The organism is Saccharospirillum alexandrii, assembly GCF_004000275.1.
GTDB classification, from domain to species: Bacteria; Pseudomonadota; Gammaproteobacteria; order Pseudomonadales; family Natronospirillaceae; genus Saccharospirillum; species Saccharospirillum alexandrii.
Genome location: NZ_RCIP01000002.1, coordinates 345,247 through 402,917, shown reverse-complemented (window position 1 = coordinate 402,917; position 57,671 = coordinate 345,247). Strand labels below are relative to the sequence as shown.

Sequence of the window (57,671 nt, the reverse complement as noted above, 5' to 3'; positions counted from 1 at the left end):
CGTTTTTTTGGCCGAAAGAGACCGTTTTGTCGCGTTAAAGCGGTGTAACAGCCTTGAAATGCCCACTCACGGCCCAATTAAAGTCCGCCAGCTAGTTTCTTCCCGTTATCCGCTCCGGGTGCCGGAAGAGCCTCACTTTGAACACGGTCGTTTTTTGGAATAGAGAGTTGGATCAGTAAATGGCACACGAAGAGAAACCCGTAGAAGCACAGGAAACCGACGTCTCCCAGGATGAGACTCTGGTCGAAGACACCCAGGCAGCGCCCGAAGAGGCCGCAGGGGCAGCAACAGAACAGGACTTGGTGGCGGAGCTTGAGGCAGCCCGTGAAGAGGCTCAGCTCAATAAAGATCGCTACCTGCGTGCGGAAGCAGAAATGGTGAACGTGCGTCGGCGTGTTGAAAAGGACGTCGAGAATGCCCACAAGTATGGCCAGGAAAAACTGGTGCGGGAAATTCTGGACGTAGCCGACAATCTTGAGCGCACGCTGGCGGCTATCGAAACGGAAACAGCCGAAGTCAAACCGCTCAAAGAAGGTGTAGAGATGACGCTGAAGAGCCTGCTCGACAGCTTCGAGAAGTTCAGCATTACGGTCATCAACCCTGAAGGCGAGCCCTTTGATCCGCAAGTGCACCAGGCGATGAGCATGGTGGAAAACCCGGACATGGAGCCCAACACCGTGATGGCGGTTATGCAGAAAGGCTACGCCCTGCACGGGCGCCTGGTGCGTCCAGCCATGGTGATGGTCAGCAAAGGTGGCCCGTCCAAAAACAGCATTGACGAGACCGCTTGATTCTCACCATCCGCACCTTATTTAGGGCTGAAACAGCCTTTTTGGTTTAAAAAAGCGGATAAAAATACCCCTGCACAGTGTGGGGTCTTGAATTCAGCAAAGCGGCTCTCATATAGCCAGACAAGACGTTAACCGAACCGTTATCAGAACCGTTCAGCAAATTATGGAGTGTCAGTATCATGGGTAAAATCATTGGCATCGACCTGGGTACCACCAACTCGTGTGTAGCGATTTTGGAAGGTGACAAACCCAAGGTTATCGAAAACGCCGAGGGCGATCGTACAACGCCGTCTATCGTTGCCTTCACCGACGACGATGAAACACTGGTTGGTCAGCCGGCAAAGCGCCAGGCCGTTACCAACCCGAGCAACACCCTCTATGCGGTGAAGCGCCTGATCGGCCGTCGTTTCGAAGACGACGTCGTGCAAAAAGACATCGGCATGGTGCCGTACAAGATCGTTAAAGCCGATAACGGTGACGCCTGGGTTGAAGTAAAGGGCGACAAGAAGGCTCCGCCACAAATTTCAGCCGAAGTGCTGAAGAAGATGAAGAAAACCGCCGAAGAATACCTGGGCGAAAAAGTCACCGAAGCGGTCATCACCGTGCCGGCTTACTTTAACGATTCCCAGCGTCAGGCCACCAAAGACGCAGGCCGAATTGCTGGTCTGGAAGTCAAACGCATCATCAACGAGCCGACGGCTGCCGCCCTTGCCTATGGCATGGACAAGAAGCGTGGCGACAGCGTGGTGGCGGTCTATGACTTGGGTGGTGGTACTTTCGATATTTCAATCATCGAAATTGCCGAAGTCGATGGCGAGCACCAGTTTGAAGTGCTGGCCACCAACGGTGACACCTTCCTCGGTGGTGAAGACTTCGACCTGAAACTGATCAACTATCTGGCCGATTCGTTCAAGAAAGACTCTGGCATCGACCTGAAGGGCGACGCCCTGGCCATGCAGCGTCTGAAAGAAGCGGCCGAGAAAGCGAAGATTGAGCTGTCTTCCAGCCAGCAAACCGACGTGAACCTGCCGTACATCACGGCCGATGCGTCTGGTCCCAAGCACCTGAATGTCAAAGTGACCCGGGCCAAGCTGGAATCCTTGGTGGAAGAGTTGGTCGAGCGCTCACTCGAGCCCGTTCGCATGGCGCTAAAAGACGCTGACCATGAAATCGGCGACATTGACGACATCATCCTGGTCGGTGGTCAGACCCGGATGCCACTGGTTCAGAAGAAAGTGGCGGACTTTTTCGGAAAAGAACCGCGTAAAGACGTCAACCCGGATGAAGCCGTGGCCATCGGTGCTGCGATTCAGGGCGCCGTGCTGTCTGGCGACGTGAAAGACGTGCTGCTGCTCGACGTAACCCCGCTGACGCTGGGTATCGAGACCATGGGTGGCGTCATGACGCCGCTGATCGAGAAGAACACCACTATTCCGACCAAGAAGAGCCAGGTGTTCTCTACGGCCGACGACAACCAGGCCGCTGTGACTATTCATGTGGTTCAGGGTGAACGTAAAGTGGCGGCGCAGAACAAGTCACTGGGTCGGTTCGACCTGGCCGACATTCCGCCGGCACCGCGCGGCATGCCGCAAATTGAAGTCAGCTTCGACCTCGATGCCAACGGCATTCTGAACGTGTCTGCCAAAGACAAGGGCACTGGTAAAGAGCAGTCGATTGTTATCAAGGCTAACTCTGGCCTGAGTGATGATGAAATCGACAAGATGGTCAAGGATGCCGAAGCGCACGCCGATGAAGACCGCAAGTTCGAAGAGCTGGCCCAGGTTCGCAATACGGCTGACGCGTTGGTGCACTCGACTCAGAAGACACTGAAAGAGCATGGCGACAAGGCAACCGACGAAGAGAAGCAGGCCATTGAGACGGCCATTCAGGACGTTGAGGAAGCTCTGAAAACTGATGACGTCGAAGCGATTAACGCCAAGGTCGAAGCGCTGACTCAAGCATCTTCTGCACTGGCTCAGAAGATCTACGCTGACCAGAGCAGTGACGCCGGTGCCGAGCAAGCCGAAGGCACAGCCGACAGCACGGCTGACGATGCCGTCGATGCCGAGTTCGAAGAAGTAAAAGACAACAAGTAAGCACATTGCTTGAGTAAAACCAAAGGTGACACCCCGGAAGGGGTGTTGCCTTTGTCTGGTTTTTAGCTATTGGCTTTTTGGGGTAGCCATACAGCTGCGGCTAGCTGGTGCCAGGATCAAAACCAACAGCTAAAAACCATCAGCCCAACCGCCCATTATAAAAGGTTAACTGTACTCCCATGTCCAAACGAGACTATTACGACGTACTCGGTGTAGAACGCGGTGCGGACGAAAAAGACATCAAAAAAGCGTATCGCCGCATGGCCATGAAGTATCATCCGGACCGTAACCCGGATGACAAAGACGCCGAAACCAAGTTCAAAGAATTGTCCGAGGCTTATGAAGTGCTGGCCGATTCGCAGAAGCGAGCGGCTTACGATCAGTTTGGTCACGCCGGTGTTGATGGCCAAAGCGGCTTTGGCGGCGGCCAGGGCGGCGGTCATGGCAGCTTCAGTGACATTTTTGGCGATGTGTTTGGTGATATTTTCGGAGGCGGCGGTGGCCGTGGCCGGTCCAGCGTGCAGCGCGGTTCAGACCTGAAATACAACCTGGAAATGTCGCTGGAAGACGCGGTTCGCGGTACCGAGAAGACCATCAAGGTGCCTACACTGGTCGCTTGTGATATCTGCGACGGCAGCGGCGCCAAAAAAGGTACCAAACCGACTACCTGCAGCACCTGCGGCGGTATCGGCCAGGTGCGGATGCAGCAGGGTTTCTTTGCGGTGCAGCAAACCTGCCCGACCTGTTCCGGTACCGGTCATATGATTACCGACCCCTGCAACAGCTGTTATGGCCGGGGTGTGAAAGAAGAAACCAAGACACTGAATGTGAAGATTCCAGCAGGTGTGGATACCGGTGACCGTATTCGCCTGTCTGGCAAAGGTGAAGCTGGACGCAACGGTGGCCCGGCCGGTGACCTTTATGTTGAAGTTCATGTTAAGAAACACGCCATATTCGAACGCGATGGCGCCAATTTGCACTGCGAAGTACCGATCAGCTTCGCCGAGGCAGCCCTGGGAGGCGAGCTGGAAGTGCCGACGCTGGAAGGCCGGGTAAAACTCAAGATTCCCGCAGAAACCCAGACTGGCCGTTTGTTCCGCCTGCGTGGCAAGGGTGTTACCCCGGTTCGGGGCGGCGGCATCGGTGACTTGCTGTGTCGCGTGGTGGTGGAAACCCCGGTAAACCTGACCAGCAAGCAAAAAGAGCTGCTTCGTGAGCTGCAGGACGGCATGGGCAGCAACAAGCACTCACCTCGCTCCAACGGCTGGTTCGACGGTGTTAAAAAGTTCTTTGAAGAGCTTTGAGTTACCCGGCTCGGGCCATCTTAGGTGCCACATATTCGTGCTGGCCACCGGGTGAGCTTATCCGGGGTCGGGCGGGATGCCGCCCACTCAATCCGTCCATGGAGCCTAGGCCGCAGCATCCATGCTGCGGGCTCCCCCTGATAAGCTCACCCGGCAGCCAGCACTTGGTGTTGTGGTAACCTTCAGAATTAAAGACCAATTGATACATTACAATGCTGACCTGATGGGCTCTGGTTTGTAGTCTGCTTATTGCCCAAAAATAAGAGGCCTCTTTATGGTAAACATCGCAATAACCGGCGCTTCCGGTCGAATGGGCCGGGCCCTGCTTCAAGCGGTTCACTCAACCGAAGGGATGGCGCTCACAGGTGCCACGGTTGCACCGGGCTCAAGCTTGATCGGTTCTGACGCTGGCGAACTGGCTGGTCTGGGCAAGCTGGGCGTTGTGTTAACCGATGACGCTAAAACGGCCTTCCAAGACGCGGAGATCGTGATCGACTTCACAACGCCAGAGGCAACGCTCGCGCATCTCGGTCAAATCAAGGGTACTGACAAGCGCATTGTCATTGGTACTACCGGGTTTACAGAGTCTCAACTCAACCAGTTGAAACAGGCGTCTGAAGCCATCCCTGTCGTTTTTGCAGCCAATTACAGCGTCGGGGTGACCTTATCGTTGCAGTTGCTCCGCCTCGCCGCACGGGTGATGGGTGATTCGAGCGATATTGAGATTATTGAGGCGCACCATCGCCATAAGGTTGATGCTCCGAGCGGCACGGCTTTGCGCATGGGTGAGGCGGTGGCGGAAACACTGGGACGTGACCTCTCCAAATGCGCTGTATACGGCCGTGAGGGCCAGGAAGGACCCCGGGCAGACGACACCATTGGTTTCGCCACGGTAAGGGCGGGCGACATTGTGGGGGAGCACACAGTGCTGTTTGCCAGTGAGGGCGAACGCCTGGAGATCACCCACAAAGCCAGCAGTCGCCAAACCTTTTCAAGGGGCGCCGTGCGCGCTGCACAGTGGCTAAAAACCCAGCCTGCCGGCTTGTATGATATGGAAGCCGTTCTCGGGCTGTAACCGGGCCCCGCTCCGCTATTTGCATAGCCCGGCAGGTATTGAGTTCACCGGCCGGTGGCCGGATAGACGCCGACCAATCCCTTTCTGTGGCGTAAGGGCCTCCCGGGGAGCGTATTTTGAGTACTTATTGCGTGCCCCTTAAGCCCCATGTTAGGCAAATCGACGCTGTTCGGAGTATGCGTTTGGTCGTGTGCCTGGCTGGGTGGAGAGAAAATTGTGGCGATATATACATTTGTGGCAGCATTTTTTTTCACAGATCAATTGCTGAATAACCCGCCATTGTTTGTCTTACCTATGCTGGGCAGAAAGACATTCTCAATGTGCCGCGAGGCTTGCATGTCAATTGTTAGCGGATGTGAGTATTAGTCGCTGCCAGCGGGTGGGTGCTGCTGGCTAGGTTGTCCCGGAAGCCAACCTATTGATATTTCTCGCTACTTCTTTGAATTTAAAGAATTTTTTTTATCAGTGCCCTTAGGTATGGCGCACTGTGGCTCGCCTGATTTCGATCACTGAACGTCTTAAGACTGGGCGTACATGCCCGGTATCGATTTCAACCCCTGTCAAAAAAATCCCGCAATGTCGGCCAAGCCGCTCACCATGGGCATCGCCCGGTTGTTCAAAGAATCACCAAAGCGTCAAAAAAACGCAAAAAAATGGGTTGACCGATAATCGTGCCTCTGGTTTGATAGGTCGTGGACGTTGATTGAGGCATTCTCGATCAATCCTGGACAAGGGGAGCAAAGACGCTCGCGTAACAAACGCAGTCGACCAATAACAATCTCCCGGTCAGGTGTGCTGACTTACCCCGGTAACAACGCACAAGCAGTCGGATCGGCCAGTCAGGTCAATTATGAGACCGTTATTGGGGACGTCGCTTTTGATACATGTCACCTTTTGTTCAGTAACGTTTTGACTCTGCAACGTGGTTGTAATATACATGCTGCAGGATATAACAAAATAATGGTTGTCGATTGACGTAGGTGTTGTGATTCGTTATTGGTTACCCAATCGGTAGCGTACCGACACTGAAACAACGATGGCTCATCGAGAAGTCTGGTCACCAAACCAGTTGAAATAAAAAAAGGGGAATCTTGAATGAAAGCGATTAAAATTGCTTCTGGCGTTGCGGTATCCGCATTGGCTCTGGCTATTTCTGCCCAGGCAAACGCTGCTGCTCACGAAGGTATGGCTACTGAAACCGAATGGAGCTTCACTGGCTCTATGGAGTTTCTGACCGTTGTCGATATGGCTGCTGGTGCAGTTAACCGTGACGGCGATGCTACCGATACTGTAATTGACGTTGAACTGGACGAAGAAGACGATTTCGATGAAGGCGCCGCTGGCGACGCTTGGGGTCTGGAAACGACTCTGTCTGTTGTTCACGGTCCTTTCTCCGGTGGTTTCATCCTGACTGGTGATGACGAGTCTGACGTTTCTGTTGAACTGGACGACCTGGTTGTAACCGACGGTGCTATCTCTTTCGGTCAAACCGGAAGCCTGGTTGACGAGACTCACGAATACGCATACGACATGGACGACTCTGGCGACAGCGCTGCTGCCCGCTCTGAAGGCCGTGACGTTGGCGCTGCTCTGCGTTACACCATGGAAGGCCTGAAAGTTCAGGTTGAAGGTTCTAACCGTAAAGACGCCTCTGGTGATGGCGTTGTAACCGGTATCGACGCTACTGGCGCAAATGGCACCGATAGCTCTGATTTCGGTGTTGCAGCACAGTACATGGGCGAAGCCGATGCGCTGAGCTACGTTGCTGAAGCCCAGTTCCGTACGTCAAGCCTGGGCGGTGATGACGACAGCCCATACACCTACTTCGGTGTTGGCGCGACTTACACCATGGACATCGTTACAGCCAAGTTTGGTCTGAACCAGTACTCTGTAACTACCAGTGCTGACGCACATGACGACGCAATTCTGGAATACGGTTTTGAACTGACCGCTACTCCGATTGATGCCTTGTCTGTATACCTGAAAGGTCAGGACCTGGACAGCGGCGACGTCGTTACTGAAGAAGCCATGAAGCTGTTGGCCGGTGCTGCTTATACTGTAGACACACTGACCTTCACTGGTGAGTACCTGTTCACCGACGCTGAAGAAGTTGGCGATGAGATCTTTGCTGAAGTTGCTTATGCAAGTGGCATGATCGGTGCCTACGGCTCTGTAACTCTGGCTAACATCGATGCTGAGACTGGCGATGCGCCTTTGATCGAAGCTGGCGTTTCCTACACTCAGGAAAACGGTGTTAAGTATGCAGCTGACTACGATCTGCGCGCTGAAGAAACAGACGCAACGATCAACCAAGCGGAAATCAACCGCTTCCGTCTGACCGCTGCTTACGCGTTCTAATTCAGATTCCTCTGAATGATGAAGTAGAGCCACCCTTCGGGGTGGCTTTTTTTATGGGAGCCAATAAAAGGCGTTGAACATAGAAGGACGTAAGACATTAAAAGACGTGGTACAGGAAAGGACGTAAAACAGGAAAAGACGCAGAATGTGAAAAGACGATTGACATGAAGTGATAAAAAATCACTACACTGGCTCACAGCTCACAGCTCACAGCTCACAGCTCACAGCTCACAGCTCACAGCTCACAGCTCACAGCTCACAGCTTCAAACCCCCAAAACCTCTGCGCCAATCCGTTCCCGAAACCACCCCAAAGCTTTCCCGGTTACACCGGTTCGCCAGGCAATGACAGCCTCTGATGGTGGATTCGTTTCATTCAGCTTCACTTGCACCAGGGCGCCACTGTCCAGTTCCGCCTGAATGCGGTGGCGAGGCAGATAGCCGACGCCGAGGCCAGCCAGTTGCGCTTCGATTTTATCGCGCATGGTAGGTACGGTGATCAGTTTGTTTTGTCGCGTCCAGCCGATGGTGCGCGGTGCCATAAGCTTACTGGAATCCCGCACGACGATGGTTGGGTAGGCTTCAATTTGTTCGTGGGTCCAATCGCAGGCATTACTGGCCAGAGGGTGATTCTTCGCGACAGCGAACACCATGCTCATTTCACCAAATCGGCTGGTCTCGTAGCCGTCGATTTTGGGGTCCAGTAAGTCGGTCGACAGGATCAGATCGGCGTCGCCGTTGATCAGCATTTCCCAGGTTCCAGAGAGTGATCCGTGAACCAGATGCACCTTGATGTAGGGGTGCTCTTCGTTGAATTCATGCACCAGTGGGTAAAGTCGCGCCGGTTCAAAGACGGTATCAACACCGATGCGCAGCTCGGGTTCCCAACCGCTGGCGATTTTTTTGGCTGAGCTGGCGAGATTGTCGATATCGCGCAGGATGCCGCGGCCTTCTTCCAGGATCAGCCGGGCTGCAGGTGTCATTTTCGCGCGGTGACCGCTGCGGTCGAACAGGTCTATGCCGAGGTCCTGTTCAACCTTTTGCACGGTGTACGTCAGTGCGGAAGGCACTTTATGCAAGGCTTCGGCGGCGGCGGCAAAGCTGCCACGCTGGTCGATGGCATCCAATGCGCGGAGCAGGTCCAGTGACAGGGGGTTGTGGGCCATAAAGGTTCAGTTTTTTTGAAATGTAGAGGCAATATATTCCGCTTACGGGCCACCCTGCAACTGCCTAGACTGGTCGCTACCAGAAATCGGCCAAACAGCAGACCAGGAGGTGCTCTCATGACAACATTACGCAGCGTTCGGCAGGTGGCCAAAGGGTTACCGACGTCGGATGGCGCCGGGGTGAAGTTGACCCGGGTCATCGGCAACCAGTACGTGAAGAATCTGGACCCCTTTCTGATGCTCGACGAGTTCAAATCGGACGATAAGGCCGACTACATGGCGGGTTTCCCCATGCATCCGCACCGCGGCTTCGAGACCGTTACCTATATGCTCAAAGGCGCGTTCCGGCATGGCGACAATCAGGGCAACACCGGGTACCTGGCTCCTGGCTCCATTCAATGGATGACCGCCGGGCGCGGTATTGTGCATGAAGAGATGCCCAATCAGGAGGATGGCCCGGTGTGGGGCTTTCAGCTCTGGGTCAACCTGCCGGCCAAGCACAAGATGACTGCGCCCCGTTACCAGGATATTCGTCCCGAGCAGGTGCCCGAGGTCGAGCTGGAAAACGGTAAGGTCAAGGTACTGGTGGGTAATTTCCAAGGGGTGATTGGCCCGGTTGAAGACGTAGTGACCGACCCGCTGTATCTGGATTTTCACCTGAACGAAGGGGCCACCCAGCGTATCGATATTCCGGGTAACAAATCGGCTTTTGTATACGTCTACCAGGGATCGGCGCAAATTGGCACAACCGAACTGCCAGAGCGGCATCTGGGCATTCTGGGGGATGGTGAAGGGCTTGAAGTGACGTCAACCGCCGCCGATACCCGCCTGCTCGTGGTCGCGGGTGACCCTATACAGGAACCCGTTGTGCAATATGGGCCCTTTGTCATGAACACCGTCGATGAAGTGCAGCAGGCGATTGTCGATTACAACGAAGGGCGGTTTTGAAAACAAAGCTGTGAGCTACGAGCTGCGAGCTTAGAGCTAAAAACTCACAGCTCGAAGCTCACAGCTCGCAACTCAAAACCTATCGAAAATGCTTCAGAGCGAGCGCAATAACCCCTTTCCCGGTCATGTCTTCTGACCAGGAGTAGGGCTCAATCTGTGAGCGGCCGATCAGCTCGGGTACCAGGGCTTCGTTAATGCCTTCGTGAATGCCGGGCTCCATAAGAGCGTAGGCTCTTACGCCGGGCCCGGTGACGACGATGCGTTCCGGGCTCATCAGTGCCAGAATGTTGGCGATGCCGTACCCCAGTACCTTACCTGCCTGGTGAAACAAGTCGACCGCATAGGAGTGCTTCTGATGTCCTAGCTCGGTTAGCCTTTGCATCTGTTTTTCCGATGGGTGGCGCCGGTCAGTCGCTGGAAGGTCCATTACCGCGCTGGCGTCGCGATAGAGCGCATAATCACTTACGTAGGCTTCAATGCAACCCCGTTTGCCGCAGGCACACTGAGGGCCTTCATGGCTGTATTTGGTATGGCCAAACTCTGCTGCAGCGCCGAAATGGCCACTGTACAGGCTGCCATTCACAACCAGGCCGCCGCCAATGCCGTAACCGATCATGATCACGACGAAGTTATTGCACTGGCTGTATTCGGGGTGCTTTTGAATGGCGTAGGCAATGCTGTTGGCGTCGTTGGCCAGTTCTACCGGGCATTCAAAGGCGTTTTCCAGGGCGCGCGTCAGATTGACGTTTTTAATGTTCAGCGCCGGGCTCCAGACGACATCGCCCTTATGTACATCAACAAACCCCTGAATGGCAATGCCCACGCTGACCAGTCGGGCGGCGTGTTCCGGGTGTTGGTCGAGGAACCTTTTTGCCTGTTCGACCAGCATCTCATTCAGTGAGGCCTGGTCATGACGCTGGGTTTTCTGCACCACAACAGTCTCGTGCGCAATGTTTCCCTTCAAGTCGCCGAGCATCAGCCGCACTTCATTGATTGACAGTTTGATGCCCAATACCGAAGCGTGGGTGGGGTTCAGGTCGATCAGGACGCGCGGGCGCCCGCGGCCCCCTTTGGACTCGGGCCCTTTGACTTCCTGAATGATGGCGGCATCCGACAATTCAGAGGTGATGGCGGTTACGGTTGCCGGACTAAGGCGGGTGATCTGACCAATGTCGACCCTGGCCAGTGGACCAAATACGCGCAGGGTGTTGATGATGTCTATCCGGTTGTCCGCTCGAATTTGCTCGGTGTCGTTTTTCTTCATGATAGGGCAACTTACTGAATAGAATCATGTTTTCAGTGTAAACCGGGGGTCTTTTCCAGTCGACTCTAAAATTAAATCTACGCTGGAATACAAGGTTTGAGTCTCGATTGTTGGTTTGTCTCGGTGTTTGGTGAGTGCACCGCCAAGCAATGTTGAGGCCGGCTTGTACCGCCTATCCTGTGTCTTGTTCATTCAACTCTCATGAAACGATGGCGACTCCATCTTCAATAATAATTCATTAGGTAAAATAAATGGCGTGATATGTGCCGTTTTGTGGGTGGAAAGTATACGACCATTGTCGATATTTGGCTGATTTCATTGACTTTGTCTATTTTGCGATCAAGAATAACTTTGGGTGTAAAAATAAAGCTGGGCGCAGTCCTGGCGGCCCGCTACTTACAATAACAATATGGTCCCGAATCAGGAGTTATAACAATGAGAAAAGTACTGATCGCTGCCGCTTTATCCGCCTTTACTGCGGTTCCTGCTGTAACTATGGCACATGACCTTACTGTCGGTGTGTCCTGGTCAAACTTTCAAGAGGAGCGCTGGAAAACCGATGAGACGGCTATTATTGCTGCTCTCGAAAAGTTGGGTGTGGAATACATCTCTGCGGATGCCCAATCGTCTGCTTCAAAACAACTGACCGATATAGAGAGTCTGATCGCCAACGGCGCGGATGCGTTGATTGTGCTTGCTCAGGACGCTAGCGCGATTGGCCCAGCCATTGAGGCGGCCGCCAACGAAGGCATTCCGGTAGTCGGTTATGACCGGCTGATCGAGCATCCCGATGCGTTTTATTTAACCTTCGACAACAAAGAAGTCGGCCGGATGCAGGCTCGCGCCGTACTTGAAGCCCAGCCGGATGGTAATTACGTCTTCATCAAAGGCTCGCCAGCTGACCCCAATGCCGATTTCCTGCATGCCGGGCAGTTGGAAGTGCTGGCATCGGCCATGAATTCCGGTGCTATAGAGAACGTGGGTGAGGCCTACACCGATGCCTGGTTGCCAGCTAACGCACAACGCAACATGGAGCAGATTCTTACCGCTAATAATAACGAAGTGGATGCCGTTGTAGCCTCAAACGATGGTACGGCTGGGGGCGTGGTTGCTGCGCTGTCCGCACAGGGTATGGACGGTGTTGTACCCGTTTCAGGGCAGGATGGTGACCACGCTGCACTGAACCGTATCGCGCTCGGTGTGCAGACCGTATCGGTATGGAAAGACTCTCGCGAGCTGGGCAAGGCGGCGGCCAATATCGCCTTCCTGATGGCCAATGGAGCCGGAATTGATGAAATTCCCGGTGCTGGCGTGTTCAGTGATGGACCCCGGGGCGTGTCAATGAACTCCATCTTCCTGAAGCCATTGCCTATCACTGAAGATAACCTGGATGTGGTGATCGATGCCGGATGGGTAACGAAAGAGACGGTATGCCAGGGCGTGCCCGCCGGACGTGTTTCTGTTTGCGATTAATGTAATTCAAGACGTCGGAGGCGATAGCCTCTGGCTGCCTTCTGAAGACATGGCAAATGGAGCCTCGTGACATGGTTGAGACTTCGGTCAACCCAGTTAAAAAGCTATTGGAAGCCACCGAGGTAGATACCCGCATATTGGGCATGGTTGCGGTATTGGGCCTGCTCTGGCTGGGGTTTGGCATTGCCACGGATGGCGCCTTTCTGACCCCGCGTAACCTCTGGAATCTGAGCGTCCAGACCTCGTCCATTGCGGTGATGGCTACGGGTATGGTGCTGGTCATCGTGACCCGGAACATAGACCTGTCGGTGGGGTCTCTGTTGGGGTTCACTGGCATGATCATCGCGGTGACCCAGGCTGAATGGCTGCCCGCACTCTGGGGTTACGATCATTCGATGACCTGGGTAACTGCCTTGCTGGTAGGTATGGTTGCTGGCGCGCTGGCGGGTGCCCTGCAGGGGTTTGTCATCGCTTACATGGGTGTGCCGGCTTTTATCGTGACGCTCGGCGGGCTGCTGGCCTGGCGAGGCGCGGCCTGGTGGGTGACCTCGGGTCGCACCGTGGCGCCGATGGATTCGACCTTTCAGATCATGGGAGGCGGGCCGTCCGGCTCTGTCGGTGAACTGGCCACCTGGCTAATTTCAGGTGCGATCTGCCTGATGATTGTCGCCGCTTTTTTAAGGGGCCGGCATCTGCGCCGCTTGCATCAGTTTCCATTGCGCCCGGTTTGGGCCGAGTTCGTGTTGGCGGGGTTTTACTGTGCCGGCGTTATGGGGGCTGCAGCGGTTGCAAATGCTTACCCCTGGCCCTCCCGCATTGCAGAGCGCTATGCACAAGCTGAGGGCATTCCCATTCCTGAAGGAGGGCTGGTGATAGCCCATGGGTTCGCCGTGCCGGTATTGATCGCTGTCTTTGTGGCCGTAGTGATGTCGTTTATTGCAACACGAACCCGGTTTGGACGTTACGTCTTTGCCATTGGCGGTAATCCGGAGGCGGCTGAGTTGGCTGGGGTAAATACCCGCAAAGTGATACTGCTCGTATTCACTATTATGGGCATTCTCGCTGCCATCGGCGCGGCCATTTCCACGGCCCGGCTAAACGCCGCCACGAATGCACAAGGCACGCTGGATGAACTCTATGTTATCGCCGCCGCTGTGATTGGTGGTACATCGCTGGCAGGGGGGGTTGGTAAAGTTGCCGGTGCTGTTTTGGGGGCGCTGGTGATGCAGTCGCTGCAAAGCGGAATGGTTTTGGTGGGTATTGATACGCCGTTGCAAAATATGATTGTCGGTGTGGTATTGGTCATCGCCGTCTGGGTTGACACCCTCTATCGTAAAAGGAGCTCGTTATGACGGATAACCAACAACCCCTGGTTGAAATGCGCAACATATCGATCTCGTTCGGGGGCATCAGAGCCGTGGATGACGTATCCATTGATCTGTATCCCGGTGAGGTTGTTGGGCTGCTGGGGCATAACGGTGCCGGCAAATCGACCCTGATCAAGATCCTCTCCGGGGCTTATCCGATGGACGCCGGTGACATTTTTGTCGATGGTCAGCCGGTCACCATCCACAACCCCAGAGATGCCAAAAACCTGGGCATCGAAACCATTTACCAGACGCTTGCACTGGCCGACAACGTCGATGCCGCGGCCAATCTGTTTCTGGGTCGTGAGCTGCAGTCGCGCTGGGGTACGCTGGATGACGCGGCTATGGAGAGTGCATGCCGACAAGTGATGGGCAGGTTGAATCCCAACTTCCAGCGCTTCAAAGACCCGGTCAAATCCCTGTCTGGTGGGCAGCGACAGTCGGTCGCGATTGCGCGCGCGCTGTATTTCAATGCCCGTATTCTCATTATGGATGAGCCGACAGCGGCACTGGGGCCTCAGGAAACCGCTCAGGTGGCGGAGTTGATCAAGCACCTGAAATCCGAAGGCATTGGAATATTTCTAATCTCCCATGACATTCACGATGTTTTTGATCTTTCGGATCGGGTCAGTGTCATGAAAAATGGCAAGTTGGTGGGTACCGCTTCTGTCGATGTGGTGACCAAGGATGAAGTACTGGGCATGATCATTCTGGGTAAATGTCCGCCACAGGTTGAGCCGGGTCCGGGCGCTGTAGCTACGGATATGTCGATAGAAGAAGTCTGTTAGTGAGCTGCGAGCTTCGAGCTGCGAGTTTTGAGTAAAAGCATTCGCTCGAAGCTCGCAGCTGATAACTCACAGCTTTCTCTCTCAATCCCTATAAAACACCGCAGAGGCCCACAAACTCTCCCAAACGGCACCGGTTTCTTCGACCACATCGGCTGGCGGCTCTTTCATGTGCACGCTACTGACCAGATAGGCGGTCTCTGCCCGAAAAGGAACGCTGATCTGGCCGTTCTCATCGGTCGTCAGCCGAAGCTCTTCGGCCTCTTCATTGCCTGATTTCATAAACACCCGGGCCAGTACGCCGGCCGATGGCTCGTCGTTCAGAAAAAGCGTTGCGGTCAGTGGTGTTTGTCGGGTGAGGGTGTAGGGGTTGGCTTCCAGGCGCCATTCCAGTGGGTAGCCAATCAGCCTGTCTTCGCCTTGCGCATTGCCGGTGCCAATGTAGGTTTTTGCAAAACGCCTGAACACTTCAGTAAAACCGCGCTCTGGCAAACCGCGGTCTGCATGAGCCTGGCGCACCCAATCAAGTCCGTCGAGCGTGAGAAAATTGTCGAAAACAGCCGGATCGTCGTAGGTGAGCTCGGTATAGGTTGATTCGTAGGTCAGGGTGGTTAGCCCATGGCTGTCGACGGCTTGTGCGGCGGCAGGGCGCGCGCCGAGACGACCACTGATGGGGCGTTCCCGGCCGTTGTGGTGCAATTCGAAGCGAACGAAGCGATTGGGGAAGAAGGCGTAGGTATCGCCCTTGAAGTTTTCGCCGACTTTGATGTCGGCCTGCGCGGTCTTGTTGACGTCGATGCGGTACTGGAGTGGCTCCAACCAGAATTCATGGGCGCTGGCCAGGTTGCTCAGGGTTAGGCCGATCAGGGCGGTGAAAGCAAGGCGTAACAGTCGGCGTGTTGCGGTTCTCTGGGTCATGAAAGGGCTCTGTATGGCTGAATGGAAAGCATACTGAGACTACGTTAGCGAGGCCAGTGCAGATGCGGGCCGAGTTTGGGGTGCGGTTGTTAACCTAATGTCCGGGCACAAAAAAACCGGCGTAAAGCCGGTTTTTTAGCGTCAGGTAACTCTGAAGGACGATTAAGCGGCTTTCAGGGCTTTTACGCGGGCGTTCAGGCGGCTGATGGTGCGAGCAGCCTTGTTCTTGCTGATGATGCCTTTACGGGCCATGCCATCAACAACCGGTTGAGCGGTAGTGAGTGCTTTGGTCGCCTGGTCGTAGTCTTTGGCTTCGATTTGAGCAACAACCTTTTTCAGGTAGGTACGAACCATGGAACGCAGGCTTGCGTTGTGCGCGCGACGCTTCACTGCCTGACGAGCACGTTTTTTAGAACCAGCAGAGTTTGCCACGGGCAGCTCCTTAATAGTCGGTTACTGGGATTTGGAGTCAAATTTGAGGGGCGCGATTCTAGGTTTTTGAACCCGACCTGTCAATGGCTGATTGGCTGTAAGTGCCTCTGTGTTGCATAGGTGGTTGTTCCGGTTAGGTTGAATTGGGAGGTGGGAGGTCGCGCTGGCCACCGGGTAGGCTTATCCGGGGCCGGCGTGAACCCCTCCATGGGGCCTAGATCGCAGCATCCTTGCTGCGAACTTCCCCGGATAAGCCTACCCGGCAGCCATCACTTACTATGGAGTTGTTTCGAACTTACTGCAAAAGGCTACAAGCACCTAAAAAGACGCAAGACCCATTTTCCAGTATCCGGTAGACTGGCGCCCATTCTTGAACTGCCTACTGGCCTTTATTTGCACTCATGACGACGCCTACACCAACAGAGCCTGATTTGCCAAAACAGCCAGCCGTTGCTGGTCGCAAGACCCGAGGTATTTTGGGTAACTCCGTCATAGTGGGTGGCGCTACCGGTCTTTCTCGGGTGCTTGGTTTGGTGCGGGATACCGTCTTTGCCGTGCTGTTTGGTACGGGTGGGGCGATGGATGCCTTCTTTGTTGCCTTTAAGATCCCCAACTTTCTGCGGCGTCTGTTTGCTGAGGGGGCGTTTAATCAGGCGTTTATTCCAGTGCTAGCCTCGGTGCGCGAAGCCGAAGGGGATAGCGGCGTGCGCCGCCTTGTTGCGGCGACTCAGTGGACTCTGGGGTCGGTGGTTGGCTTTATTACGGTAGTTGCCATGCTTGGGTCGCCTCTGGTGGCCTGGGTGTTTGCCCCGGGGTTTCATGACGATGGGGTTAAGCTGGACCAGACGGCTGACTTTCTGCGGCTGACCTTTCCTTATTTGTGGTTCATTGCGCTGACAGCCCTGGGTCAGTCGGTGCTGAATACCTACGGTCGTTTTGCGGCGCCTGCCGTGACGCCGGTGATCCTGAATCTCTGCCTGATTGGCTCGGCGTTCTGGCTGACGCCTCAGTTTGATGTGCCCATGGCCGGACTGGCCTGGGGTGTGATGCTGGCGGGCCTGCTGCAGTGGTTGTGGCTGTGGCCGTCGCTGATTGCCGTTGGGGTCTGGCAACCCCTGCGGTTGGGCTGGCATCCCGGGGTACGGCGGATTGGTGTGCTGATGGTTCCCGCTCTGTTTGGGGTGTCGGTCAGCCAGATAAACTTGCTGTTGGATACCGTGCTGGCCTCGTTGCTGCAAGATGGTTCCGTGGGCTGGTTGTATTATTCGGATCGCTTGTCGGAGCTGCCGCTCGGTGTCATCGGCATTGCCATTGCCACTGTATTGCTGCCGAAGCTGTCGCACAGTGCGGCGACGTCTAACCATCAGTCCTTTAAGCAGACGCTGGGCTGGGCGATTCGGGTGGTTTTGCTGATCGGGCTGCCAGCTATGGCCGCTTTACTGGTGCTTGCCGGGCCGCTGCTGACTACCCTGTTTCAGTACAAGGCCTTTACCGTATTCGATGTGCAGCAGAGCAGCGCGAGCCTAATGGCCTACGCGTTGGGGTTGCCTGCCTTTATGCTGATCAAGATTCTGGCACCGGCTTTTTTCAGCCGGCAAAACACCCGTACGCCGGTCAAGATTGGCATATGGGCCATGGCTTTGAATATGGTATTCAATCTGATTCTGATTGTGCCGCTGGCCCACGTTGGCTTGGCGCTGGCCACCTCGTTGTCGGCCTGGATCAACGCCGGTCTGCTGGCCACTACCCTGCACCGCCAGGGGGATTTGCCCGGTGTTGAACTGTGGCGAGGCTCGGTGGTGCGCGCCCTGGCGGCCTCTGTGGCGATGGCACTGGTTTTGTGGTTGCTGCTTGGCTGGCCGCTGCTTGACTACCCGGAGGCCGTCTTCGGTCGGGTGTGGCGTACGGGGTTGCTGGTGGTTACCGGGCTGGTCAGTTACAGCCTGTTTTGGTTCCTGCTCGGGGGGCGGTTGCGTGAGGTGCGTCACTGAGTCCTTTTTCAGCGAGGCTCGCACGGGCAATTATTCAGAGGCTCCTTAAAGACGGGCGCGACGGTTTTTTGTATACTCCGCGGCCTTGTTTTGTCCCTGGTTCGTTTTATGCACATTAGCCGCAGTCCCTACCGCCTGGGTCAGCCCAGCGCCGTTACCATTGGCAGTTTCGATGGCGTGCACCTCGGGCATCAGCATCTGATTGCTGAGGTGCTGCGGGAGGCGAAGCAACGCGGGCTGACCTCGACCGTCGTCACCTTTGAGCCCCAGCCGCGCGAGTTCTTCGATCCCGAGGGTGCGCCCGCCAGGCTGTCGTCGTTGACCGATAAGGTGCGTCGGTTCCGCGAGCTGGGTGTTGAACAGTTGGTTGTGTTGCCGTTCGACCGGCGTTTGCGTGCCATGTCCGCCGCCGACTTTGTGGAGCAGATACTGCAGAAAGGGTTGCGGGCACGCTGGGTACAGGTGGGTGATGACTTCCGCTTCGGTAACGACCGCAAAGGTGATGCTGCTTTTTTGCGTCAATACGACTTCGACGTCGCTGAAATGCCTTCACAGCGCATTAATGGCCAGCGGGTGAGCAGTACGGCCATACGCTCGTTGTTGGGTGGCGGTGAATTGGGTGAGGCGGCCGCCATGCTGGGCGAGCCCTATACCCTGAGCGGGCGAGTGATTTACGGTCGCCAACTCGGCCGGACCCTGGGTGTACCTACTGCCAATATGCTGCTGGCTCATCCGAAACTGGCGATGGCCGGGGTTTATGTTGCGCAAACCCGCCTCAATAATGAGTGGGTGCATGGCGTTGCCAACCTGGGGCCCAAGCCGTCGGTGAGTGATTCGAGGTACTGGCTGGAAACGCACCTGTTCGATGTCAGCCCGGATCTTTACGGCCAGCGGCTCGATGTGCAGCTGCTGCACAGGCTGCGGGGTATAGAAAGATTTGATACGCTTGACGCCCTGAAACACCAGATTCATGCAGATATCCAGGCCGCTCGTGCCTGGTTTTCCCCATTAAACGGAAGTGATCGAGCTCCATGACAGACTATAAAGCGACTCTGAACCTGCCGCATACGGATTTCCCGATGCGCGGTAACCTGGCCAAGCGTGAGCCGGAAATGCTGGCCCACTGGGAAAAGAACGGCATTTACCAGCGAATTCGCGAAGCCAGTGCGGGTCGCCCCAAGTTTATTTTGCATGATGGCCCTCCGTACGCGAACGGGAATCTGCACCTTGGGCACGCTGTGAACAAGATGCTCAAGGACATCATCATCAAGTCGAAAAACTTCATCGGCTACGATGCCCCCTATGTGCCGGGCTGGGATTGCCATGGTCTGCCGATTGAGCACAAGGTCGAGACCATGATCGGTCGCGCCGGCGACAAGGTCGATTTCAAGACCTTTCGCGCCAAGTGCCGCGAGTTTGCGCTGGGCCAGATCGACGGTCAGCGCAAGGAATTTATCCGCATGGGTATTTTCGGCAGCTGGGACAAGCCCTATCTGACGCTCGACCACCAAACCGAAGCCGACATCATTCGTGCCCTGGGCAAAATTGCCGAGAGCGGGCACCTGGTGCGCGGGTTCAAGCCGGTTTACTGGAGTGTTGTCGGCGGTTCTGCGCTCGCTGAAGCGGAAGTGGAGTACCACGACAAAACGTCGTTCAGCATCGATGTGCGCTACGCCGCTCAGGATGAAGCCAAGGTGCTGTCAGCCTTTGGCACCGACGCAGGCAAAGGCGAAGTCTCTGCTGTTATCTGGACGACAACCCCCTGGACGCTGCCTGCTTCTCAGGCGATTTCCGTTGGACCAGAACTCGACTACGTTTTGGTGCAAACGCAATTTAACGGCGAACCGGCACGGCTGATTCTGGCTGAAGGCTTACTTGAAGCCGTTGTGGCGCGCGCCGAGCTGGGTGATATTGAGGTACTGGCGCGTGTTCCCGGTACGGCACTGGAAGGCCTGGTGTTTGACCACCCCTTCTACCAGCGCGATATCCCCATTCTGCTGGGTGACCACGTAACGCTCGACGCTGGTACTGGCTGCGTACACACCGCGCCCGACCACGGCATGGAAGACTTTGTGGTCTGTGGCAAATACGGCATCGAGACGCTGAACCCGCTGGACGACAAGGGCGTGTACCGTCCCAACGTCGAGTTGTTTGCGGGCGAGCACGTCTACAAGGTTGAACCTCACATCCTGGAAGTCTGTACTGAAAAGGGCCGGCTTCTGCACGAAGAAAAAATCCGTCACAGCTATGCCCACTGCTGGCGCACCAAAACGCCGCTGATCTACCGGGCAACACCGCAGTGGTTCATCAGCATGGACAAAGAAGGTCTGCGCGCCAAAGCGATGGACGCCATCAAAGGCGTGCGCTGGGTGCCGGGCTGGGGTCAGAATCGCATCGAAGCCATGTTTGAGCAAAGCCCCGACTGGTGTATCTCGCGTCAGCGCACCTGGGGCGTGCCGATTGCTTTTGTGACCCACATCGAAACCGGCGAGTTGCACCCGGAAACCCCGCGTTTGATCGAGGCCGTTGCCGCCCGTGTTGAAAAAGACGGAATGGACGCCTGGTGGGATCTGGACCTGGCTGAGTTGCTCGGAGACGACGCCGTTAATTACGAGAAGGCGACCGATACACTGGATGTCTGGTTTGATTCGGGCGTGACGCACGATACCGTACTGCGCAAGCGCGAAGAACTGGGCCAGTACCCGGCCGATATGTACCTGGAAGGCTCGGATCAGCATCGTGGCTGGTTTCAGTCGTCGCTGAAGACAGCGGTGGCGATCAACGGCAGCGCGCCCTACAAGCAAGTGCTTACTCACGGCTTCACCGTCGATGAGAAGGGCTACAAGATGTCCAAGTCGCTGGGTAACGGGATAGAGCCGCAAGAGGTTTTCGACTCTCTGGGGGCCGACATCTTGCGCCTGTGGGTGGCTTCGACCGACTACAGCGGCGATATGGCGATGTCGAAAGACATTCTGAACCGCTCGGCCGATGCGTACCGCCGTATCCGCAACACCGCCCGATTCCTGATCTCTAACCTGGAGGGCTTCGACCCGGCTGAACACAGCGTGCACCAGGGTGACATGCTGGCGCTGGATCGCTGGGCTGTGGACCGCGCCTACCGGTTGCAGCAGGAAATCTCGGACGCATACGACAACTACCAGTTTGTGCAGGTTTACCAGAAGATCCATCACTTCTGCGTGCTCGACATGGGCGGGTTTTATCTCGACATCATTAAAGACCGCCAATACACCACCCAGGCGGATTCGCTGGCCCGGCGCAGCTGCCAGACGGCGCTGTACCACGTGCTGGAAGCCCTGGTGCGCTGGATCGCCCCGATTCTCAGCTTTACCGCCGATGAGCTGTGGCAGTTCATTCCGGGCAAGCGCAGCGTTTCGGTGTTCGAACACACCTGGTACGACGGCCTGCAACCGCTGGACGACGATGAGCCCATGGGCGTTGCCTTCTGGTCGGAAGTTCAGGCTGTTAAAGAAGGCGTGAACAAGGTACTGGAACTGGCCCGCAACGAAGGCCGGGTAGGTGGTGCGCTGAAATCGGAAGTGACGCTCTATTGCGACGATGCCCTGAAGTCAGTGCTCGCCACCCTGGGTGATGAACTGCGGTTCGTCACGCTGACCAGCGCAGTTACCCTGGCAAACTTGGCCGATGCGCCAGAAACCGCCCACGCCACCGAGCTTGAAGGGCTGAAAGTCAGTGTTGCTGCTTCAGAACAACCGAAATGTGGCCGGTGTTGGCACCAGCGTCCGGATGTTGGTCAGCATGCCGCTCATCCTGAGCTGTGCGGTCGCTGTGTCGAGAACGTCGATGGTGACGGTGAAGTGCGCCACTTTGCGTAAGGGCTGGGCATGGCAATGAATGCAAGGATGAAACAATCGGTCTGGTTGCTGATTGCCGCTGTGGTAGTGGCGCTGGACCTGTGGACCAAGAGCCTGGCAACCCAGATGTTGCAATATGGTCGACCGGTCGAAATTCTGCCGGTTCTCGACTTTACCCTGCTGCACAACCGGGGTGCGGCCTTCAGCTTTCTGAGTTCGGCCGGTGGCTGGCAGCGCTGGGTGTTCACCATCATCGCTTTGGCCGTCAGCATCGTATTAGTGGTATGGACAGTACAGTTGAAGCCCCATGAGCGCTGGCTGTCTGTGACGTTGCCGCTGATTCTCGGCGGCGCTCTGGGCAATCTTCATGACCGGCTGACCCTGGGCTATGTGGTCGATTTTGTTCATTTTCACTGGCAGGGCCGCTATTTCCCGGCCTTTAATGTCGCCGATGCTGCCATAACCGCCGGGGCCATAATGATGATCATCGACGCGCTCTGGCTCCAGCCCCGGCGAAATGCAGCTTCTGGTCAGTCGTAACGTTGCTGCACTCCTCTTTCGTACAGGTAGTCAATTATGCAGATTCAGGAAAACTCGACCGTTACCTTGCACTTTGCCTTGCATCTGGACAGCGGCGAACAGGTTGACAGCACCTTTGATCGCCGTCCGGCTACCCTGACCATTGGTGATGGGAACCTCCCAGAAGGGTTCGAGCGCCATTTGATGGGGATGAGCGCAGGCGACCGTCGTAAAGTGCAGGTACCGCCGCAAGATGCCTTCGGCCAACACAACCCGCAGAATATCCAACAATTCAAGCGCGAGCGCTTTGCCCAGTCTGAACCGCTGGAAGTGGGCATGGTGATGTCGTTTGAAGATGCCGGCAAGAATGAACTTCCCGGTGTGGTGGCTACACTGGATGACGAATTCGTTGAAGTCGACTTCAACCACCCGCTGGCGGGTAAGACGCTGGACTTCGAAGTCGAGATAATCGAGGTAAAAGGGGCGACCGATGGACATTAAACTGGCCAACCCACGCGGCTTCTGTGCCGGCGTGGACCGCGCCATCGACATCGTGAACCGGGCGCTGGAGCTATATGGCTCCCCTCTCTACGTGCGCCATGAAGTCGTACACAACAAATTTGTGGTCGATGACCTGCGAAACCGCGGCGCCGTCTTTGTCGATGAACTGCACGAAGTACCCGACAATCAACTGGTGATTTTCTCGGCACATGGCGTCTCCCAGGCCGTGCGCCAGGAAGCCGATAAACGCGGCCTGAAGGTGTTCGACGCCACTTGCCCATTGGTCACGAAGGTGCATCTGGAGGTCTCACGTTACAGCGCCGATGGCATGGAATGCATCCTGATCGGCCACAAAGGCCACCCTGAGGTAGAAGGCACCATGGGGCAGTACGACGACGCCAACGGCGGCGCCATCTACCTGGTCGAAGATGAAAACGACGTCGTTCAGATGCAGGTGCGCGACGAAACGCGCCTGGCCTACGTCACCCAGACCACACTGTCGATGGACGATACCGCCCGCATCATCGACGCCTTGCGTACTCGCTTCCCACATATTCAGGGCCCGCGCAAAGACGACATCTGCTATGCCACCCAAAACCGGCAAGATGCCGTGAAGACCCTCGCACAGGATTGCGATGTGGTTCTTGTCGTCGGCTCACCCAACTCTTCCAACAGTAACCGGCTGCGCGAACTGGCCGAGCGCATGGGTTGTAAGGCCTACCTGCTTGACGACGCCTCCCAGCTCGACCCAGCCTGGTTCGACGAAACCACAGTAATCGGCGTAACCGCTGGCGCTTCGGCACCGGACATTCTGGTCAGTCAGGTGCTGGAAGGGCTGAAAGCACTGGGCGCCACAGCGCCTGTCGAACTAGAAGGCATTCCGGAGAACATCACCTTCTCCATTCCCAAAGAGTTGCGGGTAAAACACCTGGCTTGAAGGGGGAACTACCCGGATTAACGGCCGCCGCTCGCAAGGAGCGGCAACTAGTGGTCGAAAACCCCTGTCAAAAGTTTGAACCCGTTGGCAATCTCCGCGCCTGCCCGGCCACTTATCCTGCCGCTTGAACCGTCTGTCGGGTATGATGACTCGTCGTTTACAAACCCATTAAGCTACGTTTCATCTATCTGTGGATTCTTCTATGAGCAGTCAGAAGGGCTTTACCTTAATAGAACTGATGATTTCACTGGGCATCCTGGCCATTCTGGCCACCATGGCGGTGCCCAGTTTTCAGGGGGTGATCGAAAACAATCGGGTCACCTCTCAGGCTAATTCGCTGCTGTCCGCGGTTCAGACGGCACGGAGTGAGGCGGTTCGGCGAGGAGTTCCGGTACGGTTCAGTGCAGCCGCCGGGGGCTTTACCAATGGCTGGTGTGTGCATACTGGGGCTGCCTGTGCAGCGGCAACTCAGATAAGAACAGGTGAGACAAACGCAGCGGTTACTTTTGGCGGCCCAACCGTGTTTGAATTTGATGCCCGCGGTCAGCGTTCGCTACCAACCTTTGCGACCGAGGGGGCAGAAGCATCCTTTACCCTGCAACCCAATGGCTGCACCGCAGGTACGCCTAACCGCCAGAGGTCTGTGCAGGTGGGGATCGGTGGACGGTCTGTTGTGGTACGGGGGGCCTGCACATGAATCCTTCTAATAGAATTCCTAACATGAGACACCTGAGTGGAGCTACCCAACAGGGCGGGATCGGCCTTGTCGAAGTGCTGATTGCAGTATTGATTCTGGCCATCGGCCTGTTAGGCCTGGCCTCCATGCAAACCAATGGCATGCGTATGACCAATGGCTCGATGAGCCGTAGCCAGGCCGTGTTTCTGGCGAATGATATTGTCGAGCGTGCGCGTGCAAATCGCGACAATCGAGCCGACTATGCTCTTGCACCTGTTGCGGGTGGCAATGTGGGTGCCTGCAATCTAGCGCTTGCCTATAACGCCACCCTGACTGTGGCACAAAACGACATGGCTGAGTGGTTAAACAGCCTCGCCTGTTTACTGCCGGATGCTGACGCCAGTATTGCGTTCGTCAGTGCAAGCAACCGGATGACGGTAACGGTCGATTGGAACCGCAGTGCAAACAACGTAGAAGACAGCGTGATGGTGAGGACGCAACTATGAACAGACCATTCCAATCGCGTCCTAAAGGCAAGCAACGAGGGTTGTCGCTGGTCGAATTGATGATTGCTCTGGTATTGGGTCTGGTTCTGTCCGCAGGGGTATTTCAGGTATTCACTAACTCCAGTCAGACCTATCAGTTAAGTGACAGTTTGTCGAACATGCAGGAAAACATGCGATTTGCGGTGGGTCGTTTGCAGTATGAGACCCGTATGGCCGGTTATAAGGGGTGCTTGATAGGGCAGCCATTCAATAACCTCAGTACCGGAGGAACCTACGACGCTTCCATCTACGGTGGGCAACCTGTCGCTGGCTGGGAAGCGGCTGGCACTGACTTAGGGGACGCATATACCAACGATGACTTTGCCAGTGCCGCAAACTTAACCCAAGCCACTGCAGGTGCACTGCTACCTGCTGCTTTGAACGGCAGTGTACTACCCGGCTCTGACGTAATTGTGGTGAATAACGCCTCGGTAGCGAACGTTACGCTGACTGGCAACCCGGGAGCAAACGCCAATACCATCGTGACCGATGGAAACAGTGGGATACCGGCTGGAAAGATCATTATGGCGGTGACCAGTGACTGTTCAGGCGGCGATATCTTTCAAAAAACCAATGCAGCTAATTCTGCGTCACTCACCAAAGGGAGTGGTCAGGATCCCGGCAATCAAACGCCGGTGAATAATGGATTTAACGCGACATACGACAATCAGGCAACCATCTATGAGTTTACCAGTACTGCCTTTTTCATTGGCACTGGCGTTTCGGGTGACCCCTCACTGTTCATGCGTCGACTGGATGCAGGTGACCCGTTTGGCGATGTTGAATTGGTCGAAGGAATTGAAAACATGCAGGTATTGTACGGTGTCACCAACCCCGGTGGTGAGACGGTGGTGAATTACGTGTCCGCTGACACCGTCGCTAACTGGGCAGATGTAGCCAGTGTACGTATAGGCTTGTTGTTACGCAGTGATGACGGGGTGCAGGACGGCGGTCGGGAGGAGGGTGAAGCCCCAGTTGCCCGTGTGTATAACCTGCTTGGCACTCAGATAACGACCGAAGCAGATGACCGCGCCCGCATGGTGGGTAACCTGACCGTCGGCATTCGCAACCGGCTGGAGTAATAAATGATGAATACCCTGCAGTCGAGAACGATCGTGCAAACTAACGCGATTCAAGAGCAAACAGGCAGCGCACTGGTCATTTCACTGATCATGCTACTGATCATCAGTTTGCTCGCGATTGGTGGATTGCGCAGCACCATTCTTCAGGAACGGATGTCCGCCAATTTGCATGATCGGGAGCTGGCATTTCAGGCAGCGGAGGCCGCACTCAGAGCCGGTGAGCGGTTTTTGGTCACTACCCCACCAAATACCATCACCAATTCTAATGGGCTCTACGATATCAATAATGCGGCAGTACCCGATTGGCTTGGGCCTGCAGCATCCGTTGCGGCGACGGGTGCGTTCGAACTGACCCCCGAATTGGCTTCAGTAGCGCGGCAACCGCAATACTTTATCGAGCGAATTGGCATTACGCCACCCGGTACGGAGACGGAAATAGGGACGGCCAAGCCCCCTGTATCGTTTTACCGAATAACGGCGCGCGGCTTTGGTGGTACTGACGACTCGGTGGTGGTGGTCAGCAGTGTGTTTCGTAACCAGTAGCTTTCATATTTCAGAATTCATCGCTCGGGGGCATGGTACCCCGGGCACGCAGAGGGTTAGCACTATGAACGTTTCAATGCTGTCTTCATCATTTCCGAAAACCTCGGGTCTGCTGCAAGGCTTGGCTGTTGGGCTTGTCTGCGCGACTGCTTCAAGCATGGCGCAGGCCGATATCGCTCAGGAACCCTTGTTTCTGGGTGGCGGTGGTATCCCCGGTAATATGCTGCTGGTGCCTTCAGTAGAGTGGCCGACGATTGAGAGTGTGGCCAATCAAAACAATACCTATACCGCAGCCAATGAATTCACGGGCTACTTTGATTCAAATAAGTGCTATGTCTACGTTTATAGTGCCACAGAATCGGAAAGGTATTTCAGACCCAACAGTATTACCAGTGATCGTCGGTGCTCAGGTAATGGAGAGTGGAGCGGGAACTTTCTCAATTGGGCCGCCACTCAAACGATTGACCCCTTCCGGAAAGTTTTAACTGGTGGGCTCCGTGTAAAGGATACTGAAACAGAAACCTGGCTGGAAAAGGCAAGACATCCCGGTCAGGGGAATATATACCCAATCCGTGATCTGACGGCCGATGCTGAGATTGAGGGGGCGACCCCTTTCTCGGCAGATCGCATACGTGTCCGGATAAGCGGTATGGGCACTGAAATGCGTTTCAGCTTGAATAACAATAATTACAACAATAGCCCCACTGATTACCGACCAGGTGTTGATAACCCCTATGTTAACCGGGGGTATGAAATGTCGGTACGGGTAAGCGTCTGTGACGAATCCGTTGGCGTTGAAGAAAACTGTAAGCAGTATGGAGACAACTGGAAACCTGAGGGGCTGATTCAGCAGGATGCCGAGAACATCAGATTCAGTGTCTTTGGGTACCTCAATGACAGTGGCAGTTTACGGGATGGCGGTGTGCTTCGGGCCCGTCAGAAATATGTTGGTCCACGTCGCCTGGAAGCTGGTACTGGCTTTGTTGATAACGAGGCCACTGAGTGGGATCCGGATACCGGCATTTTTATTCAGAATCCCGACCCCGACGATGCTGCAGACAACAGTGTATCGATCGTGAATAGCGGTGTGATCAATTACATTAACAAATTTGGTCAGCTTAATACGGGAAACAACAAGGGCAATGACCCGGTCAGTGAGCTGTTTTATACGGCGACCCGCTATTTGAAAAATCAAGGTAATGTCAGTGCGTACAGTAATATGGGAGGCGCCAACCTGGCGACCAGAGAGCAGTGGCACGACAGTTTTCCGGTGATTACAGACTGGGAAGATCCTATTCAATATGCCTGTCAGGCCAACGTATTCTTAGGTATCGGTGATACCAACACGCATGACGATAAGAACTTGCCAGGTAATACCGCATTCCGTCAGGACGAGCCTGCCATGCCAGGAGAGCTGAGTGCGGATGCCACCGTTAACGTGGTTTCCGAAACCAATCGCGTTGGGCAAATTGAAGGGATTGGCAACATCGGTAATACCAACAGTTTCAATGGCCGAGCAAACTCGGCTTATATGGCTGGGCTGGCATGGAACAATCATGTCAGGGATATGCGACCTGACCTGCCGGGCATGCAGACAGCGTCAACGCATTGGGTGGATGTGTTGGAAAACCAGGTATTAAGAAGCGGAACAGGAAACCAATACTACCTGGCAACCAAATATGGTGGCTTTCGCGTTCCTGAGGATTTTGATCCAGACACTGTGACTACGCTGGAGGAAGCCTGGTGGCACTCAAATGGAGACACCCCTGCCGGTTTGAATTCCCCAAGGCCCGATAATTATTATCTTGCAGGCGAAGCCGATGCGATGGTCGAGAGTCTTCGTGAAGCCTTTTCCAACATTGGCGATGAACTGAAAAGTTCATCAGCGGCCGTAGCGGCCAACTCAACCCGACTCGATACCGATACTGCTGTGTTCCAGGGCTCGTTTAACAGCCAGCGTTGGGGTGGGGAGCTGGCAGCGTTTAAAATTCAGGATGATGGGCTCGTTGAGACCGAGCCAGCCTGGGTGGCAAGTGAAGAACTGCCAACAGCCGCCAACCGGAATATTTTCACCATCGATCATTTGGTTGAGCAAACCGGCGGCGACGCGGATGGTGAATACCGGGCGTTTACTGGAACTGAGTTTATGTGGGATAACCTAACGGACCTTCAAAAAGCCGCCTTGCGTGCACAACCGGACGCAACGCTCTCAACCGTGGCTTTTGCTCAGGATCGTCTGAATTATCTGCGTGGTGATACAGCCAAAGAACAGACACAGGAAGATCAGAGTAAACCCTTCCGTCGTCGCGATACGTTGTTGGGAGACATCATCAACTCCAACCCGCAATTTTCGCACAATGCCAACTTTGGCTACGGCTCGCTGGGGAATATCGATGCGTTTTCGAGCGTTGGCGCCACCAGCTATGCCGATTTCCGTACAGATACCGCCAGCAGATCCCCTATTGTGATGGTGGGTGCAAACGATGGCATGCTGCATGCGTTTGATGCCGATCCGGATAATGGCGGTGAAGAGTTGTTCGCGTTCGTGCCATCGAGCATCTACAACAACCTGTATCGGTTGACCCTGCCAGGTTACGCGCACCGATACTATGTCGACGGCACGCCACGTATTGCAGACGCCTGGATGGGCAGCGAGTGGGCAACGCTGGCCGTAGGCACTACAGGCGCGGGTGGCAAAAGCGTATTTGCGTTGGACGTAACTGATCCGGAAAATTTCACCGCAAGTGATGTCATGTGGGAGTTTTCGCACCCAAACATGGGTTATACCATTCAGCAGCCGGCCGTCGTTGCGTTGCCATCGGGTCAGTTCGGCGTTGTAGTTACCAGTGGTTATCACGATGACCCAACGGTTGATCGTAGCGGTTATATCTGGATCTTGAATGTTAACGACGGCTCTATCATTCGCACCATCGAACTTGGAAACAGTGGTGAACTGGGCTCACCGCTGGTTGTTGACCTCACTAGCAACAGTGTCGCTGACCGTATCTACGTGGGAGATACCGAAGGTAAACTGTGGCGTATCGATCTGGATGGCACTAACCCGGATGCTTGGGACGCGCCCTCTGATCTTAAACCCAATGCCAATACGATTGACCCTCTGTTTACCGAGCCGAACGGTCGGCCGATTACCGCCCAGTTGACTTCGGCTTTTAATGAAAATAAAGAACACATGGTGTTTTTTGGTACCGGCAGTTTTATCCGGGTGGGCGAAAACATCGTCGATAACGGTCCTCCAATTGAGCGTTTCTATGGCATTATCGACCGGGGAGAGCCGATCGATGACCTGGCTGATTTGCTTGAGCAGCGCATCGAGCTGGAAGGAAGCTTTGGTGGTCCTGAAGGCCGTCGCTTCCGGGTTGTTAGCGATGAGGAAATAGAAGAAAGTGACGAAGGCTGGTACTTACCGCTGATCTGGGCTGCTTCCGAAGGCGGTTCGAACACTACGACGGGTGAGCGAGTCGTAGCGCGTGCCATTGTTCGCGGCGATAGGGTTATTTTTCCAACACTGATTCCTGACGCAGACCCCTGTGCATTTGGGGGTAACAGCTGGCTGATGGAACTTGAAATGGAAAATGGGGGCCGACTGAGCTACTCCGTGTTTGACCTGGATGAAGACGAAGAGTTCAATGAAGACGACTTCGTTAACATCGGGACAGAAGATGACCCGATATGGGTGCCAACCTCTGGCTTTGACCCGGAGGTAGGCATCATCAACACGCCAGCCGTTATCACTGGCGTCGACCCGACCGGTTCAGGCGATGACGACGAAGTGAAGGTCATCAGTGGTAGCTCGGGCGACCTGATTTCGATACCTGAAGCAGGTACCCGATCCAGAGGCCGGCAGGCCTGGGAACAATTGCGGTAGAGAAAGGTATTGATGCAGTGCAACAGAGCTCTGAGTTTTACCAGGGGTCTGTTGCTTGGGGATAGCCAGTGACTTTTTAAGGTGGTTCAATGGGCAGTGAAAAGAGCGTTTCAGGCGGGTTCAGTCTGATTGAGATTATGATTGTGGTGGCTATCGTGGCCATTATTGCCGTTATAGCAGTGCCGTCCTATACCAGTTATGTTGAACGTTCCAAATGCACGGACGCTCAAGCTGATTTGATGGAGTTGGCTCAGTGGATGGAACGGCGTTATGCGGCCAATTTCAATTATTTGGATTTAACAGAAGACCCACCCGAAGTCCCGGATCTTCCGTTCACGCGCTCCCCTGACGATGCGACCGCAGCAGAGGCTGCGTTCGACATAACATTGGCCGCAGACGCCACGTCCTTTACATTAACAGCCACCCCGACTGCACGTATCCGTACTGTTGCGAATGGCGGCGCTTGCGGGACACTGACCTTAAATAATCAGGGTGTAGAGGTCGGCTGGATATAATTGCTCTGACAGATGTTCGAGGTCTCAGGCACAGCTAATCGGCTGGCCTGAAGCCTTTTCCACAACCCCATCACCAGAGCGGTCTTTCGCCCAGCGAATGCGGCCTCCGAAGTTCACAATCACATGCACCCCACGCTCAGCCATCAAGCTTTCCGGGCACCAGGTCAGGTTGCCAATGGTACCGTGAACGGTGCCGTCTGGGTTGAACTGAAAGTAGCGTCGCTCCTGAGGCCCTGAATGACTGGCGATGAGGGTGCCGTTGGGCATCGCTTTGAAGGTCCGTATCAGGTAATCCGGTTGGGCCAGTACTTTTAGGCTGCCCGGGTCGATAAAGACGGAGATCGGTTGGTCCCAGTCGTTGCTGCAGACATTGGCGGCATCTAATGGGCAAAAGGTGGTCAGTTGGCGGCGGTTGATGGCCGTGTGGCGGGCTACCTGGAACAGCGTGCGTAATTCCTGTTTGGTTTGCCGTGCCAGATGCCGCTCAATGGTACCTTGCCAGTTGGCGGTTGCCATCCCGGCGATGATGACCAGCACGGCCAGTGAGATCATGAGTTCGATGATACTAAAACCGGCGTTACCCTTACGCGGTTGCATACGGTAATTTCCTTTTCCCTGTGTATGATGGCCCCAAGCCCGGTGTTTGCATAGGCATCGCCAAGCGTGGAGGTGACTTATTGCTTAATCCTTAAGCAATATCGCCAGAATAGGAAAAGGTAAGAAAGGGAGTCAATCGACGGCCGTCATTGTTGTGATAATGATCGCAAAGAACGGCAAAGGCAGCCTTTTGCAGCGTTAATCCAAGCCCAATTTCTTCAACCGATATCGCAAAGCCCGAAAAGTAATGCCCAGGCGTTTTGCGGCTGCGGTCCGGTTCCACCGGGTTTCTTCCAGGGCCTGTTCAACCACTTCCCGCTCAACCTCCATCAGGTAGTCTTCCAGGTTCATGTCGCTGGGCCGAGCGTAACGTTCGCCGTTGCCATTTCCGTTGACCCCAGAAATGGCGGCTGCGGGCGTCTGGTCCAGTTGCAGATCGCGCAGGCCAATACGGTCGTCTTCACACAAGGTGTAGGCTCGCTCCAGTATGTTTTCCAGCTCTCGAACGTTACCGGGAAAGGGGTAATTCATCAGAGCGTTCTCAGCCGCTTTGTCGAGCCGTGCTGGTGTCAGCTCGTAGGATTCGGCAATACGGATCAGAATGCGCTGACACAGGAGCGGGATGTCACTGGTGCGCTCGCGCAGGGCGGGCACCGGCAGGTTGATCACATTGATGCGGTAGAACAGATCTTGTCGGAATTCGCCCGAGGCGACCAGGGCATCGAGGTTTTTATGCGTCGCGCTGAGTATGCGAACATCAACATCGGTTTCCTGCTGGCTGCCGATGGAGCGAATCTTTTTCTCCTGAATCGAGCGCAGCAGTTTGACCTGCATGGCCAGAGGGAGGTCGGCCACTTCATCCAAAAAGAGGGTGCCATTGTTGGCGGCCTGAAAAAAGCCAGCCTTGTCTTCAGAAGCCCCGGTGAACGCGCCTTTCTTGTGACCAAAAAATTCGCTTTCCATCAGTTCACTGGGGATGGCGCCGCAGTTAACCGGTACGAAGGGCCCTTCAGAACGTGGCCCCAGTGCGTGTATCTGACGGGCAACCAACTCTTTACCGGTGCCCGATTCGCCTTGAATAAACACAGGTGCCTGGCTGCGAGCAAGCTTTCGAATCTTGCTTTGCAGGTGTGTCATCGCTTCGGATTCACCCACCATGGTGGGCACGGCTTGCGCGGGTGAGGCTTGGCTAGAGGGTGTGTTGCTGATTTTCAGTGCCTGGTTAACCAGGGCACGCAAACGATCAATCTCGACCGGCTTGGATACGAAATCGAAGGCGCCGGCTTTTAGGGAATCAATGGCCAATTCCATGTTGCCGTGAGCCGTGATCATCGCCACGGGCGTATCAGGGCGCTTGTGTTGAATGTATTTTACCAGCTCTAACCCATTGCCATCGGGCAGACGCATGTCGGTCAGGCACAGATCGTAGGCGTGCTGGTCGATCTGACGGATGGCAGACTTAAGATCCGGCACGCTGAGGGTGTCCAGGCCCATGCGCATCAGGGTCAGTTCAAGCAGTTCTCGAATGTCGGGTTCGTCATCGACAATCAGGACGCGTTGATTGGCCATGTTGGTATTTACTCCTGTACAGCAGCGTGCGCAAAAAGGATTCGGAAGCAAGCGCCATTTTCATCGCCGGTATAGAACAGCCGGGCGCGGTTGGCTTCGGACAATTCTTTGGCAATGTACAAACCCAGGCCGGTTCCAGTGGCTTCGGTGGTGTAAAACGGCTCGAACAAATGCTTTAACTGGTCTTCGGGAATGCCCGGGCCAAAGTCCCTGATGTCCATGAACGGTTGCTCGGTATCTGACAGTTTACCCAATTGAATAGCGACTTTCCGTGAACCGGTTCTGAGTTCACTATAGCGTAGCCCATTGTCGACCAGGTTGATGACCACCTGCATCATGCGTTTGGGGTCGATTCGAACCCGGATGTCCGGGTCTCCTTTTATGTCGATGTTGTCCGACTTGAGGTGGCCCTGGCAATACTCGCTCAGGCAATCGTCCAGAAATTCGCGCAGGTAGATAGGCTCTAGCTGCAGATTCAGTTGTCGCGACATATCCAGGATGTTGTTGATGATGGTGTTAATGCGGTTGCTGTGATTGCGGACGATGCTAAGCAACCGCTGGTCGCCTTCATCGAGCGAGGGGTTCTCGGCGAGTAACTGGGAGGCATGGCTGATTGCGCCCAGTGGGTTGCGAATTTCATGTGCAATGGACGCCGTTAACCGGCCCAGCGAGGCGAGTTTCAAGTGCTGGGCTTGCTGCTGCACTCGTCCGGTGTCTTCAATGAAAATGATCAGATCGCATTTTGGGCTGTCTTGCAGCGGGGCAAAATTTAACTGTACCAGGGGGTGGTCTTTGTCCATTTGCAAGGGCTCAGTGCGTTCAGTCGGTTCTGCCTGCCAGCTTTCCATGCGTTTTTGCACGGGCTGCGGCAGCCAGAACGCCCGCTTTTCGGTCATGCCGAGCAGGTCTTTGGCGGCATCGTTCATCAGCCGAATGGCCCCTTCCCAGGTGGTTACAATGATGCCGGTGCGCATCCGCTGGACGATCAGTTCGTTCAGGTGGCGCAAGTCCAGAATGGTGTCGGCCTGAGCCCGGGCCAGTTGTTCGGTCGAGCGCACGCGTGACGTCAGGTATTGCAGCAATAGGGTAACGGCAAAGAAGGCAACCCCCAGCAGAGCCGCCTGAAGCAGGTTATCCTCACCCAGGGTATTAACCGACAGAATCTCGGTATAGACGGCGCCGGAGGCCGCCATGGCCGCCACCAACATGCTGTGCTGAAACCGCAATAACAGGCTGCCGATGGCCACACTGACGATCATCAGGTTGCCAAAGCCGGTGCCCACGCCACCTAGGTAGTGGAGAATCAGCGATTGCATCAGGATGTCTGTCAGCAATAGGACCACGGTCGGTATGCTGCCCATTTGTCCGCGCACCGTTACCACCAGACCGATGATGCAGATGACCACATAGGTCAGAGTGGCATACAGAAACGAATCTGCATTTAGCCGGGGCAGAGCCATCATGGTCTCTAATGGCATCAGCGCCAGCACGCTCAGGGCGCTGGCCAGCATCAGCCTGTAGATGCCGTAGTAAAACAGGATCTGCTGGCGGCGATAGCTTGGGTACTGGGGCGAGAAAATCATTGTCGGTTGCGTTTCCTGTCGCAAAGTACCTAATGGGCGGGCCCGTTTGAGTTGCTCAGTATAAACACCCTTCAGGCCGTGAAAACAACACACGGTGCTCCCGACTTGTTCTGCCCCGGTGAAAACCGGACAATAGCGGGCCTCAGTCATCGGTGGAGAAGGTAATGACGTTGCGTGTGGCCCTGGTTCAGGATCGGTTTCCGGTCGGCGACATTCCCGGCAATACTCAGAAAGTGCTGGAGCGGGCGCAGGCGGCTATAGACCAGGGTGCCGATCTGGTCGTGTTTCCGGAGCTGACGCTGGCGGGTTACCCACCGGAAGACCTGCTGCTGCGCCCGAGCCTTGGGTTGCGAATCAATGACGCACTGGACGAGATAAAGGCCGCTGCATTGCCGATCGGTATTGTGGTGGGCTACCCGGAGCGAGAGCAGGGTGCCTTGTATAACAAAGCCATGCTGATCGACCGGGGGGAGGTCATTGCCGACTACCGCAAGCAGCATTTGCCGAATTACCAGGTGTTCGACGAGAAGCGCTATTTCACCAAAGGCACTGAAACCTGTGTGTTCGATTACAAGGGCGCACGGCTGGCACTGACCATTTGCGAAGACATCTGGTACGACGGACCAGCCCGCCGGGCCGCCGAGGCCGGCGCGGAAATCAACATCAACATCAACGGTAGCCCCTATCACATTGGTCGTCTGCCCGAACGTCATGCTCAGGTTTCCCGGGTGTCGAAGGCCTTCAGCGCGATGACCCTCTATGTCAATCATCTTGGGGGTCAGGATGAACTGGTTTTTGACGGCGGGTCCTTCATTACCCAGAGCGATGGTGAGATTGCCGTGATGTTGCCGGAATTCGAACCGGCGCTGACCTGTGTCGACCTGCACCAAACCCAGAGCGGCTGGCAAGTGGCAGAACCCTCCAAGGTGCCCGTACTGGACAATGAAGAGGCGCTTTACGAGGCGCTGGTGATGGGCCTGGCCGATTACGTCAACCGCAATGGGTTTCCGGGGGTAGTGCTAGGGTTGTCTGGCGGCATAGACTCGGCACTGAGTGCCGCCATTGCTGTCGATGCACTTGGCAAAGACCGGGTACATGCGGTGATGATGCCTTACACCTACACCGCAGAAATGAGTTTGGAAGATGCCCGGGCCGAGGCTGACTTGCTGGGCATTCGTTACGACGTGTTACCCATCGGGTCGGCCTATGAGGCGGCGCTTCAGACGGTTAGCCCGCTGTTCGAGGGGCGTGATGTCGATACCACCGAGCAGAACATGCAATCGCGCATGCGGGGCCTGTTCCTGATGGCGCTGTCGAACAAACTGGGCGCCATGGTGCTGACCACGGGCAACAAGAGTGAGATGGCGGTAGGCTACGCCACCCTCTACGGTGATATGTGCGGCGGCTTCAATGCGCTAAAAGACGTGCCCAAGACCTGGGTGTACAAGCTTTCGAACTGGCGCAACGCTCGCAGCCGGGTGATACCGGAGCGGGTGATCACCCGGCCGCCCTCGGCTGAGCTGGCGCCAGACCAGAAAGACGAAGACAGCCTGCCACCCTATGACATTCTGGACGCCATCATCGAGCGCTACGTCGAACGGGATGAAAGCCTCGATACCATCGTGAACGCAGGCTTTGATGCAGCAGAAACCGAACGGGTCATTCGATTGATTGACCGCAACGAGTACAAACGCCAGCAGGCACCTGAGGGTGTGAGGGTCACCCGCCGAGGTTTCGGTACTGACCGGCGTTATCCGCTAACACATGGCTGGAAACCGGGCCGCTAGCGCACTGTTCATTAGCTAAAGAAGCCCAGTGTCAGAATCTTAAGCCACCAGCGGTCCTGCTGCAGGAAGGGGGATTCGTAGTCGCCACTGGCCAGGGTGGCATGCCCCGGGTAGTCGCGTTGCAGAGCCTCCAGCGCCAGCGCCCGATCTTCCGGCAGGCCGAGCTGGTTATAAGATTCAATCAACACCACCAGCGCATCACCCTGGGCACTGACGCCCGGGTAATGCTGGCGTACGACCTGAGCCCGTTCGGCGGCAGCTACCCAGGCATCACGACGCATGTAGTAGTCGGCGACAATCAGTTCATGACGGGCCAGGGCGTCTTTCAGAATAATCATCGTATCGGTGGCGTCTTCACGATACTCGCTGGTCGGGAAGCGCTGCAGAAACTGCCCAAGCGCTTCAAACGCACTTTCACCCTGAGCTTGAGAACGCAGGGCGAGGTCACCACGGCCCGTGATACCCGCGTTCTGTTCGTACAACTTGTAGTAGCTCATGCCCCTGAGGTACCAGGCGTAGTCGACATTCGGGTGGTCCGGGTTCAACCGTGTGAAGCGATCGGCATCGAGCAGGGCCTGGGCGTGGTCGTTGCTCATGTAGCGGGCATACATCAAATCCAGTTGCAGCTGTTTTGCATAGCGGCCAAATGGAAAGCGGCTCTCCAGTTGCTCCAGGGTATCGATTGCGAGCGTGTAGTTGCGGTTCTCCAAATGCCCCGATGCCTGCTCATAGAGCGCCTGCTCGGATTCCTGATTGTTGGTTTGGAACAGGCTGCAGCCTCCCAGTGTCAGGGAAAGCAGGAGAATCGATACCAGTGCTGGCCAATTGAATGTTGCAGAATGACGGTGAAACATGCGTTGGGTCCGGCCCTTGAAGTACAATAGGCGGCTATTGTAACCACAGGCACCCAAGGGCTCCAATGACCGATTCCCCCCAGACGCTGGAAGACAGCAAAACAGTACCGCTCGAAATGGGCCAGAAGCGGCTCGATCAGGTCGCGGCAAGCCTGTTCAGCGAGTATTCCCGCTCGCGGATTCAGCAATGGATCAAGGAAGGTCAAGTCCTGGTAAATGGCCAGGTACGAAAACCCCGGGACAAACTGATTGGCGGTGAAACCCTTAGCCTGAAGGCCGTTCTGATCGATGAAGAGCGTTGGGAAGCTGAACCCGTAGAGTTGAATGTTGTCTATGAAGACGAAGACCTTATCGTCATCAACAAGCCTGCCGGCCTGGTCGTGCACCCTGGGGCCGGTACGCCGGGCGGTACCCTGCTGAACGGCCTGCTGTATCGCTATCCGGAACTCAAGTCGGTACCTCGTGCGGGCATTGTGCACCGCATCGATAAAGACACCACCGGCCTGATGGTGGTCGCCCGGAATCTGGCCGCGCACACCAGCCTGGTGAACCAACTGCAGGACCGCACCATGGGCCGGGAGTACGAGGCGCTGGTCACCGGCACCATGACGGGCGGCGGTCGTGTGAATGAGCCGATAGGCCGACATGCCACGGCTCGCACCAAGATGGCGGTGACGCCTACCGGTAAAGAAGCCACCACGCATTACCGGGTCACCGATCGCTTTCGCAACCACACTTTCATTCGATGCAAGCTGGAAACCGGCCGCACACACCAGATTCGGGTGCACATGGCACACATCGGCTATCCTTTAGTGGGTGATCCGGTGTATGCCGGTCGCAAACGCCTCCCCAAGGGCGTAACACGAGCGGTATCGGAAGCCTTGCGTCAGTTTGAACGCCAGGCACTGCATGCCGCACAACTTGAATTAATTCACCCTCGTACCGGCGAGCGCATGGCCTGGCAAGCCGACACACCCGATGACATGCTCGATTTGCTGGCGCTGCTTGAGGCGGATCACGAAGGTGAGGTGGATGAAGACGAATTATGACCATGGAAAGGCCCTTGTGGCCGGTGCCCAATGCAGTGCAACTGGGCTGGACGACTCGCCAGGGCGGGCACAGCGAGGGCCCTTTCAGCAGCAATAACCAGGCGCATCATGTCGGCGACTCAACCGCCGCTGTGGAAGCGAACCGGGCCGATCTGTTAGCGGAAATGGCTGGTTGTGAGCATATCTGCTGGCTGTCTCAGGTGCATGGTACCCGGGTAGTCGAGGCAGAAACGGCTACAGAAGGCACTGAGGCCGATGCTGCCACAGTATCCCAGCCCGGTATTGCCGCCGCCGTGATGACAGCCGACTGTTTACCCGTGTTTTTCTGGCAGGATGACGGTGCCCGGGTGGCTATTGCCCATGCTGGCTGGCGGGGGTTGTCGGCGGGAGTTCTCAGCGAAACATTGCAGCAATTTAAGGATCCGACCCGGGTGCGCTGTGGGCTCGGCCCTGCCATTGGCCCGGAGGCTTTCGAAGTCGGCATGGATGTGGTTGAAGCCTTTTCCGACTGGCCGGGCGCGCAACGCTGTTTCAAACCGGCTGGTTCGCCGGGTAAATGGCTGGCTGATTTGTCGCAACTGGCTGAATTTTGGCTCCAGGAAGCAGGGGTCCCCGCCGTCTACCGCACCCAGGCCTGCACCTTTAACGATGCCGAGCATTACTATTCCTACCGGCGTGATGGCACCACGGGGCGTATGGTCAACGTGATATGGCGCAGCACTCCATCTACCTGAGCCCAAAATTTTAACAAAAACTGATCCGGGTCAACTGTTCAAATTTCAAGCGCTTGTTATTAAGCGCTTAGCCCCTATTTTCCTACTAACTTGAACAGATTATTGAGGGTACCTCATGCGTATCGACCGCCTGACCAGCAAATTGCAGGTCGCACTCTCCGATGCTCAGTCCGTTGCGCTGGGCAGAGACCATAACTTCATTGAACCGGCGCACTTGCTGGTGGCATTGCTCGACCAGAAAGGCTCGGCCATAGCCCCCCTGTTGCGTAACGCCGGGGCTGATGTAGCCCAGTTAAAAGCCGGGCTCGCCAGTTACCTGGACGGCCTACCGCAAATTCAGAATCACGATGGCGAAGTCCATATGTCCAACGACCTGGGCCGGGTCATGAACTTTGCCGACAAGCTGGCTCAGAAGCGGCAGGACCAATACATCGCCAGTGAGCTGGTGATATTGGCGATGACGCAGGATCGTAGCCGCATTGCCTCGGTTCTGCGCGACGCGGGTGTGACCGCCGAGAAACTTGAAGCCGCCATCGACCAGGTGCGCGGTGGCGAGTCGGTTAATACCCAGGAAGCCGAAGAAAGCCGCCAGGCACTGGAGAAATACACCGTCGACCTGACCTCTCAGGCCGAAGCCGGAAAGCTGGACCCAGTGATCGGACGCGACGACGAAATACGCCGCACCATTCAGGTTCTGCAGCGCCGGCGCAAAAACAACCCGGTGTTGATCGGTGAGCCAGGTGTGGGTAAAACCGCCATCGTCGAAGGGCTGGCGCAGCGCATCGTCAACGGCGAAGTGCCGGAAACACTGAAAGACAAGCGCGTGCTGTCACTGGACCTTGGCTCATTACTGGCCGGTGCCAAATACCGCGGTGAATTCGAAGAACGGTTGAAAGCGGTATTGAACGAACTGTCGAAGCAGGAAGGTCAGATCATTCTGTTTATCGATGAGCTGCACACCATGGTCGGCGCGGGTAAGAGCGAAGGCGCCATGGATGCCGGCAATATGCTGAAGCCGGCGCTGGCCCGGGGTGAACTGCACTGCGTGGGTGCCACAACGCTGAACGAATACCGCCAGTACATTGAAAAAGACGGTGCACTGGAGCGGCGCTTCCAGAAAGTACAGGTCAACGAGCCCAATGAAGAAGACAGCATTGCCATTCTTCGCGGCTTGAAAGAACGGTATGAGGTTCACCACGGCGTCACCATTACCGACTCGGCAATCATTGCGGCTACGCGCCTGTCTCAGCGGTACATCACCGACCGACAATTGCCTGATAAGGCCATCGACCTGATCGACGAAGCGGCCAGCCGCATTCGCATGGAAATCGACTCCAAGCCGGAAAGCATGGACAAGATGGAGCGTCGGTTGATTCAGTTGAAGATCGAAGCGGAAGCGCTGAAAAAAGACGACGACAAGCTGACGCGTAAAACCCTGAACCAGCTGGAGCAGACCATTGAACAACTGGAGCGTGAATACGCGGATCTGGAAGAAATCTGGAACACCGAAAAAGCGGCCGTGCAGGGCACTCAGCATGTTAAAGAACAACTGGAGCAGACCCGCATCGAGCTGGAAACGGCTCGCCGCAGCGGTGACCTGGCGCGCATGTCCGAATTGCAGTACGGCCGAATTCCGGAGCTGGAAAAGCAGCTCGATATGGCCAGCCAGGCCGAAATGATGGACATGCAGTTGCTGCACAACAAAGTCACCGACGAGACCATCGCCAACGTGATATCCCGCTGGACCGGTATTCCGGTCGACAAGATGCTGGAAGGCGAGCGCGAGAAACTGCTGCATATGGAAGACAACCTGCACAGCCGGGTAGTTGGCCAGCAGGAAGCGCTGGTAGCTGTGTCCAACGCCATTCGCCGTTCTCGCTCCGGCTTGTCGGATCCAAACCGGCCGAATGGGTCTTTCCTGTTCCTCGGCCCCACCGGTGTGGGTAAAACCGAGTTGTGTAAGGCGCTGGCCGAGTTCCTGTTCGACACCGAAGAGGCGATGGTCCGTATCGACATGTCGGAGTTTATGGAGAAACATTCCGTTGCCCGCCTGATCGGGGCGCCTCCGGGGTATGTGGGCTACGAAGAAGGCGGTTACCTGACTGAAGCTGTGCGTCGCCGGCCTTACTCGGTGATCTTGCTCGATGAAGTGGAAAAAGCCCACGGCGATGTCTTCAACATCCTGTTGCAAGTGCTGGACGACGGTCGTCTGACCGATGGTCAGGGCCGCACGGTGGATTTCCGCAACACCGTCATTGTGATGACCTCGAACTTGGGCAGCGACATCATTCAAACGCTGGCGGGTGAAGAGAATTACGAGGCCATGAAGTCATCGGTGATGGACGTGGTCGGTCAGCATTTCCGGCCAGAGTTCATTAACCGGGTCGATGAGGTGGTGGTGTTCCACCCGCTGCAGCGCAACCAGATGCGCGGCATTGCCGACATTCAACTGGCGGCATTGCGGGCACGCCTGACCGAGCAGGGCATGAAGTTGCACTTGACCGAGGAAGCCATGGACAAGATCTGTGCTGCGGGATATGACCCGGTGTACGGCGCTCGCCCGCTCAAACGGGTGATTCAGCGGGAGCTGGAAAACAGTCTGGCGCAATCCCTGTTGCGCGGTGATTTTGGCAGTGGCGATGCCATTGCGGCAGAAGTGCGCGATGGTGAGATCGTGTTTTCTGTGGGGCACTGAGTGTGAGCAATGAATACACTCAAGAGTCAGAGTTCCCAATGAACTGAGTGTCAGGTGCCGGGTAACCCTATCTGGGGAAGTCTAGGCCCATGGATGGGTTAGTGCCGGCCCCAGAAAGGGTTACCCGGTGCCTGACACGGACCCCTGGCATCAAGGCTAAACCAAACTCGGAGGTTTGAATTATTCAGTAGCCCCCGGGTTCAGCGCATCTATCGCCATCTCAGCCATGATCCAGTCCTGAAAGGCTTTCATCGCCGGGGTCAGTGGCCGGTTTTTGCGGTACACCAGGTAAAAGGATTTGGACAGTTCCAGCGGAATATCCAGCGGGGCGACAAGCTCGCCGGACTGGATTTCCTCGCTGATCAAACTGATGTCCGACAGGGCGACGCCCAGGCCTCTCGCTGCGGCCTGGGCTGTTAAAAGACCACTGGAGAGAAACATGCCCTTGCGGGTTTCCCGGTACTCGGTGCCGGCCGCTTCGAACCAGGCGCGCCATTCATCGGGGCGTTTGCTGACGTGTAGCAGGGTGTGGCGGGTGATGTCTTCAGGTACGTGAATGGGCTTGTTGTTCAATAAGCTGGGCGTACAGACAGGAATTAACGCCGAGCGCTTCAGGAAACTGCATTCAACATTGTCCCACTGGCCGTCGCCAAAATAGACCGCCATGTCGGTATCGCTGTGCGCGAAATCGATCAGGCCGGTTGAGGCCGACAGTTCCAGTTCAATGTTGGGGTGGGTGTCGTAAAACCGGCTGATGCGGGGTAGCAGCCAACGGTGCAAAAAGGCGGGGGCAACCGAGAGATTGAGTTCACCCGTGCCATGGGCCGAGACCAGGCGCTGGGTAGCGCGTTCAATGTCTGACAGGGCTTTTTGAACGGTGCGCAGATAGTCTTTTCCCGCTGAGGTCAGCTCTATGCGCCGGGTCTGGCGAATAAACAGCTCTACCTCCAGAAATTCCTCCAGTGATTTGATCTGATGACTGACCGCAGAGGGCGTCACGAACAGTTCCTGACTGGCCTTTTGAAAGCTGCCCAGGCGCGCGGCCGATTCAAAACTTTTCAGGCTGTTGAGCGGGGGTAGGCGTTTAATGGTGATACTCCAGTTAGAACAGTCGCCACAAACGAAGGGCAGCGTTTGCTGATCAGGCTTTACAAAGCCATCTTTACATAATCAATAGTCGGAATTCGGGCTCACTGCAAGTTGAACGCTGGGTCTCAGGCCGCCCTGAGCTGATATTCAGTGCTGGCAGCGCTTGCACAGGCCGTGTATTTCAAGCGGTGTGGACCCAATGCGAAAACCACTGGCGTCGGCACTGTGTTGCAACTCGCTCATCAGGTCGGAGCCCAGGCCAATTTCTACAACATGGTGGCACTGATCGCAGATGAGCAATTGCGGTACCCGGTGCGCATGGTCGCAGGCAATGTGCGCACAAGCCATGAACTGGTTGGTGGTGGCCAGGCGATGGGCGAGGCCCGCATCGACCAGGAAATTCAGCATCCGGTAGACCGACATGGCGGCCGGGCTTTCGCCATAGGTGCGATCATGATCGCTGATCAGGTCGTAGGCCGATTTGGGGCCATCGGCGGCCAGTAGCAGCTCGAGGATGCGGCTGCGCTTGGGCGTCAGCCGTTCACCGCGCTGCTGGCAGTGCTGGCTGGCTTTTTCGAGAATGGCCTGGGTTGAAGGCATGGTAACGGGTCACGGTGTTTACATCGGATAGATAGTGTACCCCGTCACCGGGCCGATGAGAAACCGCCTTGCGTCGCACTCAGGCGGCGTTTACCAGTTGCTGCAACCGGGTACCAATCTGGTCTTTGGCCTGCTCGTCGAGCATGCCAACCCTGAGCCTCCGATACAGTACATCCTCGGCCTTGCAGGCGCCTTCATAGCGCATCGCCCAAGCCAGTTCCGCGTCAATGTAAGGCGCATCACTCACGAGCCGCTCGGGGGAGCCTTCTGCCAACACCAGGTGAGCCCGGTCGCCATAGGCTTGCCACAAGTAGTCGGCGATGTCTTCCGGCAGGTCTTTTAACGCGGCTTCGGCGGCGGTTTTGTCGCCATTGGCGCCTGGCAGACGCAGTTCCTGAGTTTGACAGGCCCTGGCGGTCAGGCCTTTGGTTTTAACCACGATGTCCATGCAGTCTTCGGCCATGCGACGCCAGGTGGTCCATTTGCCGCCGGTCAGGCTGAACAGGCCGTTGTCTTGCAGAACCACGTGATCGCGGGTCAGCCCCGAGGTGGAGCTTTCGTCCGGGTCGGAGACCAAAGGCCGCAAACCCGAGAAAGTGGCGCTGATGTCACTGTGGCTGACGGGCTCGTCGAGCCATTCGTTGATGTGCTTGATGATGTAGTCGACTTCAGACTGGCTCGCTTCGGGCCGGTCGCTGAGTTCGGCCGGATCGTCGGTGGTGCCAACCAGTGTTTTACCCAGCCAGGGCAGCATGAACAATACCCGGCCATCGTCAGTCTCAGGAATCAGAATACCGCGGCCTTCGGGCAGCAGGGTCTTGTTCAGCACCACGTGAATGCCGCTGGAGACGGTCATCAGCGGTTTGGCGTCCGGGTCGGCCTGCAGGCGCAGCGTGTCTGTCCAGGGGCCAGTGCAGTTGACCACCGCTTTGGCGCGGATGGTCAGTGACCGCTTGCCCAGCAGGTCGGTGCAACGTGCACCAGCGACGGTGCCGTCGTCGTGCTTGAGCAGTTCGTTTACTTCGACGTGGTTGGCAACAGCACCGCCCTGTTCAACAGCTGAACGCACCATGGCGATGCCAAACCGCGCATCGTCGAACTGACCGTCCATGTAACTGACGCCTCCTTTAAGGGGCTTGATGTCGAGGCTGGGGCAGGCTCGTTTCATCTCGGCGGTGCTTTCAATGCGTGATTTCCCCAGGCGCTGTGAGCCAGACAACACGTCGTACAAACCCAGGCCGAACCGGTAGTAGGGCAGGCCAATCAGGCTTTTAACCGGGGTAATGAGCGTCAGTGGCCAGGCCAGGTGCGGTGCCATCGACAGCATGCGTTTGCGTTCGGCCAGTGCCTCTCGCACCAGCTGATACTTGCCGTAATCGAGCCCTTTGAATGCTTGTTCCAGATAACGAACCCCACCGTGGATCAGCTTGGTGGAGCGACTGGAGGTACCCGCCATAAAATCCTGGCGGTCCACCAGTGCGGCCGTCAACCCGCGGCTGAGCGCATCCAGCAAAACCCCGGCACCACTGGCGCCACCGCCAATCACCAGTACATCCACTTCCGCCTCGCTCAGACGGTCCAGATGATCGTCCCGGTTCCAGGGTTGAACGTTGGCGGCTTGGTTGGTTGCAGCAGGGTTGGGCACAGACATGGTCGCTCCACGAAAGAGGGTGATCGATGAGCGTTAGTCTAAATTTGTTTTCGAAAATGTCAAAATAATTTTCGTTAATGTTCGTTTTGGCAAATGGGCGCGTCAGCACCCATCACCAAGAATTAATCCGATCACGTGCTACGGTGTACTCAGAACCTCTTTCAGGTACTGACCCGTGAAAGACCGTTTGCGCTTTGTCAGGGTCGCCGGCGTGCCCTGTGCAATAACCCGCCCGCCATGCTGTCCACCCTCAGGTCCCATATCGATGGTCCAGTCCGCTTCGGCAATCACATCCAGGTTGTGTTCGATCACCAGCACCGAGTTGCCGGCATCGACCAGCCGGTGCAGCACCCGCAGCAATTTGTCCACGTCAGCCATATGCAGCCCCACAGTGGGCTCATCGAGCACATAAAGGTTGTGCAGGGAACGGCGGCCTTTGTTGTCTTCCGGGGTCATGTTGGCCTTGGCCAGTTCGGCGACCAGCTTGATGCGCTGGGCTTCGCCACCGCTCAGGGTTGGGCTTTGCTGGCCGAGGGTCAGGTAGCCGAGTCCGACATCCTGGAGCAGGCTCAGTGCGTGATGGACTTTGCTGATGGGCGCGAAGAAGTCGACGGCTTCGTCGATGTTCATCGCCAGTACGTCACCGATGTGTTTGCCCTTGTAGGTGACGCTGAGGGTTTCATCGTTGAAGCGCCAGCCATGGCAGACGTCGCAGGGTACGCGTACGTCGGGCAGGAAGTTCATTTCGATTTTCTGTTCGCCCTGGCCGCCGCAGGCATCGCAGCGGCCGTCGCCCGCATTGAATGAGAAACGGGCCGGGGTGTAGCCGCGCAAGCGGGCATCGACGGTGCCGGCAAAGAGTTTGCGAATGCTGTCCCAAATGCCGATGTAGGTGGCCGGGCAGGAACGGGGTGTTTTGCCGATAGGGGTCTGGTCGACCTCCAGAATGCGGTCGATGCTTTCCCAACCTGTTATCTTATCCGCGCCCTGCCAGCGGAGCTTGGCTTTGCTTTTTTTAGTCTGGTTGGCGATGGCCTGCTTCAGATTGGGGTAGAGCACACCGCGTATCAGGGTGCTTTTTCCGCTGCCGCTAACGCCGGTGACCGCGACCAGTTGACGCAATGGAACGCTGACATCAATGTCGCGCAGGTTGTTCTGTTTGGCGCCATGGATGTGCAGGCTTTCCGGTTCCCAAAGTTGACGCATGCTGGCGTTGCGCAAATCCGGCATGGGGTGGCGCAAGGGTTGTGAGAGCATCTGACCGGTGAGTGACCGTTTGTTGCTCATGATTTGTTTCAGCGTGCCGTGGGCGACGACTTCGCCGCCGTTCACGCCGGCGCGAGGCCCCATGTCTATCAAGTGGTCAGCTTCGCGAATGGTGTCTTCATCGTGTTCGACCACGACCACGGTGTTGCCCTGTTGCTGCAGTTCACGCAGCGTTTCAATGAGTTTGCGGTTATCCCGGGTGTGCAGACCGATGGTGGGTTCATCCAGAACATAGCAAACGCCCTGCAGGCTTGAGCCCAACTGCGCGGCCAGACGAATGCGCTGGGCTTCGCCGCCGCTTAAGGTCGGCGCAGCGCGGTCCAGGCTCAGGTAGTTCAACCCAACTTTTTGCAGGAACTGCAAACGGCTGTGCATTTCCGTGAGCAGATCGCGGGCAATGGCCTGTTCTTTAGTATTGAGCGTCAGTTTGTCGAACCATTGCTCTGCAGCATCTACCGGCAAGGCGGCCAGGTCGGCTATTGAGCGGTCGCGAAAGCGCACAGCCAGGGCGGTGGGGTTCAGGCGTTGGCCCTCGCAACTGGAGCAGGCTTTTTCGGTAAGGGCGTCGTCTTCTGGTTGCCAGGTATTTTCTTCGCCGCTTTGCTCTTCGTCGAAGCCTTTTATCAGGCTGCCGGTGCCAAAACAGGTGGTGCACCAGCCGTGCTTGGAGTTGTAGGAGAACAGGCGCGGGTCCAGTTCATCAAAGCCGGTGCCGCAGCTGGGACAGGCGCGCTGGGTGGAGAACAGGCGATCATTCTTTTTGCTGGCCCTGCTGGCTTTGTTCGGAGCAATGATCACCAGTCCGTTGCCAAGGCTCAGAGCCTGCTCAAGCCCTTCCGTCAGGGCGCGTTCGTTTTTGGGTGTTACGGTGATCTCTAGCAGTGGCAGTTCAATATCGTGTTCTTTGTATCGGTCCAGTTGTGGCCAGTTGTCCGTTGGTTGGTAGGTTCCATCTACTCGCAACTGGGTATAGCCGCGCCCAGCCGCCCATTCCGCCAGCTCCCGGTAAATGCCTTTGCGCGCAACCACCATGGGTGCGAGCAAGGTAACGGCCTGGTCGCGAAAGTCTTTCTGGATGCGGGCCAGAATGGCGGTTGGGGTTTGCGGTTCGATGGGAACATCGCAATCCGGGCAATGCTGGGTGCCGAGCTTCACATAGAGCAGGCGCAGGTAGTGGTAGATTTCAGTCAGGGTGCCCAGCGTGCTTTTACGCCCGCCGCGGCTGGTGCGTTGCTCGATGGCCACAGCCGGTGGAATCCCATAAATGGCGTCCACGTCCGGGCGTGATGCCGGTTGCACAAACTGGCGCGCATAAGCATTCAGGGATTCCAGATAGCGGCGCTGGCCTTCGCCAAAGATCAGGTCGAACGCCAGGGTGCTTTTGCCGCTGCCACTGACGCCGGAGATCACGGTCAGCTTATCGCGTGGCAGAGTCACGTCGATGTTTTTCAGGTTGTGTTCCCGGGCATGGTGAACGCGGATGGTGTTGTCAGCCGACTGTTTCACTCGAGCTGAATAGGTGGCGGCGATTTCCGCAACGCCCTTGTCACCTTGAGCCAGAGACAATTCATAGTCCTGCAACGCCAGGGCGGTGTAGCCGGTGTTGCTGGTCATCACCTGGGCCGGGGTGCCAGTGACTAGCAAGTCGCCACCGGCATCGCCACCTTCGGGGCCGATGTCGATGAGCCAGTCCGACGCGCGCATCACATCCAGGTTGTGTTCAATCACTAACAAGGAGTGGCCCGCCGCCTGCAACTGCCGGAAAGCCGCCATCAGCGTGGCGATGTCGGCAAAGTGCAGGCCGGTGGTGGGTTCATCGAACAGGAAGAGCGTGTGCTCCCGTTCCTTGCCCTTGGTGCCGGTAGTTGCCAGGTGTCCGGCCAGCTTCAGACGCTGGGCTTCGCCGCCACTCAGGGTAGGCACGGCCTGGCCCAGTTGCAGGTAGTTAAGGCCCACATCGGCCAGGGGTTGCAGGCTGCGCTGAATGTCGGTTTCGTCTTTGAAAAAGTCCAGCGCTTCGGCCACGGTCATCGCCAGCACATCGGCAATCGACACGGCGTTTGAGCGTGCAGTGTCGGTCGAACCGGGCAGGAGTTTGACCTCCAGAATCTCGTCGCGGAAGCGTTTGCCATTGCAGTCCGGGCAGCGCAAATAAACGTCGCTTAAGAACTGCATTTCCACATGCTCAAAACCATTGCCTTGGCAGGTGGGGCAGCGTCCCTGGCCGGAGTTGAAACTGAAGGTGCCCGGCGTGTAACCGCGTTCTTTGGCCAAAGGGGTGGCGACGAAACGCTTGCGAATGGTGTCGAAGGCACCAACGTAGGTCGCCGGTGTTGAACGGGTGGTTTTGCCGATGGGGCTTTGGTCTACCATCACCACCCGGTTGATATGCTCCAGGCCGTCGATGCTGTCATGTGCGCCCGGGGCTTCGGTTTGCTCGCCCTGGTGCTTGAGAATGGCCGGGTACAGTATCTGGCGCATGAGCGTGGATTTACCGGAACCGCTGACGCCGGTCAGGCAGACCAATTGGCCGAGAGGAATGCGGACATCGATGTTTTTCAGGTTATGTTCGCGTGCGCCGTTAATGACGATGGCGGATTCAGTCGTTTGACTCGTTGCAACGGGTGCGGTGCTGACCTGATCAGTGCCATTCAGGTAGCGCGCAGTGAGGTTGTTCTTGCGCCGAAACAGCGCCTTGGGCGTGCCAAAGAACTCGATGTTACCGCCCGCTTTTCCAGGCCCGGGGCCAATATCGAGAATGCGATCGGCAGCCAGTATCACCTGAGGGTCATGCTCGACCACGAGCAATGAATTGTCCGCATCGCGCAGCCGGTGCAGTACCGTGACCAGACGCTGAATATCACGGGGGTGCAGACCGGTGCTGGGTTCGTCCAGCACGAAGAGGGTGTTGACCAGGGAAGTTCCGAGCGCCGTAGTCAGGTTAATGCGCTGTACTTCGCCACCGCTCAGTGTCCGGGACTGACGATCCAGCGTCAGGTAATCCAGACCGACTTCGCACAGATAGCCCAGGCGCGAGCGAATCTCGGTCAGCAGCAGTTGCGTCGGTTCGTCGGTATCGGTGTTAGCCAGTTGCTCAAAGAAGTTGGCACAACGCGACAGCGGCAGTTGCATCATATCGGCGATGTTGAGGCCAGGCAGGTGCTGAAACGTATCGTGCTTCAGCTTGGATCCAGCAGGAACGAAACGGGGTTGGCCCGCCAATGCTTGCTCTGCGGCCTTCAACGAGCCAACCCGCCACCAGAGTGAAGCGGGCTTCAAACGTGCGCCGTTGCAACTGGGGCAGGAGGTGTAGGAACGGTATTTGGAGAGCAGCACTCGAATGTGCATCTTGTAGGCTTTGCTCTCCAGCCAGTTGAAAAATTCCTGTACGCCATACCACACACCCTGGTCCCAGTCGCCTTCGCCCTCTATTACCCAGGCTTTGTGGTCGTCACCGAGTTCGGCCCAGGGCGTATCGATGGGAATGCCCCTTTTTTTGGCGTAACGCATCAGATCGCGCTGCACTTCTTCGTAAGCCGGCGTCTGAATGGGTTTGATAGCACCGCCTTTCAGGCTCTTGCGCTCATCGGGGATCACCAGGCCATAGTCGACACCGATGATGCGGCCGAACCCCCGGCAGCTGTCGCAGGCGCCGATGGGTGAGTTGAAGGAAAACTGGCTGGGGCTGGGTTCCGGGTAGTCGATATCGCACTGGGCGCAGTGGTGGTGGCTGGAGAAGCGCTCAGGCTTACCGGTCTCCCGGGCATCGTCCATCGGGTAAACCAGCACATGGCCTTTGCCGTAACGCAACGCCGTTTCGACGGCTTCGGTCAGCCGGCTGCGGTTATCTTCAGTCAGTTTCAAACGGTCCTGTACCACTTCCACCCGGTCGCCCTCGCGCCGATGGATGCGGGCATAGCCCTGCTGGTTCAGCAGTTGCGATACCTCGTCATCGCTTAACCGCTCTGGCACGTGCAGTGGAATGCACACCATCAGTCGTTGCCCTGCAGACCCATCCCGGTACAGAGCGCTCACGATGCTTTGCGGCGTATCGCTGACCACTTCCCGCCCACAGCTCTGGCAATACAGGTGCGCCAGGCGGGCAAACAGCAGTTTCAGGTAGTCGTTCAACTCGGTCATGGTGCCCACGGTGGAGCGGGAGGTTCGCACCGTGTTGCTCTGTTCGATAGCGATTGCTGGCGGTATGCCCTCAATGCTATCGACCGCGGGCTTATCCATCCGGTCCAGAAACTGACGGGCATAGGTTGAGAAGGTTTCAACGTAGCGGCGCTGGCCCTCGGCGTAGATGGTGTCGAACGCCAGGGTCGACTTGCCTGAACCACTTACCCCGGTGACGACCACCAGTTCGCCCAGCGGAATGTCCAGATCCAGGTTTTTCAGGTTGTTCTGGCGCGCGCCGCGCAGGCGGAGGGTGTCGTGGGGCATGGGGTTTGGCATCCGGGTTGTGGTAAGGGGTAACACACTATAAAGGAGCTAACGGATACGACCAAGGTGGGGTGTTGGATGTTCGTGGATCGAAAGCGTAAAAAGGCGCCATGGCAGCCGGAGAGCCATGGCGCAAAGGTCAATCACAAACTGATGCGATTGATGTCAGCCTTTGATGGCACCTGACGTCATACCGGACACTATCTGACGATTAAAAATCAAAAATACGATCAGCATGGGAACTGTAATCACCAGTATGTTCATAAACAGCAGGTTATAGGCTGTATTAAACATGCTCTGGAAGTTATACAGCGTGAGCTGGATGGTGACGTTGTCATCTCCGGGCAGGTAGTAGAGGGGGTGAACAAAGTCGTTAAAAATCACCACTGACTGGACGACTATGCAGGTTACTGTCACCGGTTTTAGTAATGGCATCATAACTTTGAAAAACAGCGTCAGCGGCCCGGCGCCATCCATAATGGCTGCTTCATCAAGATCCCTCGGTATGGTCGAGAAAAACGCCCGGTACAGGATGATGCCGAAGGAAATGTTGTAGGCCACTTCGATCAGCACCATGCTGTGTAATGTTCTGAAAATACCCAGTTGCTGCAGCATCCAGATAGTGGGCACGATGGCAGGTGGTATCATCAGCCCGCTGAGTACCAGAAAGCCAATCATCTTGTTCCAGGAGGTTTTTCGACGATTAAGCACGAAACCTACCATGGCCGAAAATACAACGATCAGGGTTACACTGGCGACGGTGATGATGGCGCTGTTGATGAACGCTTGAATCATCATGTAATCCCGCGCTTCAATAACCGCCGTAAGGTTTTCCCAGAGTTGCCATTGAGTGGGCCAGGAAAGGTCTAGCAGAGACGCCTGTTGGCGAGACTTGACGGCCGTCAACCCAATAAACAGAAAGGGTACGACAAAAAAGAGCAGGGCACCGCTGTAGGCCAGTACTGAAACCGTTAGTTTACGTGGCGCAATCATCTTAACGCTCCTCCCGGTTGAGGTAAGCCACGATCGGTAACGCCACCACCGCAATCACTACAAACAGGATCACGTTGCCAGCGGTAGAGAGTCCGTAAAAGCCAGCCTGGTATTGCTTGTAGATTACCGACGCCAGCACGTCAGAAGCAAACCCGGGGCCGCCCCGTGTCATGGCCCAGACGAGGTCGAAAGTACGTAAACCATCAATCAGGCTTAGCGTGGTTACAGTAGCAATGGCAGGCCTGGACAGGGGCAGTGTGATTCTCCAGAACTGCTGCCAGGCTGTCGCGCCATCGAGCCGGGCTGCTTCGTAAAAGTCCGTTGGAATGGCGGCAAGACCGGCGATCATGATCAATGTTGCCAGGCCAACGCCCCGCCAGATTTCAACCAGAGCGACCGAGAAAATGGCCAGGTCAGGGTCTATCAGCCAGCGGGGTCCGTCGACGCCGATGGCTGCGAGCGCTTGATTGATAAGACCGCTGTTGGGATCCATCAGCATGGTGAAGGTAATGCCGATACCGATGGTGCTGACCAGTACCGGAAAAAAGACCATGGATCTTAGCAGTCCTCTGAAATAAATATTCGAAGTCAGCAGGACGGCCAGGGCCATGCCCAACACAACCTTGCCGGCGGAGGTGGTAAAGCCAAACAGAAAGGTGTTGATTAGCCCTTTCAACAGGAAGGGTTCATTAAAAAATTCACGATAATTGTCCAGGCCGATGAATCGCTGATCAAACAGCGTCCAATGGGTCATGCTGAAATAGAAAGAGGCAACGGTCGGCACAAGAAACATCAGCCCATAAATCATGCCGGCGGGTAAGAAGAACCACATCGGATAATAGGACTGAATGCTGACAGACTTGGTCTTTCGTATACGGACGTCTGGCTTGTGCCGATTCATAATGGTGTCCACTGCAAGAACCCCGGAGTTGGGGCTCACACTGACCGGGAGTGTCGATCAGCGTGAGCGAGGTCAGAATATTGCCGGGTTAGGATTTACCAGCCAGACAATCCGAGTTGGCGGGCCTGACGGCTCACATCCCGATCATAGAGCTCTGCGCCGGATTGTGCATCACGGAAGCCGGAGCCAATTTCTACCATGATTTGTTCCAGCGACGGTCCCTTGACCGGCGACAGGAATTCCAGAGCCGGTGCGTTGCGGTCTGAATCCTGGAAGTAGACCAGCATATCCGCGACCGGCTGGGGCACTGTGTCGGGCAAACCACAGGTTTCGATCAGGAAGGGGCCTGCGGCGCCGATAGTCTCGACAATGGCTTCACAGCCTTCTGTGCTGGCAACGAACGCCAGAAAGTCTTTTGCTTCATCGGTGTGGTCACTGGTATTGGCGATGTACATCGAACCGGGCATCCAGACCGTCAAGCCATTGCCGTCGTCTCCAGGCTGGGCAAAAAATCCGATGTTTTCGACGCTCTCTTCACCGAAGTTATCGAGCATTGCCGAGACAGCGAACGTCAGCATGGGGTAGTGCGCACCCTCACCCTCGACCAGCATGCGCAAGCCGTCTTCGTAACCGGCGGATTCATAATCGCTGTTAAAGTAGCCGGCCTCGTGAACTTCCTGAATGCGTCTGAAGCTGTTCAGGGCTGCTTCACTGTTGGCAAACTGCCGATTTCCCGCCGTGAATTCCTCGGCAAAGTCGGGGTCTTGCTGCTGCACATTATAAAAGTCTGCGAGGAAGAACAGCTGGGCTGTCCAGGTTTCACCAAAGGTACCAATGACCGGTGCAACATCCGTTTGCGCGTCAATGATGGCATTATTTTCCATGAAGGCGTCCCAGGTAGTGGGGACCTCCAGGTCGAGCTCTTCGTACAATCCCCGGTTGTAGAAAATGCCACCACCCATGCCAGCCTCGAACGGAACACCGTAAACGCCTTCACCCTGAGCGACAACGGACTGATAGGATGGCGAGATCCGTTCCATAAAGTCCTCATCGCTCAGATCAACCAGGGTTCTGGACGGATTCAACGCCTGCATCAGCGAGCCTGAATTATAGATAAACAGGTCGGTCATGCTGCCGGTGGCCAGTCGGGTTCGAACAATGTTGTCCCCTTCCGAGCCACCCGGGCGAATTTCCACACTGATCTCTACGTTGGGGTTTCGCTCCTGATAAGCGGCAACCAGGGCATTGGCAACGGCCACGCTGTTGGGTGAGTTGTCACTCAGCAGACTGAGCTCAACCGGATCATGGGACGAGGCAATCGCCGTTGCCCCGATAAAGGCAGGAAGAGCCAGGCTCAGGCTGCGGAACGTTCTTGTCGTTTTCATGAGTCACCTCTATTGCTTTTTTTGTGGTTGTTTTAAGTGAATGCTGTTTGACACTCTGCTCGTCAGTCAGGCAGCAGGCGTTGCATCCGATAGGTAATTCGGTGCTGACCCGCACCGAGTTCGGCCAGGTCTGCCAATGAAGCAGGTTGACCGTTGCACTGCACATCGCTGATCGGTTCTGGTTGGGAGAAACGACCCGTGGCACCTTGCGGTATTTCAATGGTGTAGGTTACTCGGTCACCCTCAACCGACCAGGCGGCGCTGATCAATCCAATGTGCGCCTGGTAGCTGGCATGAACCGGACCCAGCGTCGGCAAAATGACCGGTGTGAATTCGATCGCTTTAAAACCGGGCTGGTCTTCAGCAGGGCGAATACCCGCAACACCTTCGAACAGCCACTGGCATACGGCGCCATAGGCATAGTGGTTGTAGGAGTTCATATCCGGCGAGAAGGCGGTGCCGTCTTCGCGAATGGCGTCCCAGCGTTCCCAGATGGTGGTGGCACCCTGCTTCACCTGGTAGAGCCAGCCAGGTACCGATTCCTGGAGAAATAATTCAGAAGCCAGCTCGAGCTCGCCAATTTTTATCAGCGCTGGCAGCAGCGCTGGCGTGCCAATGAAACCGGTGCCGATGGTTTTTCCGGTGCGGTGAATGGCATCGACAAAGTACCCTTTGACTGCAGCCCAATGTTGCTCGGGCACCAGATTGTGCTGGATCGCCAGGGCGTAGGAGGTTTGGTCGTTGTAGGCAATGCGTCCGGACGGTGTAATGAATTCTTCGGCGAATGCCAATTTCACTTGCTCCGCTTGTGCAAGCAATTGGTGTTCGGTATCAGTGTTTCCCAACAGGCGAGCAACCCTGGCCGTATTGGTTAAGGCGATATAGAGATAGATGGTTGCAGCCGCATCATCACCCATGGTGGCATGCGGTTTGTCGGTCGGCCCGGAAGGCTGTAGCCAGTCACCGAATGAAAACCCCCGCTCTGACCAATTGCGGGGTGGTCGAACGATGGGCCCATCGCTGATCGACCATACGAAATCGATCCAGCGCAACATGGCGGGGAAGCTGCGCTCCAGCGCGGAGCGGTCGCCGTAGTGGTCCCAGAGCGTGAGTGGCAGTACGTGGATGACATCGCCCCAGCCGGTGCTGCCGGCGAAGTTGGGCATCTTGGAGTTATCTCGCCGTACCGGGTTGGGGACCGTGTGCGGGATGGCGCCTTCGGTGGTTTGTTCAACCAACACGTCGTTAAGCCACTTGCTCAAAAAGGTATGGCTGTCGTGAAGGAAGCAGGCGGTCGGGGCGAATACCTGGGCATCCCCCGTCCAGCCGAGGCGTTCATCCCGTTGTGGGCAATCGGTTGGTGCTTCAATGAAGTTAGAGCGCTGTGACCAGATCGTATTTTCAACCAATCGGTTGACCAGCGGTTGGCCGCATTCGAAGGTACCAGTCTGGTGTTGTATGGAACTGATGGGAACAGATTCAATACTCGTGAGCTTCGCTTTGCCACTGAGCGTTACCCGCGCATAGCGGTATCCCATAAAGGTAAAATGAGGTTGATATTGCTCAGCGCCGACGCCCTTACAGGTGTAGCGTATTTCTGCCGCTGCCGTTCGGTAATTGCGGTTATCGAACTCACGATTCGGGCCGACGATCTCAGAATGTTCGATGAGAACTTCGTCACCGGGCTGCGCCTCGACAGTGAAACGGACATAGCCCGCAAGGTTCTGACCAAAGTCGACAATCAACCGGCCGTCGCTGTCATGCCACTGATTTGCTGCTTTGAATGGCTTCAATTCTCTGACCGGTGTTGTTTCCTGCGACATCAGGATTGAGCTGTCGAAACCTAAAACATTAACACCCTGGGTTGCTTCCAACGTTGTGGCCCGAGCGTCAAAGTGCTCACCCAGATAAATCCCGCTTTTCTGAATGGCGGTCAGACCGGATTTCCAGCGGTCATTGGTTGCCACCAGAAGTTGATCATCCGCGGTGCGAATTTCAGCCATGGCGGCGAGCTTGTCGCCCCAGGTATTGAACAGTGCCACATCTCCCCACATCATCTGTGAGCGCAGCCAGCCATCTGCCAACCAGATTTCGATGTGGTTGGTGCCTGGCTTAAGCAGGTCGGCTACTGAATAGGTCTGGTAGCTAAGGCGAAGGTCATACGCTGTCCAACCGGGGGTTAACAGGTCGCTCCCCACGCGCTTGCCGTTGATGAAGCAGCGGTAGAGGCCGAGTGCGGTTATCAACAGCTGGGTGTCTTGTGCGGGTTGGTCGGCCAGTTCGAATTCTGTGCTCAGGAAAGGCGCTGGGCTGCCAACACCGGCATCGGTGCCGGGCTGAATCATTTGGGCATGCAGAAATGCCGGGCTTACCGACTGAGCGGGTGCGGTCATGAAGCATTGTCTCCGTTACTGCCGACGGGAAAAACCAGTCGTCGGCCTTTGTTTTGTTTTTGTATAACGTTCTACAAACTATACTAGTCATCGCCGATTGAATTGCAAGAAGAAAATGTCAAAAAACGTTACTATCAATCACAACTGATCATAAGGTGTCATTTGGATGAATGAGGTTCTGCATGACCGGGCGCGCTAAACGGGTCACCATCCGCACCGTTGCTGAAGATGCCGATGTCTCGGTAGCTGCGGTCTCCAAGGTGCTGCGTAATTCCTACGGGGTGAGCGAGCGCATGCGGGAAAAAGTGCAGGCGTCGATGCAAAAGCTCGGCTACCGCCCGCACAGCGCCGCACGCGGGTTAAGAGGCAAGACCTTTACTATTGGCCTGTTGCAAAATGACTTGCGCAACCCCTACCTGCCGACCATTTTCGACGGTATTTTCAAGGGCCTGGAGGGTAGCGGCTTTCAGCCTTTGCTGGGGGTGGGGCAGTCTACTGAACCGCTCGAAACCGCTCTGATCAATGCCATGATAGACCGTCAGATGGACGGTTTGATTATGGTTGCCCCGCGGCTGCCGGGCGAGAAAATTGAACAGTTTGCGCGCGAGGTTCCAACCTGCATTATTGCCCACCACCACCCCGATGAGGATGCCTTCGACACGGTTAACTTCGATGACAAACTAGGTGCCCGGGTCGCTGTTCGGCACCTGATTGAACAGGGGTGTCATAACATTGTGATGCTCAGTCAGGCGTTGCCTGAGCCTGGTGTTTCCAACGTTATTCAGCAGCGTGAGCTCGGCTTTATTGAAGCTATGGGTGGGCTGAATAAGCGTCCATCTGATGCCATTGTGCACGGCTTTTTCGATGCCGCTTCGACGGAAACGCTGATCAGGGAATTACTGCTAAAACCGGATCGGCCGGATGGCCTCTTTTGCTGGAGTGATATGGTGGCAACTCAGGTGTTTGTTGCGGCCGCGGAGATTGGGCTGCGCATTCCTGAAGACATCGCTGTCGTCGGTTATGACAACACCTACGATGATCAGCTTCGGCCCTTTGGCCTGAGTAGCCTGAACCAG

The 57,671-nt window shown here is 56.1% G+C and carries 42 protein-coding genes and 1 pseudogene (1 of these 43 running past the window's edge); 26 read left to right on the top strand and 17 right to left on the bottom strand.

All coding sequences use genetic code 11. From position 1 onward, the window contains the following. The first annotated feature begins 179 nt into the window (after window positions 1-179). The 5 genes from grpE (at window position 180) to EP166_RS09570 (ending at window position 7,624) form a co-directional block, all read left to right on the top strand. Window positions 180-791 (top strand): nucleotide exchange factor GrpE, encoded by a 612-nt coding sequence (gene grpE, locus EP166_RS09590; RefSeq protein WP_127556595.1) that lies wholly within the window; start codon window positions 180-182, stop codon window positions 789-791. 179 nt (window positions 792-970) lie between these two features. Then, a complete protein-coding gene (gene dnaK / locus EP166_RS09585; RefSeq protein ID WP_127556594.1) occupies window positions 971-2,887 on the top strand; it encodes a molecular chaperone DnaK in 1,917 nt (638 codons plus the stop codon). 179 nt (window positions 2,888-3,066) lie between these two features. Further along, window positions 3,067-4,191, top strand: coding sequence for a molecular chaperone DnaJ (gene dnaJ, locus EP166_RS09580; protein WP_127556593.1), 1,125 nt, complete (start codon window positions 3,067-3,069; stop codon window positions 4,189-4,191). A gap of 274 nt (window positions 4,192-4,465) precedes the next feature. Beyond that, entirely contained in the window at window positions 4,466-5,266 is an 801-nt protein-coding gene (dapB, locus tag EP166_RS09575; RefSeq protein ID WP_127556592.1) for a 4-hydroxy-tetrahydrodipicolinate reductase, read from the top strand. Between the two features lie 1,095 nt (window positions 5,267-6,361). Then, window positions 6,362-7,624: a hypothetical protein gene (locus EP166_RS09570; protein WP_127556591.1), complete on the top strand. Its 1,263-nt coding sequence runs from the start codon at window positions 6,362-6,364 to the stop codon at window positions 7,622-7,624. Window positions 7,625-7,888: 264 nt separating this feature from the next. Here EP166_RS09570 and EP166_RS09565 read toward each other — a convergent pair whose 3' ends face one another. Further along, window positions 7,889-8,788: a LysR family transcriptional regulator gene (locus tag EP166_RS09565; protein WP_127556590.1), complete on the bottom strand. Its 900-nt coding sequence runs from the start codon at window positions 8,786-8,788 to the stop codon at window positions 7,889-7,891. A gap of 117 nt (window positions 8,789-8,905) precedes the next feature. Here EP166_RS09565 and EP166_RS09560 point away from each other — a divergent pair, with 117 nt between their 5' ends. Beyond that, the gene (locus EP166_RS09560) at window positions 8,906-9,736 is read left to right on the top strand and encodes a pirin family protein (protein WP_127556589.1); all 831 of its coding nucleotides are present in this window, start codon (window positions 8,906-8,908) and stop codon (window positions 9,734-9,736) included. Window positions 9,737-9,815: 79 nt separating this feature from the next. Here EP166_RS09560 and EP166_RS09555 read toward each other — a convergent pair whose 3' ends face one another. Next, window positions 9,816-11,000 carry an ROK family protein gene (locus EP166_RS09555; protein ID WP_127556588.1) on the bottom strand — a complete coding sequence of 395 codons (1,185 nt, stop codon included), beginning with the start codon at window positions 10,998-11,000 and terminating at the stop codon, window positions 9,816-9,818. Between the two features lie 435 nt (window positions 11,001-11,435). Between EP166_RS09555 and xylF the strand changes: the two genes are divergently transcribed. The 3 genes from xylF to EP166_RS09540 all read left to right on the top strand — a co-directional run bounded on the left by xylF (window position 11,436) and on the right by EP166_RS09540 (window position 14,628). Beyond that, on the top strand, window positions 11,436-12,473 hold the full coding sequence (xylF, locus tag EP166_RS09550) for a D-xylose ABC transporter substrate-binding protein (protein ID WP_127556587.1): 1,038 nt from the start codon (window positions 11,436-11,438) through the stop codon (window positions 12,471-12,473). Between the two features lie 71 nt (window positions 12,474-12,544). Then, complete coding sequence (locus EP166_RS09545) at window positions 12,545-13,825, top strand: sugar ABC transporter permease (protein ID WP_246026266.1); 1,281 nt, start codon at window positions 12,545-12,547, stop codon at window positions 13,823-13,825. Continuing rightward, window positions 13,822-14,628, top strand: a complete 807-nt coding sequence (locus tag EP166_RS09540; protein ID WP_127556585.1) for an ATP-binding cassette domain-containing protein — start codon at window positions 13,822-13,824, stop codon at window positions 14,626-14,628. The genes EP166_RS09545 and EP166_RS09540 overlap by 4 nt, the downstream gene beginning before the upstream one ends. Before the next feature lie 81 nt (window positions 14,629-14,709). On the opposite strand, the gene EP166_RS09535 is transcribed toward EP166_RS09540, so the two are convergent. Together EP166_RS09535 and rpsT are read right to left on the bottom strand one after the other, a co-directional pair. Continuing rightward, a complete protein-coding gene (locus EP166_RS09535; protein WP_127556584.1) occupies window positions 14,710-15,543 on the bottom strand; it encodes a DUF4198 domain-containing protein in 834 nt (277 codons plus the stop codon). A gap of 162 nt (window positions 15,544-15,705) precedes the next feature. Further along, complete coding sequence (gene rpsT / locus EP166_RS09530; RefSeq protein ID WP_127556583.1) at window positions 15,706-15,975, bottom strand: 30S ribosomal protein S20; 270 nt, start codon at window positions 15,973-15,975, stop codon at window positions 15,706-15,708. A 431-nt stretch (window positions 15,976-16,406) separates the two neighbouring features. Between rpsT and murJ the strand changes: the two genes are divergently transcribed. The 12 genes from murJ (at window position 16,407) to EP166_RS21625 (ending at window position 31,003) form a co-directional block, all read left to right on the top strand. Then, window positions 16,407-17,966, top strand: a complete 1,560-nt coding sequence (gene murJ, locus EP166_RS09525) for a murein biosynthesis integral membrane protein MurJ (protein WP_342775618.1) — start codon at window positions 16,407-16,409, stop codon at window positions 17,964-17,966. A gap of 108 nt (window positions 17,967-18,074) precedes the next feature. Then, a complete protein-coding gene (locus EP166_RS09520; RefSeq protein ID WP_127556581.1) occupies window positions 18,075-19,001 on the top strand; it encodes a bifunctional riboflavin kinase/FAD synthetase in 927 nt (308 codons plus the stop codon). Next, a complete protein-coding gene (gene ileS / locus EP166_RS09515) occupies window positions 18,998-21,820 on the top strand; it encodes an isoleucine--tRNA ligase (protein WP_127556580.1) in 2,823 nt (940 codons plus the stop codon). The genes EP166_RS09520 and ileS overlap by 4 nt, the downstream gene beginning before the upstream one ends. Before the next feature lie 27 nt (window positions 21,821-21,847). Next, window positions 21,848-22,339: a signal peptidase II gene (lspA, locus tag EP166_RS09510; protein ID WP_220432536.1), complete on the top strand. Its 492-nt coding sequence runs from the start codon at window positions 21,848-21,850 to the stop codon at window positions 22,337-22,339. Between the two features lie 36 nt (window positions 22,340-22,375). Continuing rightward, the gene (gene fkpB, locus EP166_RS09505) at window positions 22,376-22,819 is read left to right on the top strand and encodes an FKBP-type peptidyl-prolyl cis-trans isomerase (RefSeq protein WP_127556579.1); all 444 of its coding nucleotides are present in this window, start codon (window positions 22,376-22,378) and stop codon (window positions 22,817-22,819) included. After that, the gene (gene ispH, locus EP166_RS09500; protein ID WP_127556578.1) at window positions 22,809-23,756 is read left to right on the top strand and encodes a 4-hydroxy-3-methylbut-2-enyl diphosphate reductase; all 948 of its coding nucleotides are present in this window, start codon (window positions 22,809-22,811) and stop codon (window positions 23,754-23,756) included. Before fkpB ends, ispH begins: the two co-directional genes overlap by 11 nt. Before the next feature lie 202 nt (window positions 23,757-23,958). After that, entirely contained in the window at window positions 23,959-24,453 is a 495-nt protein-coding gene (locus EP166_RS21485) for a GspH/FimT family pseudopilin (RefSeq protein WP_127556577.1), read from the top strand. 23 nt (window positions 24,454-24,476) lie between these two features. Further along, window positions 24,477-24,938, top strand: coding sequence for a type IV pilus modification protein PilV (pilV, locus tag EP166_RS09490; protein ID WP_164743889.1), 462 nt, complete (start codon window positions 24,477-24,479; stop codon window positions 24,936-24,938). Continuing rightward, window positions 24,935-26,059, top strand: a complete 1,125-nt coding sequence (locus tag EP166_RS09485; protein WP_127556575.1) for a PilW family protein — start codon at window positions 24,935-24,937, stop codon at window positions 26,057-26,059. The genes pilV and EP166_RS09485 overlap by 4 nt, the downstream gene beginning before the upstream one ends. A gap of 3 nt (window positions 26,060-26,062) precedes the next feature. Continuing rightward, on the top strand, window positions 26,063-26,602 hold the full coding sequence (locus EP166_RS09480; protein ID WP_127556574.1) for a pilus assembly PilX family protein: 540 nt from the start codon (window positions 26,063-26,065) through the stop codon (window positions 26,600-26,602). A 64-nt stretch (window positions 26,603-26,666) separates the two neighbouring features. Continuing rightward, a complete protein-coding gene (locus EP166_RS09475) occupies window positions 26,667-30,488 on the top strand; it encodes a pilus assembly protein (protein WP_127556573.1) in 3,822 nt (1,273 codons plus the stop codon). Window positions 30,489-30,577: 89 nt separating this feature from the next. Continuing rightward, window positions 30,578-31,003 (top strand): type IV pilin protein, encoded by a 426-nt coding sequence (locus EP166_RS21625; protein ID WP_127556572.1) that lies wholly within the window; start codon window positions 30,578-30,580, stop codon window positions 31,001-31,003. A 24-nt stretch (window positions 31,004-31,027) separates the two neighbouring features. Here EP166_RS21625 and EP166_RS09465 read toward each other — a convergent pair whose 3' ends face one another. The 3 genes from EP166_RS09465 to EP166_RS09455 form a co-directional block, all read right to left on the bottom strand. Next, on the bottom strand, window positions 31,028-31,600 hold the full coding sequence (locus EP166_RS09465) for a GspH/FimT family pseudopilin (protein WP_127557903.1): 573 nt from the start codon (window positions 31,598-31,600) through the stop codon (window positions 31,028-31,030). A gap of 198 nt (window positions 31,601-31,798) precedes the next feature. Then, window positions 31,799-33,169, bottom strand: coding sequence for a sigma-54-dependent transcriptional regulator (locus EP166_RS09460; protein ID WP_127556571.1), 1,371 nt, complete (start codon window positions 33,167-33,169; stop codon window positions 31,799-31,801). Between the two features lie 8 nt (window positions 33,170-33,177). Next, on the bottom strand, window positions 33,178-34,752 hold the full coding sequence (locus EP166_RS09455) for a two-component system sensor histidine kinase NtrB (RefSeq protein WP_164743888.1): 1,575 nt from the start codon (window positions 34,750-34,752) through the stop codon (window positions 33,178-33,180). 164 nt (window positions 34,753-34,916) lie between these two features. Here EP166_RS09455 and EP166_RS09450 point away from each other — a divergent pair, with 164 nt between their 5' ends. Next, on the top strand, window positions 34,917-36,539 hold the full coding sequence (locus EP166_RS09450; RefSeq protein ID WP_127556569.1) for an NAD+ synthase: 1,623 nt from the start codon (window positions 34,917-34,919) through the stop codon (window positions 36,537-36,539). 11 nt (window positions 36,540-36,550) lie between these two features. On the opposite strand, the gene EP166_RS09445 is transcribed toward EP166_RS09450, so the two are convergent. Beyond that, window positions 36,551-37,393: an outer membrane protein assembly factor BamD gene (locus tag EP166_RS09445; RefSeq protein WP_127556568.1), complete on the bottom strand. Its 843-nt coding sequence runs from the start codon at window positions 37,391-37,393 to the stop codon at window positions 36,551-36,553. 65 nt (window positions 37,394-37,458) lie between these two features. Between EP166_RS09445 and rluD the strand changes: the two genes are divergently transcribed. The 3 genes from rluD (at window position 37,459) to clpB (ending at window position 41,871) form a co-directional block, all read left to right on the top strand. Beyond that, window positions 37,459-38,442: a 23S rRNA pseudouridine(1911/1915/1917) synthase RluD gene (gene rluD / locus EP166_RS09440; RefSeq protein ID WP_127556567.1), complete on the top strand. Its 984-nt coding sequence runs from the start codon at window positions 37,459-37,461 to the stop codon at window positions 38,440-38,442. Continuing rightward, window positions 38,439-39,176 (top strand): peptidoglycan editing factor PgeF, encoded by a 738-nt coding sequence (gene pgeF / locus EP166_RS09435; RefSeq protein WP_127556566.1) that lies wholly within the window; start codon window positions 38,439-38,441, stop codon window positions 39,174-39,176. Before rluD ends, pgeF begins: the two co-directional genes overlap by 4 nt. Before the next feature lie 115 nt (window positions 39,177-39,291). Beyond that, on the top strand, window positions 39,292-41,871 hold the full coding sequence (clpB, locus tag EP166_RS09430; protein ID WP_127556565.1) for an ATP-dependent chaperone ClpB: 2,580 nt from the start codon (window positions 39,292-39,294) through the stop codon (window positions 41,869-41,871). Between the two features lie 180 nt (window positions 41,872-42,051). On the opposite strand, the gene gcvA is transcribed toward clpB, so the two are convergent. The 9 genes and pseudogenes from gcvA to EP166_RS09390 all read right to left on the bottom strand — a co-directional run bounded on the left by gcvA (window position 42,052) and on the right by EP166_RS09390 (window position 56,595). Continuing rightward, complete coding sequence (gcvA, locus tag EP166_RS09425) at window positions 42,052-42,960, bottom strand: transcriptional regulator GcvA (protein ID WP_127556564.1); 909 nt, start codon at window positions 42,958-42,960, stop codon at window positions 42,052-42,054. A 147-nt stretch (window positions 42,961-43,107) separates the two neighbouring features. Further along, window positions 43,108-43,560, bottom strand: a complete 453-nt coding sequence (locus tag EP166_RS09420; RefSeq protein WP_127556563.1) for a Fur family transcriptional regulator — start codon at window positions 43,558-43,560, stop codon at window positions 43,108-43,110. Between the two features lie 79 nt (window positions 43,561-43,639). Continuing rightward, entirely contained in the window at window positions 43,640-45,211 is a 1,572-nt protein-coding gene (locus EP166_RS09415) for a glycerol-3-phosphate dehydrogenase/oxidase (RefSeq protein ID WP_127556562.1), read from the bottom strand. A 138-nt stretch (window positions 45,212-45,349) separates the two neighbouring features. Further along, entirely contained in the window at window positions 45,350-48,091 is a 2,742-nt protein-coding gene (uvrA, locus tag EP166_RS21730; protein WP_425470040.1) for an excinuclease ABC subunit UvrA, read from the bottom strand. Window positions 48,092-48,151: 60 nt separating this feature from the next. Next, window positions 48,152-50,923: pseudogene (gene uvrA / locus EP166_RS21725) on the bottom strand (excinuclease ABC subunit UvrA); the annotation flags it as partial. 165 nt (window positions 50,924-51,088) lie between these two features. Beyond that, window positions 51,089-51,916 carry a carbohydrate ABC transporter permease gene (locus EP166_RS09405; protein ID WP_127556560.1) on the bottom strand — a complete coding sequence of 276 codons (828 nt, stop codon included), beginning with the start codon at window positions 51,914-51,916 and terminating at the stop codon, window positions 51,089-51,091. 1 nt (window position 51,917) lies between these two features. Beyond that, the gene (locus EP166_RS09400) at window positions 51,918-52,817 is read right to left on the bottom strand and encodes a carbohydrate ABC transporter permease (RefSeq protein ID WP_220432535.1); all 900 of its coding nucleotides are present in this window, start codon (window positions 52,815-52,817) and stop codon (window positions 51,918-51,920) included. Window positions 52,818-52,912: 95 nt separating this feature from the next. Further along, entirely contained in the window at window positions 52,913-54,202 is a 1,290-nt protein-coding gene (locus EP166_RS09395) for an ABC transporter substrate-binding protein (RefSeq protein WP_127556559.1), read from the bottom strand. Between the two features lie 62 nt (window positions 54,203-54,264). Then, entirely contained in the window at window positions 54,265-56,595 is a 2,331-nt protein-coding gene (locus EP166_RS09390; protein ID WP_127556558.1) for an alpha-L-rhamnosidase, read from the bottom strand. A gap of 182 nt (window positions 56,596-56,777) precedes the next feature. Between EP166_RS09390 and EP166_RS09385 the strand changes: the two genes are divergently transcribed. Further along, window positions 56,778-57,671, top strand: partial view of a LacI family DNA-binding transcriptional regulator gene (locus EP166_RS09385; protein WP_220432534.1) — the 5' portion only. The gene runs 135 nt beyond the window's last position; the window shows 894 of its 1,029 coding nt (coding positions 1-894); its start codon is at window positions 56,778-56,780; its stop codon lies off the right edge, out of view.

What these genes read in the sequence shown, in the direction of transcription:
- EP166_RS09520 (WP_127556581.1), top strand. Translation starts at nt 18,075, where the DNA reads ATGCACATTAGCCGCAGTCCCTACCGCCTGGGTCAGCCCAGCGCCGTT.
- EP166_RS09545 (WP_246026266.1), top strand. Translation starts at nt 12,545, where the DNA reads ATGGTTGAGACTTCGGTCAACCCAGTTAAAAAGCTATTGGAAGCCACC.
- EP166_RS09535 (WP_127556584.1), bottom strand. Translation starts at nt 15,543, where the DNA reads ATGACCCAGAGAACCGCAACACGCCGACTGTTACGCCTTGCTTTCACC.
- pgeF (WP_127556566.1), top strand. Translation starts at nt 38,439, where the DNA reads ATGACCATGGAAAGGCCCTTGTGGCCGGTGCCCAATGCAGTGCAACTG.
- EP166_RS21625 (WP_127556572.1), top strand. Translation starts at nt 30,578, where the DNA reads ATGGGCAGTGAAAAGAGCGTTTCAGGCGGGTTCAGTCTGATTGAGATT.
- EP166_RS09420 (WP_127556563.1), bottom strand. Translation starts at nt 43,560, where the DNA reads ATGCCTTCAACCCAGGCCATTCTCGAAAAAGCCAGCCAGCACTGCCAG.
- EP166_RS09540 (WP_127556585.1), top strand. Translation starts at nt 13,822, where the DNA reads ATGACGGATAACCAACAACCCCTGGTTGAAATGCGCAACATATCGATC.
- pilV (WP_164743889.1), top strand. Translation starts at nt 24,477, where the DNA reads ATGAGACACCTGAGTGGAGCTACCCAACAGGGCGGGATCGGCCTTGTC.
- EP166_RS09480 (WP_127556574.1), top strand. Translation starts at nt 26,063, where the DNA reads ATGATGAATACCCTGCAGTCGAGAACGATCGTGCAAACTAACGCGATT.
- EP166_RS09455 (WP_164743888.1), bottom strand. Translation starts at nt 34,752, where the DNA reads ATGATTTTCTCGCCCCAGTACCCAAGCTATCGCCGCCAGCAGATCCTG.
- ispH (WP_127556578.1), top strand. Translation starts at nt 22,809, where the DNA reads ATGGACATTAAACTGGCCAACCCACGCGGCTTCTGTGCCGGCGTGGAC.
- EP166_RS09565 (WP_127556590.1), bottom strand. Translation starts at nt 8,788, where the DNA reads ATGGCCCACAACCCCCTGTCACTGGACCTGCTCCGCGCATTGGATGCC.
- EP166_RS09415 (WP_127556562.1), bottom strand. Translation starts at nt 45,211, where the DNA reads ATGTCTGTGCCCAACCCTGCTGCAACCAACCAAGCCGCCAACGTTCAA.
- dnaK (WP_127556594.1), top strand. Translation starts at nt 971, where the DNA reads ATGGGTAAAATCATTGGCATCGACCTGGGTACCACCAACTCGTGTGTA.
- EP166_RS21485 (WP_127556577.1), top strand. Translation starts at nt 23,959, where the DNA reads ATGAGCAGTCAGAAGGGCTTTACCTTAATAGAACTGATGATTTCACTG.
- fkpB (WP_127556579.1), top strand. Translation starts at nt 22,376, where the DNA reads ATGCAGATTCAGGAAAACTCGACCGTTACCTTGCACTTTGCCTTGCAT.
- uvrA (WP_425470040.1), bottom strand. Translation starts at nt 48,091, where the DNA reads ATGACCAGCAACACCGGCTACACCGCCCTGGCGTTGCAGGACTATGAA.
- EP166_RS09555 (WP_127556588.1), bottom strand. Translation starts at nt 11,000, where the DNA reads ATGAAGAAAAACGACACCGAGCAAATTCGAGCGGACAACCGGATAGAC.
- EP166_RS09460 (WP_127556571.1), bottom strand. Translation starts at nt 33,169, where the DNA reads ATGGCCAATCAACGCGTCCTGATTGTCGATGACGAACCCGACATTCGA.
- EP166_RS09390 (WP_127556558.1), bottom strand. Translation starts at nt 56,595, where the DNA reads ATGACCGCACCCGCTCAGTCGGTAAGCCCGGCATTTCTGCATGCCCAA.
- EP166_RS09485 (WP_127556575.1), top strand. Translation starts at nt 24,935, where the DNA reads ATGAACAGACCATTCCAATCGCGTCCTAAAGGCAAGCAACGAGGGTTG.
- dnaJ (WP_127556593.1), top strand. Translation starts at nt 3,067, where the DNA reads ATGTCCAAACGAGACTATTACGACGTACTCGGTGTAGAACGCGGTGCG.
- ileS (WP_127556580.1), top strand. Translation starts at nt 18,998, where the DNA reads ATGACAGACTATAAAGCGACTCTGAACCTGCCGCATACGGATTTCCCG.
- EP166_RS09475 (WP_127556573.1), top strand. Translation starts at nt 26,667, where the DNA reads ATGAACGTTTCAATGCTGTCTTCATCATTTCCGAAAACCTCGGGTCTG.
- EP166_RS09465 (WP_127557903.1), bottom strand. Translation starts at nt 31,600, where the DNA reads ATGCAACCGCGTAAGGGTAACGCCGGTTTTAGTATCATCGAACTCATG.
- clpB (WP_127556565.1), top strand. Translation starts at nt 39,292, where the DNA reads ATGCGTATCGACCGCCTGACCAGCAAATTGCAGGTCGCACTCTCCGAT.
- lspA (WP_220432536.1), top strand. Translation starts at nt 21,848, where the DNA reads ATGAAACAATCGGTCTGGTTGCTGATTGCCGCTGTGGTAGTGGCGCTG.
- rluD (WP_127556567.1), top strand. Translation starts at nt 37,459, where the DNA reads ATGACCGATTCCCCCCAGACGCTGGAAGACAGCAAAACAGTACCGCTC.
- EP166_RS09570 (WP_127556591.1), top strand. Translation starts at nt 6,362, where the DNA reads ATGAAAGCGATTAAAATTGCTTCTGGCGTTGCGGTATCCGCATTGGCT.
- EP166_RS09395 (WP_127556559.1), bottom strand. Translation starts at nt 54,202, where the DNA reads ATGAAAACGACAAGAACGTTCCGCAGCCTGAGCCTGGCTCTTCCTGCC.
- EP166_RS09445 (WP_127556568.1), bottom strand. Translation starts at nt 37,393, where the DNA reads ATGTTTCACCGTCATTCTGCAACATTCAATTGGCCAGCACTGGTATCG.
- EP166_RS09405 (WP_127556560.1), bottom strand. Translation starts at nt 51,916, where the DNA reads ATGATTGCGCCACGTAAACTAACGGTTTCAGTACTGGCCTACAGCGGT.
- EP166_RS09400 (WP_220432535.1), bottom strand. Translation starts at nt 52,817, where the DNA reads ATGAATCGGCACAAGCCAGACGTCCGTATACGAAAGACCAAGTCTGTC.
- EP166_RS09560 (WP_127556589.1), top strand. Translation starts at nt 8,906, where the DNA reads ATGACAACATTACGCAGCGTTCGGCAGGTGGCCAAAGGGTTACCGACG.
- grpE (WP_127556595.1), top strand. Translation starts at nt 180, where the DNA reads ATGGCACACGAAGAGAAACCCGTAGAAGCACAGGAAACCGACGTCTCC.
- xylF (WP_127556587.1), top strand. Translation starts at nt 11,436, where the DNA reads ATGAGAAAAGTACTGATCGCTGCCGCTTTATCCGCCTTTACTGCGGTT.
- dapB (WP_127556592.1), top strand. Translation starts at nt 4,466, where the DNA reads ATGGTAAACATCGCAATAACCGGCGCTTCCGGTCGAATGGGCCGGGCC.
- EP166_RS09450 (WP_127556569.1), top strand. Translation starts at nt 34,917, where the DNA reads ATGACGTTGCGTGTGGCCCTGGTTCAGGATCGGTTTCCGGTCGGCGAC.